Source organism: Cellulomonas telluris (assembly GCF_004886325.1).
Taxonomy (GTDB): domain Bacteria; phylum Actinomycetota; class Actinomycetes; order Actinomycetales; family Cellulomonadaceae; genus Cellulomonas; species Cellulomonas telluris.
The window spans coordinates 115344-173014 of the sequence record NZ_QXFN01000005.1; the positions used below are offsets into that span (position 1 = coordinate 115344).

48 protein-coding genes (2 of these 48 cut by a window edge) are annotated in these 57671 nt (G+C 75.7%); 13 read left to right on the forward strand and 35 right to left on the reverse strand.

Annotation, left to right across the window (positions count from 1 at the left end; genetic code table 11):
* The 5 genes from FB586_RS16125 to FB586_RS16145 all read right to left on the reverse strand — a co-directional run.
* Positions 1-164, reverse strand: partial view of a regulatory protein RecX gene (locus tag FB586_RS16125; RefSeq protein ID WP_136520369.1) — the beginning only. 478 nt of this gene lie to the left of the window's left edge; the window shows 164 of its 642 coding nt (coding positions 1-164); the start codon lies at positions 162-164; its stop codon lies off the left edge, out of view.
* Positions 161-1186 carry a recombinase RecA gene (gene recA / locus FB586_RS16130; RefSeq protein WP_136520370.1) on the reverse strand — a complete coding sequence of 342 codons (1026 nt, stop codon included), beginning with the start codon at positions 1184-1186 and terminating at the stop codon, positions 161-163. The genes FB586_RS16125 and recA overlap by 4 nt, the downstream gene beginning before the upstream one ends.
* 217 nt (positions 1187-1403) lie before the next feature.
* Positions 1404-2174 carry an MBL fold metallo-hydrolase gene (locus tag FB586_RS16135; RefSeq protein ID WP_136520371.1) on the reverse strand — a complete coding sequence of 257 codons (771 nt, stop codon included), beginning with the start codon at positions 2172-2174 and terminating at the stop codon, positions 1404-1406.
* Positions 2171-4333, reverse strand: coding sequence for an alkaline phosphatase family protein (locus tag FB586_RS16140; protein WP_246036849.1), 2163 nt, complete (start codon positions 4331-4333; stop codon positions 2171-2173). The genes FB586_RS16135 and FB586_RS16140 overlap by 4 nt, the downstream gene beginning before the upstream one ends.
* Before the next feature lie 5 nt (positions 4334-4338).
* Entirely contained in the window at positions 4339-4581 is a 243-nt protein-coding gene (locus FB586_RS16145) for a DUF3046 domain-containing protein (RefSeq protein ID WP_136520372.1), read from the reverse strand.
* 98 nt (positions 4582-4679) lie between these two features.
* Between FB586_RS16145 and FB586_RS16150 the strand changes: the two genes are divergently transcribed.
* Complete coding sequence (locus FB586_RS16150) at positions 4680-9755, forward strand: Lhr family helicase (protein WP_136520373.1); 5076 nt, start codon at positions 4680-4682, stop codon at positions 9753-9755.
* A gap of 27 nt (positions 9756-9782) precedes the next feature.
* Positions 9783-10631, forward strand: a complete 849-nt coding sequence (locus FB586_RS16155; RefSeq protein WP_136520374.1) for a DNA-formamidopyrimidine glycosylase family protein — start codon at positions 9783-9785, stop codon at positions 10629-10631.
* A gap of 7 nt (positions 10632-10638) precedes the next feature.
* Here the strand turns inward: FB586_RS16155 and FB586_RS16160 are convergent, their stop codons facing one another.
* The 6 genes from FB586_RS16160 to FB586_RS16185 form a co-directional block, all read right to left on the reverse strand.
* A complete protein-coding gene (locus FB586_RS16160) occupies positions 10639-10980 on the reverse strand; it encodes a helix-turn-helix domain-containing protein (protein WP_135972540.1) in 342 nt (113 codons plus the stop codon).
* 274 nt (positions 10981-11254) lie between these two features.
* On the reverse strand, positions 11255-11764 hold the full coding sequence (locus tag FB586_RS16165) for a CinA family protein (RefSeq protein ID WP_136520375.1): 510 nt from the start codon (positions 11762-11764) through the stop codon (positions 11255-11257).
* Positions 11761-12354, reverse strand: a complete 594-nt coding sequence (gene pgsA / locus FB586_RS16170; protein ID WP_281276687.1) for a CDP-diacylglycerol--glycerol-3-phosphate 3-phosphatidyltransferase — start codon at positions 12352-12354, stop codon at positions 11761-11763. The genes FB586_RS16165 and pgsA overlap by 4 nt, the downstream gene beginning before the upstream one ends.
* Positions 12355-12448: 94 nt before the next feature.
* Positions 12449-14617, reverse strand: coding sequence for a GGDEF and EAL domain-containing protein (locus FB586_RS16175; protein ID WP_136520376.1), 2169 nt, complete (start codon positions 14615-14617; stop codon positions 12449-12451).
* A 9-nt stretch (positions 14618-14626) separates the two neighbouring features.
* Positions 14627-17275, reverse strand: coding sequence for a DNA translocase FtsK (locus FB586_RS16180; protein ID WP_136520377.1), 2649 nt, complete (start codon positions 17273-17275; stop codon positions 14627-14629).
* Between the two features lie 84 nt (positions 17276-17359).
* Positions 17360-17770: a hypothetical protein gene (locus tag FB586_RS16185; protein WP_136520378.1), complete on the reverse strand. Its 411-nt coding sequence runs from the start codon at positions 17768-17770 to the stop codon at positions 17360-17362.
* A 71-nt stretch (positions 17771-17841) separates the two neighbouring features.
* Between FB586_RS16185 and FB586_RS16190 the strand changes: the two genes are divergently transcribed.
* A complete protein-coding gene (locus FB586_RS16190; protein WP_136520379.1) occupies positions 17842-18474 on the forward strand; it encodes a TetR/AcrR family transcriptional regulator in 633 nt (210 codons plus the stop codon).
* 154 nt (positions 18475-18628) lie between these two features.
* Here the strand turns inward: FB586_RS16190 and FB586_RS16195 are convergent, their stop codons facing one another.
* Together FB586_RS16195 and FB586_RS16200 are read right to left on the reverse strand one after the other, a co-directional pair.
* Positions 18629-19342 carry a response regulator transcription factor gene (locus tag FB586_RS16195; RefSeq protein ID WP_246036850.1) on the reverse strand — a complete coding sequence of 238 codons (714 nt, stop codon included), beginning with the start codon at positions 19340-19342 and terminating at the stop codon, positions 18629-18631.
* Positions 19339-20733 carry a sensor histidine kinase gene (locus FB586_RS16200; protein ID WP_136520380.1) on the reverse strand — a complete coding sequence of 465 codons (1395 nt, stop codon included), beginning with the start codon at positions 20731-20733 and terminating at the stop codon, positions 19339-19341. The genes FB586_RS16195 and FB586_RS16200 overlap by 4 nt, the downstream gene beginning before the upstream one ends.
* Before the next feature lie 112 nt (positions 20734-20845).
* Here FB586_RS16200 and FB586_RS16205 point away from each other — a divergent pair, with 112 nt between their 5' ends.
* Positions 20846-21463 carry a DedA family protein gene (locus tag FB586_RS16205; RefSeq protein ID WP_136520381.1) on the forward strand — a complete coding sequence of 206 codons (618 nt, stop codon included), beginning with the start codon at positions 20846-20848 and terminating at the stop codon, positions 21461-21463.
* A 291-nt stretch (positions 21464-21754) separates the two neighbouring features.
* Positions 21755-22885, forward strand: a complete 1131-nt coding sequence (locus FB586_RS16210; protein ID WP_136520382.1) for a DNA glycosylase AlkZ-like family protein — start codon at positions 21755-21757, stop codon at positions 22883-22885.
* 70 nt (positions 22886-22955) lie between these two features.
* On the opposite strand, the gene FB586_RS16215 is transcribed toward FB586_RS16210, so the two are convergent.
* Together FB586_RS16215 and dapA are read right to left on the reverse strand one after the other, a co-directional pair.
* A complete protein-coding gene (locus FB586_RS16215; RefSeq protein ID WP_136520383.1) occupies positions 22956-24641 on the reverse strand; it encodes a ribonuclease J in 1686 nt (561 codons plus the stop codon).
* A gap of 50 nt (positions 24642-24691) precedes the next feature.
* Positions 24692-25609, reverse strand: coding sequence for a 4-hydroxy-tetrahydrodipicolinate synthase (gene dapA, locus FB586_RS16220; protein ID WP_136520384.1), 918 nt, complete (start codon positions 25607-25609; stop codon positions 24692-24694).
* A gap of 125 nt (positions 25610-25734) precedes the next feature.
* Between dapA and FB586_RS16225 the strand changes: the two genes are divergently transcribed.
* The 5 genes from FB586_RS16225 to FB586_RS16245 all read left to right on the forward strand — a co-directional run bounded on the left by FB586_RS16225 (position 25735) and on the right by FB586_RS16245 (position 29706).
* Positions 25735-27204, forward strand: a complete 1470-nt coding sequence (locus FB586_RS16225) for an NAD-dependent succinate-semialdehyde dehydrogenase (RefSeq protein WP_136520385.1) — start codon at positions 25735-25737, stop codon at positions 27202-27204.
* Positions 27205-27264: 60 nt separating this feature from the next.
* Positions 27265-28029: an AzlC family ABC transporter permease gene (locus FB586_RS16230; RefSeq protein WP_136520386.1), complete on the forward strand. Its 765-nt coding sequence runs from the start codon at positions 27265-27267 to the stop codon at positions 28027-28029.
* The gene (locus FB586_RS16235; RefSeq protein WP_136520387.1) at positions 28026-28340 is read left to right on the forward strand and encodes an AzlD domain-containing protein; all 315 of its coding nucleotides are present in this window, start codon (positions 28026-28028) and stop codon (positions 28338-28340) included. Before FB586_RS16230 ends, FB586_RS16235 begins: the two co-directional genes overlap by 4 nt.
* Before the next feature lie 68 nt (positions 28341-28408).
* On the forward strand, positions 28409-29062 hold the full coding sequence (locus tag FB586_RS16240; protein WP_136520388.1) for a methyltransferase domain-containing protein: 654 nt from the start codon (positions 28409-28411) through the stop codon (positions 29060-29062).
* A gap of 83 nt (positions 29063-29145) precedes the next feature.
* Complete coding sequence (locus FB586_RS16245; RefSeq protein WP_168800586.1) at positions 29146-29706, forward strand: GNAT family N-acetyltransferase; 561 nt, start codon at positions 29146-29148, stop codon at positions 29704-29706.
* Positions 29707-29735: 29 nt separating this feature from the next.
* On the opposite strand, the gene FB586_RS16250 is transcribed toward FB586_RS16245, so the two are convergent.
* The 13 genes from FB586_RS16250 to rimP all read right to left on the reverse strand — a co-directional run bounded on the left by FB586_RS16250 (position 29736) and on the right by rimP (position 46615).
* Positions 29736-30224 carry a hypothetical protein gene (locus FB586_RS16250; RefSeq protein ID WP_136520389.1) on the reverse strand — a complete coding sequence of 163 codons (489 nt, stop codon included), beginning with the start codon at positions 30222-30224 and terminating at the stop codon, positions 29736-29738.
* A complete protein-coding gene (gene dapB / locus FB586_RS16255) occupies positions 30221-30979 on the reverse strand; it encodes a 4-hydroxy-tetrahydrodipicolinate reductase (protein WP_136520390.1) in 759 nt (252 codons plus the stop codon). The genes FB586_RS16250 and dapB overlap by 4 nt, the downstream gene beginning before the upstream one ends.
* Before the next feature lie 56 nt (positions 30980-31035).
* Complete coding sequence (locus FB586_RS16260) at positions 31036-32361, reverse strand: M16 family metallopeptidase (protein ID WP_136520391.1); 1326 nt, start codon at positions 32359-32361, stop codon at positions 31036-31038.
* Position 32362: 1 nt separating this feature from the next.
* Entirely contained in the window at positions 32363-34606 is a 2244-nt protein-coding gene (locus FB586_RS16265; protein ID WP_136520392.1) for a polyribonucleotide nucleotidyltransferase, read from the reverse strand.
* A 246-nt stretch (positions 34607-34852) separates the two neighbouring features.
* Positions 34853-35122, reverse strand: coding sequence for a 30S ribosomal protein S15 (gene rpsO, locus FB586_RS16270; RefSeq protein WP_136520393.1), 270 nt, complete (start codon positions 35120-35122; stop codon positions 34853-34855).
* 131 nt (positions 35123-35253) lie between these two features.
* The gene (locus FB586_RS16275) at positions 35254-36270 is read right to left on the reverse strand and encodes a bifunctional riboflavin kinase/FAD synthetase (RefSeq protein WP_136520394.1); all 1017 of its coding nucleotides are present in this window, start codon (positions 36268-36270) and stop codon (positions 35254-35256) included.
* Between the two features lie 169 nt (positions 36271-36439).
* On the reverse strand, positions 36440-39721 hold the full coding sequence (locus FB586_RS16280; RefSeq protein WP_246036851.1) for a glycoside hydrolase family 9 protein: 3282 nt from the start codon (positions 39719-39721) through the stop codon (positions 36440-36442).
* Between the two features lie 187 nt (positions 39722-39908).
* Positions 39909-40940, reverse strand: a complete 1032-nt coding sequence (truB, locus tag FB586_RS16285) for a tRNA pseudouridine(55) synthase TruB (RefSeq protein WP_136520396.1) — start codon at positions 40938-40940, stop codon at positions 39909-39911.
* A complete protein-coding gene (rbfA, locus tag FB586_RS16290; protein WP_136520397.1) occupies positions 40937-41377 on the reverse strand; it encodes a 30S ribosome-binding factor RbfA in 441 nt (146 codons plus the stop codon). Before rbfA ends, truB begins: the two co-directional genes overlap by 4 nt.
* A gap of 182 nt (positions 41378-41559) precedes the next feature.
* Positions 41560-44475 (reverse strand): translation initiation factor IF-2, encoded by a 2916-nt coding sequence (infB, locus tag FB586_RS16295; RefSeq protein WP_136520398.1) that lies wholly within the window; start codon positions 44473-44475, stop codon positions 41560-41562.
* Positions 44476-44545: 70 nt separating this feature from the next.
* A complete protein-coding gene (locus tag FB586_RS16300) occupies positions 44546-45019 on the reverse strand; it encodes a YlxR family protein (RefSeq protein WP_136520399.1) in 474 nt (157 codons plus the stop codon).
* Entirely contained in the window at positions 45016-46056 is a 1041-nt protein-coding gene (nusA, locus tag FB586_RS16305) for a transcription termination factor NusA (RefSeq protein ID WP_136520400.1), read from the reverse strand. The genes FB586_RS16300 and nusA overlap by 4 nt, the downstream gene beginning before the upstream one ends.
* Position 46057: 1 nt before the next feature.
* Positions 46058-46615, reverse strand: a complete 558-nt coding sequence (rimP, locus tag FB586_RS16310; protein ID WP_136520401.1) for a ribosome maturation factor RimP — start codon at positions 46613-46615, stop codon at positions 46058-46060.
* A gap of 141 nt (positions 46616-46756) precedes the next feature.
* On the opposite strand from rimP, the gene FB586_RS16315 reads away from it, so the two are divergent.
* Complete coding sequence (locus FB586_RS16315; RefSeq protein WP_136520402.1) at positions 46757-47791, forward strand: DUF4439 domain-containing protein; 1035 nt, start codon at positions 46757-46759, stop codon at positions 47789-47791.
* Positions 47792-47813: 22 nt separating this feature from the next.
* On the opposite strand, the gene FB586_RS16320 is transcribed toward FB586_RS16315, so the two are convergent.
* Positions 47814-49607 (reverse strand): proline--tRNA ligase, encoded by a 1794-nt coding sequence (locus FB586_RS16320; protein ID WP_136520403.1) that lies wholly within the window; start codon positions 49605-49607, stop codon positions 47814-47816.
* 97 nt (positions 49608-49704) lie between these two features.
* Here FB586_RS16320 and FB586_RS16325 point away from each other — a divergent pair, with 97 nt between their 5' ends.
* Positions 49705-50595, forward strand: coding sequence for an Fpg/Nei family DNA glycosylase (locus FB586_RS16325; RefSeq protein WP_136520404.1), 891 nt, complete (start codon positions 49705-49707; stop codon positions 50593-50595).
* 13 nt (positions 50596-50608) lie between these two features.
* On the opposite strand, the gene FB586_RS16330 is transcribed toward FB586_RS16325, so the two are convergent.
* The 3 genes from FB586_RS16330 to FB586_RS16340 all read right to left on the reverse strand — a co-directional run bounded on the left by FB586_RS16330 (position 50609) and on the right by FB586_RS16340 (position 54137).
* A complete protein-coding gene (locus FB586_RS16330; protein ID WP_136520405.1) occupies positions 50609-51514 on the reverse strand; it encodes a GNAT family N-acetyltransferase in 906 nt (301 codons plus the stop codon).
* A 51-nt stretch (positions 51515-51565) separates the two neighbouring features.
* Positions 51566-52696, reverse strand: a complete 1131-nt coding sequence (ispG, locus tag FB586_RS16335; protein WP_187697892.1) for a flavodoxin-dependent (E)-4-hydroxy-3-methylbut-2-enyl-diphosphate synthase — start codon at positions 52694-52696, stop codon at positions 51566-51568.
* 127 nt (positions 52697-52823) lie between these two features.
* Positions 52824-54137: a M50 family metallopeptidase gene (locus tag FB586_RS16340; RefSeq protein WP_136520407.1), complete on the reverse strand. Its 1314-nt coding sequence runs from the start codon at positions 54135-54137 to the stop codon at positions 52824-52826.
* 160 nt (positions 54138-54297) lie between these two features.
* Between FB586_RS16340 and FB586_RS16345 the strand changes: the two genes are divergently transcribed.
* Entirely contained in the window at positions 54298-55623 is a 1326-nt protein-coding gene (locus FB586_RS16345; protein WP_168800587.1) for an NAD(P)/FAD-dependent oxidoreductase, read from the forward strand.
* 11 nt (positions 55624-55634) lie between these two features.
* Here the strand turns inward: FB586_RS16345 and dxr are convergent, their stop codons facing one another.
* The 3 genes in view from dxr to rlmN are tightly spaced (at most 38 nt apart) and all read right to left on the reverse strand, a layout consistent with a single transcriptional unit that may run on beyond the window.
* On the reverse strand, positions 55635-56801 hold the full coding sequence (gene dxr / locus FB586_RS16350) for a 1-deoxy-D-xylulose-5-phosphate reductoisomerase (protein ID WP_136520409.1): 1167 nt from the start codon (positions 56799-56801) through the stop codon (positions 55635-55637).
* Positions 56802-56839: 38 nt separating this feature from the next.
* Positions 56840-57394 (reverse strand): DivIVA domain-containing protein, encoded by a 555-nt coding sequence (locus tag FB586_RS16355; RefSeq protein ID WP_136520410.1) that lies wholly within the window; start codon positions 57392-57394, stop codon positions 56840-56842.
* Positions 57391-57671 carry the end of a dual-specificity RNA methyltransferase RlmN gene (gene rlmN / locus FB586_RS16360; protein WP_136520411.1) on the reverse strand. 850 nt of this gene lie beyond the right edge of the window, so 281 of the gene's 1131 nt are visible here — the last part of the coding sequence; its start codon lies beyond the right edge, outside the window — the gene reads right to left on this strand; its stop codon occupies positions 57391-57393. The genes FB586_RS16355 and rlmN overlap by 4 nt, the downstream gene beginning before the upstream one ends.

Below are 57671 nucleotides of genomic sequence, written 5' to 3' on the forward strand. Positions count from 1 at the left end.
ATCGCACGCGCGACCTGCTCCGGATCGGGCTCGGGGTCGACGGCCGCCGTCCCGCCCTCGGGTGGCTCGGGGGCGGGCCGCCCGCGGCGTCGTGCCGCCGCGGGCCGCCCGCGGCGTCGTGCCGCCGCGGGCCGCCCGGTCCCCTCGCCCGTCCGCGGGCTCAGAAGTCGACCTCGGCGGGCGCGTCGACCTTCGCCCCGATGCCGAGCTTCTCCTTGATCTTCTTGTCGATCTCCTCCGCCAGGTCCGGGTTGTCGCGCAGGAACCGGCGCGCGTTCTCCTTGCCCTGGCCGAGCTGGTCGCCCTCGTACGTGAACCAGGCGCCCGACTTGCGGATGAACCCGTGCTCGACGCCGAGGTCGATGAGCGACCCCTCGCGGGAGATGCCGACGCCGTACAGGATGTCGAACTCGGCCTGCTTGAACGGCGGGGCCATCTTGTTCTTCACGACCTTGACGCGCGTGCGGTTGCCGACCGCGTCGGTGCCCTCCTTGAGGGTCTCGATGCGCCGGATGTCCATGCGGACCGAGGCGTAGAACTTGAGCGCCTTGCCACCGGTGGTCGTCTCGGGGCTGCCGAAGAAGACGCCGATCTTCTCGCGGAGCTGGTTGATGAAGATCGCGGTCGTGCCCGACGCGTTGAGCGCACCGGTGATCTTGCGCAGGGCCTGCGACATGAGCCGGGCCTGGAGGCCGACGTGCGAGTCGCCCATCTCGCCCTCGATCTCGGCCTTGGGCACGAGCGCCGCGACCGAGTCGATGACGATGATGTCGATGGCGCCCGAGCGGATCAGGGTGTCCATGATCTCGAGCGCCTGCTCGCCGTTGTCCGGCTGGGCGACGAGGAGGGCGTCGGTGTCGACGCCGAGCTTCTTGGCGTACTCCGGGTCGAGCGCGTGCTCCGCGTCGATGAACGCCGCGATGCCGCCGGCCTTCTGCGCGTTGGCCACGGCGTGCAGCGCGACCGTCGTCTTGCCGGAGGACTCCGGGCCGTACACCTCGATGATGCGGCCCTTGGGCAGGCCGCCGATGCCGAGCGCCACGTCGAGCGCGACGGAACCGGTGGGGATCACCTCGACCGGGGCGCGCCCCTCCTCGCCGAGGCGCATGACCGACCCCTTGCCGAACTGGCGGTCGATCTGGCTGAGTGCGGCCTCGAGGGCCTTCTCGCGGTCCTGAGCGGGCATGTCTACCTCGTCGTCTCGAGCAGCGTCGCGCTGCACCTGCGGGGACTGGTCCTTGAGTCGCAGGCGACGCTATGCCCGACCACCGACATCCCGGCCGGACGCCCCCGCGGCCCGTGGACGACAGGACATCGGCCTCGGGGTGGGGACGGCTCGGCCGTCGTCACCTGCCCCCAGGCTAGCCGAACACGTGTTCGATCACGAGGACCGACACGCCGCGTCAGGCGGGGTCGACGCGCAACAGCTCCCCCGGCTGCAGCACGTGCACCCGGCACCCCGGCGCGAGCCGTCGCGCGGCCGCCGCGAACGCCGGTCCCGCGCGCTCCATCCACCCCGGCGGCAGCCGCCGGGCCGCCGGCGCGTGCAGCGTCCCCCAGTGCACGGGGACCGCGACCCGGGCGCCGACCGCGGCGCAGGCCTGCGCCGCCCCGTCCGGGCCCAGGTGCCCCCCGGACAGCCGCGGCCCCCAGCCGCCGACGGGCACGAGCGCGACGTCGACCGGCGCCCCCGCGAGCTCCGGCACGGTCGCGAACGCCGGGGTCGGACCGGTGTCCCCCGCGAACCAGACGGTGACCCCGCCGCCGCGCACGACGAAGCCCGTCGCGGCGTTCGGCCGGTGCGGCATGGGACGGTGCCGGTGGTCCGCGGGCACCGTCCGCACCCGCACGTCCCCCGCCGGCGCGTGCCACCACGCACCGGGCGCCAGCGCCACCGCGTCGAGGCCCTGGTGCGCCAGCCAGCGGGCGCTCGACGGCGCCGCGAGGACGGGCGCGCCCGCCAGCATGCGCAGCGACACGGTCTCCGCGTGGTCGTGGTGCAGGTGCGAGACGAGGACGGCGTCGGCGCCCTGCCAGTGCGCGGGGTCCGGCGCGTCGCCGCTGCGGCGCAGGAGCCCGGCGTGCCGGCGCAGGAGGGGGTCGGTCACGAACCGGACGCCCGCGACGTCGAGCACCGTCGTCGCGTGACCCAGCCACCGCACGAGCGCGCTCACGGGCGCACCCCGGCCGCCCGCAGCCAGTCCACGAGCTGGTGGTGCACGGCGTCCGCACCCACGAGCATCCGCTCCCCGTCCACCGGGGCGCACCGCGCGTCGTCGACGGCCCACCCCGCCGGGTGCAGCAGGAAGGCGCGGTTCTGCGGCCCGCCGATCCCGCCGTGCGAGCCTACCTGCCCCTCGAACGCGTGCACGTGCCCCCGGCGGCCGACGGCCGAGACCAGCAGCAGGTCCCCGGTGTGCGGCAGGCGCGCCGCCCGGACGAGGTCCGCCCGGGCCCGCCCCGGGTACGGCGCGAGCGGGTCGTCCCCCTCGACGACGTCCCCGTCGACCTCGAGCGCCCGCACGCCCCGTGCACCGACCGCCAGCAGCCCGTGCGCCCGGGACCGCACGACGACCAGGCCGACCGCCGGGCGCGCCGCGAGGCCCGGCACGAGCGCCGGCCACCGCTCGCCGAGGTCCTCCAGCGTGGGCCGCTCCGGCCACGCCGGGAACCACACGAGCCCGAGGTTGCCCGACCCGACCACCACGACGTCCGGGACCTCGCCGCCGGTCCCGGCGGGCGCCGCCCGTCCGTGCTCGCGCACGCGCGGGGCGGACGCGTCCTCGCGGCGGCGGGCACGGGCCCGCCCGCGCGCACGGTCGTCACCCGCGTCGGGTCCCACGACCACCGCCTCCCCGGCACGCCCCAGCGTGCTCGTGAGCAGCGCGTTGAGCGGCCCCCACGGCTCCCCGCCGGCGCTCTGCACGCCCGCGACGTCCGGCTCCGCCATGAGGGCGCGCACCGTCTCGAGCAGCGAGCGCCCCTCCACCTGGGCGAACGTCGCGCCCAGCGCCTGCCCGTGGTCGGAGAGCACGACGACCTCGTACGCGCGCGGGGCGACGAGCGCCACCTGCTCGAGCAGGCGCAGCACCTGGTCCAGCCCCTCGAGCGCACGCAGGGACTCGGGGCGCGTCGGGCCCGCGTGGTGGGCGATCTCGTCGTAGTCGACGAGGTCGACGTAGACCACGGGGTCCCCGCGCACGAGCGCGTCCGCGACGAGCGACGTCGTCAGGTCCCGCAGCAGCACGTTCGTCACCGCGCGCAGGAGCACGTACCAGCCGCCTCGCGGCACGCGCGGGCGCACGTCGTGCACCCGCTGGCGGCGCGCCTGGTAGAGCTCCTTGACGACCTCGGCGACGGTCACCGTGACGGCGCGCGCCAGGACGAACGGGCGCGCGAAGAACGCGACGTAGCCCGGTCCCGGGCCGAGCCCGTGCCGCCGTCCCCTGCTCATGACGAGGTAGGAGGAGGCCGCGTCGCCGGAGAACATGGTCGCGACGGCGGTCCCGCCGCCCGACAGCAGCCCCGCGCCGTCCGTCAGCCGCTCCTCGACGAGCGCCGCGTCGTCCGGCCGGTTCGTCACCACCAGCCGTCCCAGGCCGCGGTCCCACCACCGGAACGCCGGGATCGCGTCGGCCGCTCCGTGCAGGAGGCCCGCCTGCGACGCGGGCGTCGTCGCGGGGACGCTCGCCCACCACGGGACGACCCGGTGCGTGCCCTCCTCGACCCAGCGCTGCATCGTCGGCACGAGCCCGGCGTCGACCGCCTGGTCCAGGACGTCCGCGCCGACGCCGTCCAGCTGGACCACCAGGAGGCCCGGCGGACGCGCGCCGGCGGGGTCCTCCCCGCCCGCCGTCCGGCCCTGCCCGTCGCCACGGCGCGCGTGCCGCCGCGCCCGGCGCACGAGGTCCGCCACGACGTACGCGTTGTCGCTGGCGCCCCAGGCCCAGCGGCCCGCGGCCATGACGACGGCCGTGACGACGAGCACCCACAGCACGGACCAGGGCGAGGAGACCGCGACGCCAGGTACGACCGCGAGCGCACCCCACACCACCGCGACCTGCGCGGCGAGCCCCGTCACGAGCGCCCCGCCGGCACCGGCCAGACGCGCGAGGGCGCGCAGCGGCTCCCGCAGGAGCAGGTCGCCGAGGCCGACCGCGAGCGTCGTGAGGAGCAGACCCCACGGCGTCACCGCGCTCACGCCGTCCACCACCGCGACGCCGACGCCGAGGCCCACCGCGGTCGTCACCACCGCGACGGCGACGTCGCGCAGGTCGACGAGGGGCGCCCACGCCCGCCGGCGCGCGCGGGCGTCGTCGGGGGCGCCCGGCACGGCCGTCAGCGGTCCGCGCGGCGCGGCGGGGCCTGCCGGTGTGCGTCGGTGCCCCAGCGCTGCGACTCGGGCACGTCGAGGGCGTCGCACAGCGCGTGCCACACCTCGCGCGGCTCGACGCCGGCCGCGAGCGCCTGCGAGCCCGTCCGGTTGCCGAGCGCGTCCAGGACGAGCTCGTCCATCATCAGGCGCCCCTGGACGGGACCCAGGACGTCGTCGACGAGGTCGGTCAGCTCGCGGTACCTCACGCGCCCAGCCTGCCACCCCCCGCCGCGCCGCGGCGCCGGGGACGGGGCGGCGGGGCACGCCCCGCGCGCGTGTCGGACCCTGCCACCACAATGGCCCGGTGGTGCTCGACCGCTTCTCCGCCCCGACGCGCGACTGGTTCACCGGCGCGTTCGCGGCTCCGACGGCCGCGCAGGCCGGTGCCTGGGAGGCGGTCGCGGGCGGGGACCACGCGCTCGTCGTCGCACCCACCGGCTCGGGCAAGACGCTCGCCGCGTTCCTGTGGGCGCTGGACGGCCTGCTGACCGGCGCGCCGCCGGAGGACCCGGTGCAGCGGTGCCGTGTGCTGTACGTCTCGCCGCTCAAGGCGCTCGCGACGGACGTCGAGCGGAACCTGCGCTCGCCGCTGGTGGGCATCCGGCAGGCGGCGACGCGGCAGGGGCGCACGCTGCCCGACGTGACCGTCGGCATCCGGACCGGCGACACGCCGCCGGCCGAGCGGCGGGCCTTCGCGACCTCGCCCCCGGACATCCTCATCACCACCCCGGAGTCGCTGTACCTGGTGCTGACCTCGGGCGCCCGCGCCGGGCTCGCGGGGGTGCGGACCGTCGTGGTCGACGAGATCCACGCCGTCGCGGGCACCAAGCGCGGCGCCCACCTGGCGCTGTCCCTCGAGCGGCTGGACGCCCTCCTCGAGCGCGAGGGCGGGCCGGGGCCGGCGCAGCGGGTGGGCCTGTCGGCCACCGTGCGCCCGGTCGACGCGGTGGCGTCGTTCCTCGGCGGCGCGCGGACCCCCGCCGAGGGCGGCCGCCCGGTCCGGGTGGTGCAGCCGCCGTCGCAGAAGGTCATCGACGTCGACGTCGTCGTGCCCGTGCCGGACCTGGGCGACCTGGCCTCCGCGGCGCGGGACAGCGGCCCGGCGGCGCCGGGCGGCGACGACGGCGGGTTCGGGGACGTCGACCTCAGCGGGAACGCCGACCGCAGCACGCCGCGGGCGTCGATCTGGCCGCACGTCGAGGAGCGCGTGGTCGACCTGGTGGCGGAGCACCGCTCGACGCTCGTGTTCACCAACTCCCGCCGCGGCGCCGAGCGCCTGACCGCGCGCATCAACGAGGTCTGGACCGAGCGGCAGGGCACGGTCCTGCCGGACCCGGGGGCCCTGCAGCCCGCGGCCGCCCCGGCGCAGAGCGGCACCGCGGTCGGGGTCGACACGCGGGACGCCGCCACGATCGTCGCGCGTGCGCACCACGGGTCGATGAGCCGGGCGGAGCGCACGCGCACGGAGTCCGAGCTGAAGGCGGGGCGGCTGCCGGCGGTGGTGGCGACGAGCTCGCTGGAGCTCGGCATCGACATGGGCGCGCTCGACCTGGTCGTGCAGGTGGGCGCGCCCCCGTCGGTCGCGAGCGGGCTGCAGCGCGTCGGCCGTGCCGGCCACCAGGTCGGCGCCGTCTCGCACGGCGTCGTCTTCCCGACCTACCGGGGCGAGCTCGTCCCGGCGGCCGTGACGGCGCTGCGCATGCGGTCGGGCGAGCTCGAGGCCCTGTCGGTGCCGGCGAACCCGCTCGACGTGCTCGCGCAGCAGGTCGTCGCGATGGTCGCGGTCGAGGACTGGTCGGTGGACGACCTGGCGCGGGTGGTCCGCCGCGCGGCGCCGTTCGCGACCCTCGGCGAGGCGACGCTGCGGGCGGTGCTCGACATGCTCGCCGGGCGCTACCCGTCCGAGGAGTTCGCGGAGCTGCGCCCGCGCGTGGTGTGGGACCGGGTGCGCGACGTCCTCAGCGGCCGGCCGGGTGCGCTGCGGCTCGCGGTGACCAGCGGCGGCACGATCCCCGACCGGGGCCTCTTCGGGGTGTTCCTCGCCGGCGACGGCGGCGGGTCGGACGTGCCGGTGGACGCCGAGCGGACGGGCGGGCGGCTGCGCGGCGGCAAGCGCGTGGGCGAGCTCGACGAGGAGATGGTCTACGAGTCGCGCGTCGGCGACACGTTCACCCTCGGCTCGAGCACGTGGCGCATCGAGGAGATCACGCCGGACCGCGTGCTGGTGACGCCCGCGCCCGGCCTGCCGGGGCGACTGCCGTTCTGGAAGGGCGACGCCGCCGGCCGACCTGCCGAGCTGGGACGCGCGATCGGAGCCTGGGTCCGGGAGGTGCTCGCCCTGCCCGCCGCCGGCGCGCGGGCGCGCGTCGAGGGCGCGGGGCTGGACCCGTGGGCGGCGGACAACCTCCTCGCCTACCTGCGCGAGCAGCAGGACGCGACCGGGCAGGTGCCGAGCGACACGGTCGTCGTCGTCGAGCGGTTCCGGGACGAGCTCGGCGACTGGCGCATCGTCCTGCACTCCCCGTACGGCGCCCGCGTGCACGCGCCGTGGGCGCTCGTGCTCGGTGCGCGCCTGCGGGAGCGGTACGGCGTGGACGCGGCGGTCATGCACGCGGACGACGGCATCGTCCTGCGCCTGCCCGACCTGCTCGACGGTGCGGGCGACCCGTGGGGGGACGCGCCGGCGGGGCGGGACGACGGGCCGGCCGTGCGCCTCGAGGACCTGCTGCTCGAGCCCGAGGACGTGGTGTCGTCGGTCCGCGACGAGCTCGGCGCCTCGGCGATGTTCGCCGCGCGCTTCCGGGAGGCCGCCGGCCGCGCGCTCCTGCTCCCCCGGCGCCGACCCGACCGGCGCCAGCCCCTGTGGCAGCAGCGCCAGCGGTCGGCCCAGCTGCTGGGCGTCGCCTCCCGGTACCCCGACTTCCCGATCCTCCTCGAGGCCGTGCGCGAGTGCCTGCAGGACGACTTCGACACCGAGGCGCTCACCACCCTCATGCGCGACATCGGGTCGGGACGCGTGCGCGTGGTCGAGGTGACCACGCCGCACCCGAGCCCGTTCGCGCAGTCCCTCCTGTTCGGCTACACCGCGCAGTTCCTGTACGAGGGCGACGCACCGCTGGCCGAGCGCCGGGCGGCCGCGCTGACGCTCGACCCGACGCTGCTCGCGGAGCTGCTGGGGCAGGGCGGGGAGTCGCAGCTCGCGGACCTGCTGGACCCGGAGGCGGTCGAGCGCACCGAGGCGGAGCTGTCGGGCACCGCGCCCGACCGGCAGGCCGGCACGCTCGAGCAGCTCGCGGACGCGCTGCGGCGCCACGGGCCGCTCCCGCTGGAGGGCCTCCTCGCGCGCACGCGCCCCGAGGTCCGCGAGCAGGTGCCCGCGTGGCTGGAGGAGCTCGCCGCGGCGCGTCGCGCGATCCGCGTGCGCCTCGGCGGGCTGCCGCCGGAGCTGGCCGACCAGTGGGCCGCCGTCGAGGACGCCGGCCGGCTGCGGGACGCCCTGGGCGTGGCGCTGCCCGTCGGCGTCCCCGAGGTGTTCACCGAGGTGCTGCCGGACCCCCTGGGCGACCTGCTGCGCCGGCACGCGCGCACGCACGGGCCGTTCCCGGCGGCCGCGGTCGCGTCCCGGCTCGGCCTCGGGGTCGCCGTCGTCACCGAGACGCTGCGCCGGCTGGAGGCGCAGGGCGTCCTGGTGCAGGGCCGCCTGCGCCCGGACGTGCTGGGCGGCACCGGGGACGAGTTCTGCGACGCCGACGTGCTGCGGACGCTGCGCCGCCGCTCCCTGGCGGCGCTCCGCGCCCAGGTGGAGCCCGTCGACCCGCAGGCGCTCGGCGTGTTCCTGCCCCGGTGGCAGGGCGTCCAGCCCAGCGGGCGGCGCGCGGGCGGCGGCAGCGGCATGCGGGGGGTCGACGCCGTGGCGCGGGCCGTCGAGCAGCTCGCCGGGTTCGCCGTGCCGGCGTCGGCACTGGAGACGCACGTGCTGCCGGCCCGGGTGCCGGACTACGCACCGGCCATGCTGGACGAGCTCACGGCCGCCGGGGAGGTCGTGTGGGCCGGCCACGCAGCGCTGGCGGGGCACGACGGCCTCGTCTCGCTGCACCCGGCCTCGGTGGCCGACCTGACGCTGGCGCCGGTCGTCGACCTCGACGACCCCGACGCCCCCGCGTCGGGCCCGGTGCACCGCGCGGTGCTCTCCGCGCTCGAGGGCGGTGGCGCGTGGTTCCTCGGCCCGCTCGTGGAACGCGTCGGCGCGCTGTGGCTGCCCGCCGACGACGAGGACGCGCCCCCGACCACGCCGGCCGTGCTCGAGGCGCTGTGGGACCTGGTCTGGGCGGGACGCGTGACGAACGACGGCCTCGGCCCGCTGCGCTCGTGGCTGGGTTCCGGCAGCACGGCGCACCGGACCCGGTCGGCGCCGGCGCGGGGGCGGCCGCTGCGTCCCCGCCTCGGGCTGCGCGCCGGCGCGCGGCTCGGCGTCCTGCCGCCGGGCGGCGGGCCGTCGGTCGCCGCGGCGCGGGGGTCCGCCGCCGCGGGAGCCTCCGGCGCGGGCGCCGGGCGCTGGTCGCTGCTGCCCACGCGCGAGCCCGACCCGACCGTCCGCGCGCACGCGCTCGCCGCGCAGCTGCTCGACCGCCACGGCGTGCTGACACGCGCCGTGGCCCCGGCCGAGCAGGTGTCCGGGCGGTTCTCCGACGTGTACCGCGTGCTGTCCGCGCTCGAGCAGTCGGGCCAGGTGCGTCGCGGCTACTTCGTCGAGCGCCTCGGGGGGTCGCAGTTCGCGCTCCCGGGCGCGGTCGACCGGCTGCGTGTCGACGCCGAGGTGGTGGACCGCGCGCGCGAGCGCGCCGTGCTCCGCCGCGAGAGCGCGCCGGGCGAGGCCGCCGCGCTGCTGCCGTGGCAGGAGGTGCCGGCGCCCGCCTGGGGCGCCCCGGCCGGACCGGGCACGTGGGACCCGGCCGCGGCTGCGGACGAGGACGCGCCGGGGCCCGGTCCCTGGGTGGTCGTGCTCGCCGCGACCGACCCGGCCAACCCGTACGGCGCCGCGCTCGCCTGGCCCGACCCGCCCGAGCAGGTGACGGTGCGCCACCGGCCGGGCAGGAAGGCGGGTGCGCTGGTCGTCCTCGTCGACGGCGCGCTCGTGCTCTACCTGGAGCGCGGGGGTCGCACCCTCCTGACGTTCTCCGACGACGCCGCGGTCCTCGCGTCCGCGGCGAACGGGCTCGTGGACGCCGCGCGGCGCAGGCACGCCGGCCGTCTGACCGTCGGGCGGATCGACGGGTCCGAGGTCCTCTCCTCGGAGGTGCTGTCCTCCCCCGCCGCCGCCGCGCTGACGGGCGCCGGCTTCGTCACCACGCCGCGCGGCCTGCGCCTGCAGGCGTCGTGAGCGCCGTGCACCCACCGGGGGTGGCACGTGCCCGAGGGTGACGTCCTGCGCCGCACCGCCGCCCGCCTGGACCAGGCGCTCGCCGGGCGACGGCTCGCACGGTCGGACCTGCGCTGGCCGACCGCCGCGACCGTCGACCTGCGGGGTCGCACCGTCCTCGGCACGCGCCCGTACGGCAAGCACCTGCTGACGCGGTTCGACGACGGCACGACGCTGCACACGCACCTGCGGATGGACGGCTACTGGCGCGTGGCCCCGACCGGCGACCCGCGCGCCGCAGGTCGCTCACCGCGCCTGCGTGCGCTGCTCGCGGACGAGCGGTGGACCGCGATGGGCTACCTCATCGGCATGCTCGACGTGGTGCGCACGCGCGACGAGCGGACGCTCGTGGGGCACCTCGGCCCGGACGTCCTGGACGAGGACTTCGACGCGCCGCCGGGCGTCCCGGTCGGCGGAGCGCCCGTCCACGACCTGCCCACCCCGGGCATCGAGGAGTCCCTGCGGCGGTGGGCCGCCCAGGGCGACCGCCCCGTGGGCGAGCTGCTGCTCGACCAGCGGGTGGTCGCGGGGATCGGCACGATCTTCATGGCGGAGTCGCTCTTCGTCGAGCGGTGGTGGCCGTTCACGCCGGCGGACGCCGTCGACGACCCCGCACGCATCCTGCGGACGGCGCGCGAGCTGATGCGCCGGTCCGTGGTGACGGGCCGGCCGGTCGAGGTCGTGCACGGGCGCGAGCGACGACCGTGCGTCCGCTGCGGCACACCGATCCGCAGGGACGAGGTCGGGACGCCGCCGATGCAGCGTCCCGTGTTCTGGTGCCCGCGGTGTCAGGCGCGCGGGCGCGCGGTGCAGACCCCGGTCCGTCCCGGGGCCTGAGAGCCCGTCAGCCGACGGGTGCCAGCTCCGACCGGGACAGCGCCCAGCCGGCGTCCGACGGTCCGTCGACCGCGGCGGCCAGGTCGGCCGGGACCGTGTCGGGGACCAGCAGGCCCTCGGCGACGGCGACCCGGTCGCTGACCTCACGCAGGACGAGGGACAACGGGACGTCGAGCGCGTCGCAGATGCTGCTCAGCAGCTCCGACGACGCCTCCTTCTGCCCACGCTCGACCTCGCTCAGGTACCCGAGCGAGACGCGGGCGGCCGAGGAGACCTCTCGCAGGGTGCGGCCCTGGCGCTGGCGCGCGTCCCGAAGGACGTCACCGATCTCCCGTCGCAGGACGACCATCTGGGCTCCCCCCTTCACGTCACGTCCTCGGTCATCGGACGGAGCCGCGGCGGGCGTCCCCGTCCCTCTCGTGCCGGTGGCCGGAGCCACCGTTCGTGCTGCCGCTCCCGGTCGGCGCGCGGCCGGAAGACGACCACCGTACCGCGCACCACCGACGAGCGCGTCGGCACCGCGCATGCGCGGTCGAGTGCTCATCACGTCCCTCCCAACGCGCGCGGACCCCACGGTTGTTCCCCGGGCGGCCGGAGCCCGCGCGACGTCCCTGGTGCGCCGGTCACACGCCCTCGGACCACCCCGCGGCCGCCTGCACGGCGAGCGCGAGGACGGCCGCCGTGGCACCGGCGCGCACCGCGGCTCGATCACCCGTCAGGAGCAGCGCGCGGGTCACCGCGCCGTCCGGGGCGGTGACGGCGACGTGCACGGTCCCGGCCGGGTGCCCGTCCTGGGCGCCGGGCCCGGCGACGCCCGTCGTCGCGAGCCCGACGTCGGCGCCGAGCCGTGCCCGCACCCCGTCCGCCATGGCACGCGCCACGTCCGGGTCGACCGGCCCCCGCTCGGCCAGCAGCGCGGGGTCGACGCCGAGCAGGGACGCCTTCAGGTCGGTCGCGTAGGCCACGACGCCGCCACGCAGCACGGCCGACGCACCCGGGACGTCGACGAGCGTCGCCGCGACCTGCCCGCCCGTCAGCGACTCCGCCACGGCCAGGGTCAGCCCCCGCCGGCCCAGCGCGGCGAGCAGCGCGCGTGCGTCGGCGAGCGGCCCCGGGACGGGCGCGTCGCTCACAGGCCCGCGGCGGGAGGGACGCCCGCGGCGCGGCGGATCCGCACCGCGGTGCGGACGTAGTCGAGCCCGGTCACGAGCGTGACGGCCACCGCGGCGGCCATGACGACCGCGGCGAGGACGCCGACCACCGCCGGCAGCGCGTCGAGCGGCAGCAGGTAGAACCCGATGGCCACGGACTGCAGCACGGTCTTGAGCTTGCCGCCCCGGGAGGCGGGCAGCACCACGTACCGGAGCAGGAAGAACCGCATCACCGTGATGCCGAGCTCGCGCAGCAGGACGAGCGCCGTCACCGCCCACCACAGCTCACCGAGCCACGAGAGCAGCACGAGGGCCGTCCCGACGAGCAGCTTGTCCGCGATGGGGTCGAGGAGCTTGCCCAGGTCCGTCACCTGACCCGAGCGGCGCGCGAGCCAGCCGTCGAGGCGGTCGGTCAGCGCCGCGGCGACGAAGAGCCCGGTGGCCAGGAGGCGCCCGCCGACGGTGTGCCCGCCGTCGAGCAGCAGCGCGACGGCGAACACCGGCACGACCGCGATCCGCAGCATCGTGACGACGTTCGCCGGGGTCCACACGGAAGCAGCGACGCCGACCACGACGCACAGCCTAGGGCCGCGGGCCGGGTGCTCCCGCGCCCAGGCGCGGAACCCGGTCCCCGCGGCCCGGAGCGACGCCGGCGTGCCCGACGCGTCAGTCCCGTGGCTGCGCAGCCCCGTACAGCCAGCCCTGGCCGTACCGCCACCCGCTGCGACGCAGGTGGAGCGCCTGCTCCTCGTGCTCGATGCCCTCGGCGATCGTGACCATCGCGAGCTCCCGCGCGAGCGCGCCGAGCGCACGCACCACCTTGCCCGCCGTCGGGTCGTGCGGGATGCCCGAGGTGAAGGACATGTCGAGCTTCACACCCGCGACCGGTAGGTCGCGCAGGTAGGACAGGGGCGACACGCCGGTGCCGAAGTCGTCGAGGAGGATCGGCACGCCCGCGGCCGACAGCTGCGTCAGCTCGTGCCGGATCCGCGTGCCCGACGCGACCAGGCTGGACTCCGTGAGCTCCAGGACGAGCCGTCCGGGGGCGACCCGGTGCCGGGAGAGCTCGGCGAGCAGCCGCGTGGCGAGCTCGCCGTCGCCCAGCTGCTCCGCCGACACGTTGACGGAGACCCAGCGCCCGTCGTCGCCGGTCCGGGCGAGGAACTCCACCACGCGGGTGGTCACGAGCTGTGCCAGCGCCACGGAGACGCCAGCCTCCTGCGCGTGGGGCAGGAAGGCGCCCGGCAGCAGCAGACCCCGGTGCGGGTGCTGCCAGCGCACGAGCGCCTCGTAGCCGACCACGTGCGCGTCCGAGAGGTCGACGATCGGCTGGTAGTGGACCACCAGCTGGTCCTCCTCGACGGCCCGGACCAGCTCCCGGTGCGGCGAGGTCCCGGTCGACAGCCCCATCGACGGGTCGTACACCTCGGTACGCCCGCGCCCCGCACCCTTCGCGCGGTAGAGCGCGGCGTCCGCCGCCGCGAGCAGCGACGGCGCCCCGCCCTCGACGAGCGAGGCGTCGGCCAGCGCGACGCCGACGCTCGCCGCGACCCGGGTGCGTCGGCGGCCCAGGCGCACGGGCTCGCGCAGCCCGGCCTGGATCTGGTTCGCGATGTCGAACACCGCCTTGGCGGCGTCCTCCTCCTGCACGACGACCACGAACTCGTCCCCGCCGAGACGCGCGACGGTCCCCGTGCTGCCGGTCGCCGCCCGCAGCACCCCGGCCACGTGCACGAGCAGCGCGTCGCCGGCCGCGTGCCCGTACCGGTCGTTCACCTCCTTGAACCCGTCGAGGTCGCAGGCGAGCACGGCGGTGCGGTGCAGCGCACCGGGCTGCTCGATCGCCGCCTGCAGGACCTCCTGCAGCAGGGTCCGGTTCGCGAGCCCCGTGAGGGGGTCGTGCATGGCGCGGTGCGTCAGCATCTCGGCCTGCAGCCGGGACTCGGTCGCGTCCCGGACCTGGACCACCACGCGGTCGGGGCGCCCGTCGGACGCCCGCACGAGGGCCGCGTCCAGGACGACCCAGACGAGGTGCCCGTCGGCGCGGCGGCACCGCATCTCGAGGGAGAACCGGTGCTGCTCCCCGCTGAGCAGCCGGTCGAGCTGCAGCCGCTGGGCCGCACGGTCCTCGGGCGCGGTGAGCTCGTCCACGCGGTAGCCGCGCAGCGCGGCCACGTGCGTGCCCAGCAGCTCGGCGAGCGCCACGTTCGCCTCGGCGATCCGCCAGTCGAGGTCGACGAGCGCCATGCCGATGGGCGCGTTCTCCATCGCGACGCGGAACTGCGTCTCGCTGCGCGACAGGGCGGCCTCGACCTCGCGCGGCACGGTCACGTCGACGAGGGTGGTCAGCACGGCCGGCGGCGCACCGTCGCCGGCGGGCAGGGGCCGCGTCGCGACCTGCACGAGCCGGGGACGCGCGTCCGGGCCGGGTGGGACGACGCCGACGACGCGGGGGTCGTCCTCGTCCGGACGCGGGCCGAGCGCCAGCGCGGGGCTCGTCGCGAGGCCGCGCTCGTCCACCAGGACGAGCGGCAGGTCGGACACGCGCCGTCCGACGGCCGCCGCCCGGTCGATCCCCAGGATCTGCGCGGCGCGGTCGGAGAGGTCCAGCACGTGGCCCGTGCCGGACTGGACCAGGACTCCCTCGCGGGTCACCGCCTGCAGCGCGTCGTACCGGCGCCGCAGCTCCTGCGCGGTCGAGAGCAGGTCCGCCGCCCGGCGCCGCTGGCCGCGCTCGCGCTGCAGCAGGACCAGCACCGCGACGAGCGCGCCGAGCGCGACGACCGCGATGACCGTGCTGACCACCCCGAGGGGCGCGAGGTTGCCGACGTCCACGCCGCTGGCTCAGTTCCCGCCCGCCGGACCGTACCCGGCGTCGTCCTCCCCCGGGTCCTGCGGCCCGTCGTCGGGGGGAGCCGCGTTCTCGCCGCGCAGCATCGCGAGCGTTCCCGGCAGGTCGTCGGGCTGCACGAGCACCTCGCGCGCCTTCGAGCCCTCGGACGGGCCGACGATCTCGCGGGACTCGAGCAGGTCCATGAGCCGCCCGGCCTTCGCGAAGCCGACGCGCAGCTTGCGCTGGAGCATCGACGTCGACCCGAACTGCGTCGTCACGACGAGCTCGGCCGCCTGCAGCAGCAGGTCGAGGTCGTCGCCGATGTCCTCGTCCACCTGCTTCTTCGCCGCCTGGACGGTGACGTCCTCGCGGTAGACCGGCTTGAGCTGCGTCTTCACGTGCTCGACGACCGCGTGGATCTCGGACTCCGACACCCAGGCGCCCTGCGTACGCATCGGCTTGGCGGCGCCCATCGGCAGGAACAGGGCGTCGCCCTGGCCGATCAGCTTCTCGGCACCCGGCTGGTCGAGCACGACGCGCGAGTCGGTCAGCGAGCTCGTCGCGAACGCGAGGCGCGACGGCACGTTGGCCTTGATCAGACCCGTCACGACGTCGACGGACGGGCGCTGCGTCGCGAGGACGAGGTGGATGCCGGCGGCGCGCGCGAGCTGCGTGATGCGCTGGATCGACGCCTCGACGTCGCGCGGCGCGACCATCATGAGGTCGGCGAGCTCGTCGACGATCACCAGCAGGTACGGGTACGTCGCGATCTTGCGCTCGGACCCCGGCAGCGGCTTGACCTTGCCGGCCCGCACCGCGGCGTTGAAGTCGTCGATGTGCTTGTAGCCGAACATCGCGAGGTCGTCGTAGCGCGCCTCCATCTCCTTCACGACCCACTCGAGGGCCTCGGCGGCCTTCTTCGGGTTCGTGATGATGGGCGTGATGAGGTGCGGGATGCCCTCGTACAGGGTGAGCTCGACGCGCTTGGGGTCGACGAGGATCATGCGCACCTCGTCGGGCGTCGCCCGCATGAGGATCGACACGATCATCGAGTTCACGAAGGACGACTTGCCCGCGCCGGTGGCGCCGGCGACCAGCAGGTGCGGCATCTTCGCGAGGTTCGCGACGACGTAGCCGCCCTCGACGTCCTTGCCGACGCCGATCACCATCGGGTGCTCCGTGCGCTTGGCCGCGCTCGAGCGCAGCACGTCGCCGAGCGCGACGGTCTCGCGGTCGGTGTTGGGGATCTCGATGCCGATCGCGGACTTGCCCGGGATGGGCGACAGGATGCGCACGTCGGCGCTCGCGACGGCGTACGCGATGTTCTTGCTCAGCGCGGTGACGCGCTCCACCTTCACGCCGTTGCCGAGCTCGACCTCGTAGCGCGTGACGGTGGGGCCGCGCGTGAACCCGGTGACCTGGGCGTCGATCTGGAACTGCTCGAGCACCGACGTGAGGGAGTCGACCACGCGGTCGTTGGCGGCCGAGCGCACCTTGTGCGGGGCACCCTTCGCGAGCGCGTCCTCGGTGGGCAGGACGTACACGACGTCGCCCTCGAGCATCGGCTGCTCGCCGCGCGGCACGCCGCTCGTGCGGGGCGCCTCGAGGTCGGTGCCGACCGCCGCCACCGCCGCCACCGCCGCGGTCGGGGCGGTCGGCGGTGCCGGGTCCATGCGGGCCGTCGGCGTCGCGTCGACGTCCTCGTCGAGGTCCGGCTCGTCGCCGCGGTCGACGACGGCGGCCCGCTGGTAGGCCTCGTCGCCCTCGTACTCGTCGAGGCGGTCGTCGTCGGGGCCGACCGGTTCCTCGGCGCGCGGGCGGCGGCCGAGCAGGCGGGGCTTGCGCCGGGGCTTGGTGACCGGTTCGGGGCGCGCGCTGTGCAGCGCCTCGATGACGAGGGGGGCGTCGTCGTCGGCGTCCTCCACCGGCTCCTGCTCGTGCTGCCCGGTGAGCCGGCGGTACAGCGCGGACAGGCGCGGGCCGATCTGGTGCACGGGGGTGGCGGTGACGACGAGCACGCCGAAGAACGCGAGGATGCCGAGCAGCAGTCCCGCGACCACGGGCGTGAGCAGCGTGGCCAGCGGGGTGCCGACGCCGAAGCCGACGACCCCGCCGGCGTCGCGCAGCGCGGCCATGTCGTCGGTGCCGGGACGACCGTGCGCGATGTGGACGATGGAGCAGACGGCGACGGTGATCGCGGACAGGCCGATGCCGATGCGGGAGTTGGCCTGCGCGCGGTCGGGGTGGCGCATGAGGCGCACCGCGATGCCGAGCAGCACGACGGGGACGACCACGCCCACGACGCCGAACGTGCCGGCGACGACGTTGTGCACGACGTCCCCCGCCGTGCCCGACAGGTCCCACCACTCGCGCGCGGCGACGACGACGGCGAGCGCGAGCAGGGTGAACGCGAGCCCGTCCCGCCGGTGCGCGGGGTCGAGGTCGCGCGCCCCTCGTCCGATCCGGCGGGCGGTGCCTCCGACGAGGTGCGCACCGCCCATCCAGATCCCCCGCACGATGCGCAGCGGGAGGGCGGGCTGCGGGGGCGGGGCCGGTGCACGACCGGCGGGTCGCGTCGAGCCGCCGCGCGTGGTGCCCCGCGACGACGAGCTCCCGGAGCGCGTCGCGCGCGCGGGGCTCGGGGTCGTACGGGTCGCCATGGTCCTCACGGTAGCCGCCCGGGTGCGCTCCGCCGGGCTCCGGGGTGCCCGTGTCGGCCGCGACGTCGCCCGGACGAGCCCGTGTCAGCCTCGCAGGAGGCCGACGCCGAGGGTCACGACGCCCGCGGCGAGGGCGACCGCGCCGAGGGGCAGCAGCACGACGAGCCGGTTCGGGCGGGTGCGCCCCTCCCCCAGGGCGGACAGGAAGAACCCGGCGGGCAGCAGCACGGCCGCGACGAGCACGCCCGTCTGGGCGAGCCACCGCCAGGCGCCCGTGAGCGTCGTGGCCTCGCCCAGCAGCAGGCAGACGAGACCGAGCGTGACCAGGACGCCCGCGTGCGCGTGGCCGGCGCGGTAGAAGGCGCGCTGGAAGTCGGTGGCGGGGACACGGCCGGTCACGACCCGCGTGAGGAACCAGCCGCCCGACTCGATCGCGACGACGGTGAGGGCGACGGCGCCGGCGGTCGTGCGGGCCGCCTCGGTGAGCTCGAGCATGACGTGCTCCTTTCGTAACGCCGTTATGAAACAGCGTCACAGAATCGCGCGTCAAGGCCTACGCTCGGGGCATGCCCCGTCCCCGCGTGCACGACGACGCGCTGCGCGACCGCCTGCTCGACGAGGCCACCGCCGTGGTCGCCGAGGGCGGCACCCGCGCCCTCACGGTCCGCGACGTCGCCGCCCGGGCGGGCACGTCGTCGAGCGCGGTGTACTCGCTCTTCGGCGGGCGCGAGGCCCTGCTCGCAGCGGTCGGCGCCCGCGCGGCGGAACGCTTCGCGGGGCACCTGGGCAGCACGCGCGGGACCGGTGACCCGGCGGCCGACCTGCTCGCGCTCGGCGTCGCCTACCGCCGCTTCGCGCTGGCCGAGCCGCAGGGCTACCGCGTCATGTTCGCCAGCCCCGGCGCGGGCGCCGCGCACCCCGCCGGGGGTCCCGTCACCGAGGAGCCGACGTTCCGCGTCCTGCAGGACGCGGTCCGCGCGGCGCTCGCCGAGGGGCCGGCCGCCGACGCGTACGGGACGCGGGGTGCCGACGCCGAGGACGCCACCCGGGCCGCGACGCACGTCTGGGCGCTGGCGCACGGCTGGGTCATGCTCGAGCTCGACGGGCTCCTGCCGTGGCCGCCGGACGAGCGGGACGCCCGGTACGTCGCGGCGCTGCGAGCGGCGGGTCCCGGGCTCCTCGCCCCGCCGCCGGTCTAGGGCGTGTCTCCCGACCCCGCCGTCGAGCCGTGGCGCCGCGCCGCGGTCGCCGCGACCGTCGGCGCGGACCGCGAGCTCGCGAGCGATCCGCGCTGGGTGCGTCGCGGAGACGGAGTCGGTCCGCGCGGATGCCGGCCCGGCGTCTGCGGCGGGTTCAGCTGCCGCGGGCCTCCTGGTCCAGGCCCGCCTCGTGGGCGAGGATCGCCGCCTGCACGCGGTTGGTGACCTCGATGCGGTCGAAGATCTCGCGCAGGTACTGCTTGACCGTGCCGTCGCTCAGCCGCATCCGGCGTGCGATCTCGGCGTTGGAGGCACCGGTCCCCAGCACGGCAAGAAGTTCGCGCTGCCTCGTGCTGAGCCGGTCGACGATGTCGCGCGCCGTGCGGTCGCGGCGGATCCGCACCGTCGCCTCGGTGCGGACGAGCCACCGTGCGACGCGTGGGGAGAAGGCCGCTCCCCCTCCGGCGATCCCCTTGACGGCGGCGATCAGGTCGCGCGGTGCGTCGGACTTGAGCAGGAACCCGAGCGCCCCGAGCTCGACGGCCTCGGCGATGTACGCCTCGTCCGCGAAGGTCGTCAGCATGGCGACCGGGACGGCAGGCTGCTCCGCCCGGAGCCGCTCGAGGGCCCGGAGCCCGTCCATCCGGGGCATCCGGATGTCGAGCAGCACGACGTCGAGCCGGTGCCGACGGACCAGGTCCAGCGCAGCGTGGCCGTCGTCACCCTCCGCGACGACGTCGAGGTCCGCGTCCATCCTCAGCAGCGCCACGACGCCGCTGCGCACGATCGCGTCGTCGTCGACGACCGCGACCCGGACCGACTGGCCGATTCGGCACCCGCCGGCGGCATCCCCGACCGGACCTGTCACGGGCTCGGGATGGTGTCGAGACGGCTCAGCACGCCCTCAGTGAAGCAGACCCGGTAGACGTCCTCGCGGTCGAAGAGGCTCGCCACCGACTCGTAGAACTCGCAGGTCGCACCAGCCGGCACGGGCAGCACCTCGTCGGGCTCGTCGAGCATCTCCACGACCGGCAGCAGCGCGTCCGCCTCACGCTGTGTCATGCCGACCTCCAGCGCGGCGTACCGCTCCGGAGGCAGCACGGACGCCACCGCGGCGAAGAGGTAGTAGCCGACGGCAAAGACGGCCGCGGGGACCGCGAGGGCGAGCGGCACCAGCCATGCGAGCCGGGACAGGCGGCGCGTCCGGCGGGTCTGGTCGAGCTCGGCGGCCCCGACCGGCGTCGGAATCGGTACCGCCGCGGGCGTCGCGTCGAGCGGCACCTGCGCGCGCAGCACGAAGCCGCCGCGCCCGGCGACGTCAGACGCGGTCACCTCGAGCGTGCCGCCGAGCATCGCGAGCCGGAGACGGAGCGACTCGAGGCCGTGCCCCGACCCGGGCGTCACCGTGGGGCCGGCCGTCGGGTTACGCACGGTGAGCTGGGCGAGCGCGCCCACGACGCGGCCGGTCACCTCGACGGGCTGCCCCGGCGCGTGCTTGGCCGCGTTGGTCAGCGCCTCGCCGAGCACCCGTGCGAGAGCGGCGTGGGCGTGCGGACCGAGCCGGGACTCCAGACCGTCGTCGATCGCGAGCTCGACGTCGAGCGAGACACGGGCGCCGTCGACCACCTGCTCGAGCGAGCGCTCGGCCGGGTCCAGGTCCGGGCTGCGCCCCGCCTTGAGGAGGGTCACGGTCTCGCCCAGCTCGTCGGCCGCCACGGCCGCCTCCTCGCGGACGCGCTCGAGGGCAGCACGCGTCGCCCCGGGCACGTCGTCGTCGAGGGTGAGCCGGCCGAGCTGCACCGCGATGTGCGTGAGCCGGTGCCCGAGGCGGTCGTGGATCTCCCCGGCCATGACGGCGCGTTCGCTCGTCACCGCCTCATCGACGCGCGCCCGCTCCCGTTCCTCGACGACGCGCGCCAGCTCCCACCCCAGACGCCGGTGCACCGCTCGCTGCCGCAGCGCCGCGACCGCACCTGCGCACACCGCGACGATCGCCGCCAGGAGCAGCGCGCTCACGACCGCGTAGACCGCGCTCGAGAGACGCCCGGGCGTGTCGACCGCTCCGGCGACCGCGGTCGACAGCACGAGTACGGCGATCGCGATCACCGTGGTGCGGCTGGACGGCGGCCGCACGCACCACACCCCCATGGCGACCAGCCAGACGGCGACCCAGCCCCACGTCCCCTGGGCGCCGATCATCACCCCGCCGACCAACGCTCCGGCGACCGCGAACGTCCGTTCTCTGGTCTGCCTGCTCATCACGCGGCCACGCTAGCCAGCCGGTGCGACGCCACGGCACTCACTTTGGTGAGTCCTCGACCTGCCTTCCGGGAGTGACCCGCGCCGCAGCGCGGAACCTAGCGTCGCCCTCATGCCGATCGATGCGCCCGCCCTCCTCGACGCCGTCGCGCCTCACGGTGCGCTCGTCGTGCTCGTCATGACGGCCATGGCCACGGTCGAGGCGTTGCTCGGCATCGGCGTCGTGGTCCCCGGCGAGGCCGTCGTCGCTTCGGGCGCAGCCCTCCTTGCCAGCGGTCCTCTGGTGGCGGTCGCCTGGTGTGCCGTGACGGCCGGAGCGTTCCTCGGCGACCAGCTCGGCTACGGCCTGGGCCGCCGCTACGGCGCGGCCGTCACGGAGAGCTGGGTCGTGCGGCGGCTCGGGCGCCACCGCTGGGAACGCGCGTCCGACCTCGTGCGGCGACGCAGCCTCGTCGTCGTCGTCGTTGCTCGCCTGCTCCCCGGTGTGCGCACGCTCGTCTCCGCCGCGGCGGGCGCCGCCGGCGTGCGCTGGACGCGGTACGCCGTCGCGGACGCCGTCGCCTGCGCGCTGTGGGCCGGGATCTGGGTGCTGGGCGGCGCGGCTCTCGGCCGCCTGGTGCTCGGCCCGGTGGGCTGGGCCGCGATCGCCGTCGCGGTCGCGGTGCTGATCGCCCTTCAAGTGCTGAGAAGCAGCGTCCGACGCAGGGCTCGGACAGACTGCGTCCGGTGAGTCGGCCGCTCCCGCCACCGTCGAGCCGGGCGGCCCGCCCGTGCGGCGCTCCCTGAGTTCCGGACCCTCATCCTGCGAGCCTTCCTGCACGCGGCCGCCCTGGGTGGGTGCGCCGCCCGACCCACGCCAGCACCCCACCGTCACGAGCACACACATGAGCCGGCCGGCGGGACGCGGCACGAGTCAGGTTCGGTTCGGGTCGTCGTCAGGGCTCCTGGGCCTGCGCGCGCGACCCGGCACCGACGCACGCACGGGCGGCCGGTGTCGGCGGGCCCTGGCACGATCGGCGACATGGCCGCGCCCCGCGTCCCGCGCCCCGCCGTCCTGCGGCACCGCCTCCACGTCCAGGAGCTCGACCGCGCGCCCGGGTCCGTGCACGACCTCGCCGACGTCGCCGTCCTCGACGCGGGCGTGCAGGACACCGGGCCGGACGGCGCCCTGTGGGCGCTGGCCCTGCGCGGGCTCGACGTGCGGGCGGGCGCCTGGCCGGACGGGCTCGCGCTCGCCTGGACCGTCCGGGGAGCGCCGCACGCCTACCGGCGCGAGGACCTGCCCGACGTCGAGCGCGCCCTGCGGCCCTGGTCGTCCCAGGACGCCGCGCAGCGGGTCTTCGACGCCTCGCGGCCGCTGCGCGCCGCCGGCATCGACCCGCGCGACGCCCTCGCGACGGCAGCCCGCACCATGCACGCGGTGGTCCGGGTGCCCACCGTGAAGGGGGACGTCTCGACCGCCATGACGGCGCGGCTGCCCGAGCCCTACCTGCGCTGGTGCCGCCCCTGCGCCACCACCCACATGTACGAGCAGACGTTCCGGCTCGCGGCCCTGCACGCCGGGCTCGAGCTGACGCCGGGCACCTCACCGCCCGTCCTGCGGCCCGTCCCCGGCTGGCCCGACGACGCGGTCGGCCGCACGGACGCACCCGCACCCGGCGGCCGTCACGACCTGGTGCGCACCGCCGTGCGCCTGCTCGGCCCGACCACGCCCCGGCTGGTCGCGGCCTTCCTCGACGCACCCGTCCGCGACGTCACCGCCCGCTGGCCGGACGACGTCGCCGACGTGGACGTCGACGGGGAGCCCCGGCAGGTCCTGGCCGCGGACGTCGACGCCCTGGGCGAGGCGACCACGCCGGCACGGCCCGCCGTGGTGCGGCTCCTCGGCCCCTTCGACCTGTACCTGCAGGCGCGCGACCGCGACCTGCTCGTCCCCGACGCAGCCCGCCGCAGCGCGCTGTGGCCGACGCTCGGCCGCCCGGGCGCCGTCCTGCGCGACGGGGAGGTCGTCGGCACCTGGCGCCCGCGGGCACGCGGTCGACGGCTCGCGCTCGAGCTCGACCCGTGGGAGCCGTGGGACGCCGCCACGCGTGCGGCGGTGGACGCCGAGCACGAGCGCCTCGCGGCGTTCCGCGGTGTCGCCCCGGCGTGAGGCGAGCGGGCACTCCCGGCTCAGGCCCTTCGAACGACCGGTCGGCCCGAGCCCGCCCTGCGCTCCCTGCTCACGCCTCCACGACGACGGGGATGATCATCGGCCGGCGCCGCAGCTTGCCCGACACCCAGCGACCGACGACGCGGCGCATCACCTGCTGCAGCTGGTGGGTGTCGGTCGCCCCGCTGCGCACCGCGTCCTCGAGCGCCGCCGTCACCTGCGGGAGGATCTCCTCGAAGACGTCGTCCTGCTCGGCGACGCCGCGCGCGTGGATCTGCGGGCCCGCGAGGACCTTGCCGTCCTGCGAGGACACGACCGCGAAGATCGACACGAAGCCCTCGTCGCCGAGGATGCGCCGGTCCTTGAGCTCGGCGTCCGTGAGCTCGCCGACGCTCGACCCGTCGACGTAGACGTAGCCGCACGGCACCGCGCCGACGACGCTCGCCCGGCCGTCGACCAGGTCCACGACCACGCCGTCCTCCGCCAGCACCACGCGGTCGGCCGGGACACCGGTCTTCACGGCCAGCGCCGCGTTGGCGATGAGGTGACGCACCTCGCCGTGGACCGGCATGACGTTGCGCGGACGCAGGATGTTGTAGCAGTACAGGAGCTCGCCGGCGCTCGCGTGGCCGGAGACGTGGACCTTCGCGTTGCCCGAGTGCACGACGCGCGCCCCGAGGCGCATGAGGCCGTTGATGACGCGGAAGACCGCGTTCTCGTTGCCCGGGATGAGGCTCGACGCGAGGACCACGGTGTCGCCGGGGCCGACCGAGACCTTGTGGTCGTTGTTGGCGATGCGGGACAGCGCCGCCATGGGCTCGCCCTGCGAGCCGGTGCACATGAGCACGACCCGGTCGTCGGGGAGCTGCTCGATCTGCTTGAGGTCGACGAGCACGCCGTCGGGCACCTTGAGGTACCCGAGCTCCGCGGCGATGCCCATGTTGCGGACCATCGAGCGTCCGACGAGCGCGACGAGGCGCTCGTTCGCGACAGCCGCGTCGATGACCTGCTGGACGCGGTGGACGTGGGACGCGAACGACGCCACCACCACGCGACCGGTCGACTCCGCGAACACCTGGTCGAGCACGGGACCGATCTCGCGCTCCGGCGTGACGAACCCCGGGACCTCCGCGTTGGTGGAGTCGACCATGAACAGGTCGACCCCCTCCTCGCCGAGCCGCGAGAACGCGCGCAGGTCCGTGATCCGCCCGTCGAGGGGCAGCTGGTCCATCTTGAAGTCGCCGGTGTGCAGGACCGTGCCGGCCTTCGTGCGCACCGCGACCGCGAGCGCGTCGGGGATCGAGTGGTTCACCGCGACGAACTCGCACCCGAAGACGCCGAGCTGCTCGACCTGGCCCTCCCGGACCGGGAGCGTCACGGGCGTGATGCGGTGCTCCTTGAGCTTCGCCTCGACGAACGCGAGCGTCAGCTGCGAGCCGACGAGCGGGATGTCGCGGCGCAGGCGGAGCAGGTACGGCACGGCGCCGATGTGGTCCTCGTGGCCGTGCGTGAGGACGATCGCCTCGATGTCGTCGAGCCGGTCCCGGATGTAGTCGAAGTCCGGGAGGATCAGGTCGACGCCCGGCTGGTGGTCCTCGGGGAAGAGGACGCCGCAGTCGATGACGAGCAGACGGCCGGCGTGCTCGAGCACGGCCATGTTGCGCCCGACCTCGCCCAGCCCGCCGAGCGGGACGATCCGCAGACCGCCCTCGGGCAGCGGCGGGGGCAGGGTGAGTTCGGGGTGCGGGTGACTCATGGAGCTCCTGTGGGTCGTGGCCCGCGCACCGCTGCTGTCGAGCGGAGCGGTCAGGCCGTGACGACGTCCAGCAGACCTGCGGCCTGCAGACCGGCGCGCACGTGCGCTGCCTCGTCGTCGGTGTAGGGGACGATCGGGAGCCGGGTCGCGCGGCTGCGCAGCACGCCGGTCTCCACGAGGGCGGCCTTCGCGGCAGCCGCCTGGAAGCCGTCACCGTTGAGGGCGGTGATCGCGGGCAGTGCCGCGAGGAAGATGTCGAGGGCCTCGGCGGTGTCGCCGCGGCGCCAGGCGTCGAACAGGGCTGCGAACCGGTCGCCGAGCACCTGCGTCGTGACGCCGACGAGCCCGACGGCGCCGTGCGCGAGGAACCCGAGCACGAGGCCGTCGTCGCCGCTGTACCAGGCCAGGCCCGTGCGCCGGATCGCCGCTGCCGCGGCCACGACGTCGCCCGTGGCGTCCTTCATGGCGACGACCCGCTCGTGCGCCGCGAGCCGGTCGATCGTCGCGGGCGCGAGGCGCAGACCCGTCCGGCCCGGGACGTCGTAGAGCATGACCGGCAGGGGCGTCGCGTCGGCCACGGCCGTGACGTGCCGGACCACACCGTCCTGCGAGGGACGCGAGTAGTACGGGGTGACGACGAGCAGGCCGTGCGCGCCGGCCTCGGCCGCCTGCTCGGCCATGCGCACCGCGTGCGCGGTGTCGTTCGAGCCCGCTCCCGCCACGACGTACGCGCGGTCGCCGACGGCCTCGACGACGGCGGCGACGACCTCGGCCTTCTCGGGGGCGTGCGTCGTCGGGGCCTCGCCGGTCGTGCCGTTGAGCACGAGCCCGTCGTGGCCGTGGTCCACCAGGTGCTTCGCCAGCGCGACCGTCGCCTCGAGGTCGACCGCGCCGTCGGCGGTCATCGGGGTGACCATGGCCGACAGCACGGACCCGAACGGGTGCGTCGCGGACGTGACGGTGGGCATGCGCACACGCTACCGCCCCGGGCGGCACGGCCGCGGACGGCGCCCGGGATTCGTCCACCGTCGCGCGCTGCCCGGCCGCCCGGCTCGACGCGCCCCGTCGGCGCCGCGCGGCCACACTGGGCGCCATGACCGCACCGCTCCCCCCGTCCGTCGCCGCGCACGTGCCCACCGGGATGCTGATCGGGGGCGAGTGGCGCCAGGCCCGTGGCGGCGCGACGTTCCCGGTCGTCGACCCGGCGACGGGCGAGACGCTGTTCGACGTCGCGGACGGCGACGAGCAGGACGCGCTCGACGCGCTCTCGGCGGCGCACGACGCGTTCCCGACGTGGCGTGCCACGGCGCCCCGGGAGCGCTCGGAGCTCCTGCGCGCCGTCTTCGACGTGCTGCGGGCGCACGCGGAGGACATCGCGTCGCTGGTGACCGCCGAGGGCGGCAAGCCCCTGGCGGAGTCGCGGGCCGAGGTGGCGTACGCCGCGGACTACGTGCGCTGGTACGCCGAGGAGGCGGTCCGCGCCGACGGCCTCGCCCGCCGCGCCCCGGCCGGCACGCACCACCAGCTCGTCCTGCGCCGCCCGGTGGGGCCGGCGTTGCTCATCGCGCCGTGGAACTTCCCGATCGCGATGATCGCGCGCAAGGTCGCCCCCGCCCTCGCCGCGGGCTGCACGTGCGTCGTGAAGCCGGCGCAGCTGACGCCGCTCACCACGGCGTACGTCGTCGAGCTCATCCGCTCCGAGCTGGACGGGCGCGACCTGCCCACGGGCGTGGTGAACGTCGTCCCGACGTCGTCGGCGCGCAAGGTCTCGGAGCCGCTGCTCGCCGACCCGCGCCTGCGCAAGCTCTCGTTCACCGGGTCGACGGAGGTGGGGCGCACGCTGCTCGCCGCCGCCGCGCCGCACGTCCTGCGCACGTCGATGGAGCTCGGCGGCAACGCGCCCTTCCTCGTGTTCGAGGACGCCGACCTCGACGCCGCGGTCGAGGGCGCGGTGCAGGCGAAGATGCGGAACTCGGGCCAGACCTGCGTCGCGGCCAACCGTTTCCTCGTCCACGGGGCCGTCGCCGGCGAGTTCGCGGACCGGCTGACCGAGGCGTTCGAGCGGCTCGTCGTGGGGCACGGCGCCGACCCCGACACGACGGTCGGCCCGCTCATCGAGCAGTCGGCGGTCGACCGCGTCGAGGAGGTCGTCACGGAGGCCGTCGACGGCGGCGCGCTGCTGCGCACGGGCGGCGAGCCGGTGCGCCGTCCCGGCTACTTCTACGCGCCGACCGTGCTGACCTCGGTCGACCCCGGACTGCGCGTCGTGACCGAGGAGACGTTCGGCCCGGTCGCGCCGATCGTCACGTTCGACGACGAGGACGAGGCCGTCCGGCTCGCGAACGACACGCCGTTCGGGCTCGTGGCCTACGCGTACACGCGCGACGTGGGCCGTGCCATGCGCATGGCCGAGCACCTCGACGCCGGCATGGTCGGGATCAACCGCGGCATGGTGTCGGACGCGAGCGCGCCGTTCGGCGGCGTGAAGCAGTCGGGCCTGGGGCGTGAGGGCGGCGCCGCCGGCATGGAGGAGTACCTCGAGCCGGTGTACGTCGCGCTGTAGCGCCGTCCCTCTCCGCGCGGAGGGCGGAGGCACCCGGGGCCGGTGCCTAGAGTGGTCCGCGTGAACCTGGCCGACCCCCTGCGCGCCGCACGGCGCCAGGCGGTGTCGGTCTCGGTGGCGACCGGCCTCTACGGGGTGTCGTTCGGGGCGCTGTCGGTCGCCTCGGGGCTCGACGTCGCGCAGACGATGGCCCTCAGCCTGCTGCTGTTCTCGGGCGGGTCGCAGTTCGCGCTCATCGGGGTCGTCGGGGCGGGCGGCGCCGTGGGCGCCGCGGTCGCGTCGGCCGCGCTGCTCGGTGCGCGGAACGCGCTCTACGGGGCGCAGCTGGCCCCGCTGCTCGCGCTGCCGACGTCGCGGCTCCTGCCGGCGGCGCAGCTGACGATCGACGAGTCCACGGCCGTGGCGACCGCGCAGCCGACCCGTGCTGCCGCGCGCGTGGGGTTCTGGTGGACCGGTGCGGGCATCTGGGTGCTGTGGAACCTCTTCACGCTCGTGGGCGCGCTGGCCGGCGACCGGCTCGGTGACCCGCGCCGCTACGGCCTCGACGCGGCGGCCGCCGCCGCGTTCCTCGCGCTCGTGTGGCCGCGCCTCGGCGGGCCGCAGGGACGGACCGCCCGGCTGGTCGCGGCGGGGGCGGTGCTGGTGGCGCTGGCCACGACGCCCGTCCTGCCCGCGGGCGTGCCCGTGCTGCTCGCGGCGGGGGTCGCCGTCCTGGTCGGCGTGCTGGCGCCCGCGCTCCCGCCCACCGGGCCCGTGAACGACGACGAGGCACGTCCCGCGCCCGCCGACACGGCCCGCGGCACGGGCGAGGGAGGGACGACGTGACCGCGCTCTGGATCGCCGTGCTGCTGTCGAGCGTCGCGTGCTTCGCCCTCAAGCTCGCCGGGCACCTGCTGCCCCGGCACTGGCTGGCCGAGCCGCGCGTGGCGCGCACGGCGGCGCTCGTCACGGTCGCGCTGCTCGCCGCGCTCGTGGCCGTGCAGACCGCCACCGACGGCGGACGGCTGGTGCTCGACGCCCGCGTCCCGGCGCTCGCCGTCGCGGCCGTGGCGCTCGCGCTGCGGGCACCGTTCATCCTCGTCGTGGTGCTGGCCGCCGTGACCGCCGCGGGGCTGCGCCTGCTCGGCATGCCCTGACGGCGCCTCGGGCCCCCGACCCGCGCGACGACCTGCGCGGGGCTCCGGTCGCCCGGTAGCGTGCCGGCGTGCTCGTGTCCTCGCGGAGCGCGGAGGAGTACCGCGCGTTCTTCGCCCTCACCGACGACGACCTCGCCGGCCGCGTGCTCGACTGCTCGGCCGGCGCGTCCGGCTTCACCGCTGCCCTCGGTGCGGCCGGCGCCGACGTCACGGCCGTCGACCCGACCTACGTCGACCGGGACGCTCTGCGCGACGAGGTGGCGCGGTCGGCAGCCGCGGGCGTCGCGCTGGTGGACGCGCACGACGACCGGTTCACGTGGTCCTGGTACGGCAGCCCGGCGCGGCGCCGCGAGCTGCGGGAGGCGGCGCTCGCCGCCTTCCTCGACGACCTCGACGCCCGCCCCGACCGCTACGTGGTCGGCGCCCTGCCCGACCTCCCGTTCGAGGACGACGCGTTCGACCTCGCGCTCTGCTCGCACCTGCTGTTCACCTGGGCGGGCTCATTCGACGCCGAGTGGCACCACGCCGCGCTGACCGAGCTGCTGCGCGTCGCGGACGAGGTCCGCGTCTACCCGCTGGTCCACCTGGGAGCGGGCGAACCCGTCGCGTTCCTGCCCGCGCTCCTCGACCGCCTGCGCTCCGAGGGCCGCACCGTCCGCCTCGTCCCCGTGGCCTACGAGTTCCAGGTGGGTGCGACCCAGATGCTCGTCGTCCGTCGGTGAGCACGACCGGGCGTCGGCTCGCGGCGCCGCCCCAGCGCGGCACCGCCCGACCCACCCCCGCACCGGGCGACTAGTCTGGCCGGGTGTCGCTGCTGACCCCCGCCGCCGACGTCTCCGTCCGTCCCGCCGTCCCCGGGGACGAGCACGCGGTGGCGCGCATCCAGCTCCGCGCGTGGCGCGCCGCGCACGCCGACGTCCTGGGCGACGTGGTGCTCGACGCGCTCGACGAGGGCGCCTTCGTGGCGCAGTGGGAGCGGGCCATCACCGCACCTCCCGGGCCGGGCTTCCGGGTGCTCGTGGCCTGCGCGGGGCCGACCGTGGTGGGTTTCGCGTCCGTCGCGCCGGTCCCCGCACCCGACCCCGCGGAGGCACCCGCGGGCGTCGTGCTCGCGCTCGAGGTCGAGCCGGCGGCGCAGCGCGCCGGGCACGGCTCCCGGCTCCTGGCGGCGGTCGTGGACCTGCTGCGCGCCGACGGCGCCGACCAGGTGCAGACGTGGGTGATGGACGGCGACGACGCGCGCGTGCGCTTCCTCGCCGGGGCCGGCCTCGGTCCGGACGGCCTCACGCGGCGGCTCGCCACCGGGCCGGGACCGGACGAGGAGGCCCACGTCGTCGCCGAGCACCGCTGGTACGCCGAGATCTGACGCAGCCGCGGGCGGTCCGGCCCGGCGGGTCAGGGCAGGTCGGTCGGCGCGGGGCGTCCCGCGTGCAGGCGTGACGCCGTGCGCAGCGCGGCACGGGCGCGCCGGCGGTCGCCGGCCGCGTCGTACGCGAACCCGAGGTGGAACCACGCCTCCCACTCCCCCGGGTCCGCCTCGACACGGGCACGGTGGTCGTCGAAGGCGGCGCGGGCCGCGGCGCGGTCCACGCGTCCGCCGGGCGAGCGCGGCAGGTCGTCGACGGGCAGGCGCCCGGCCGCCGCGAGCTCGTCGGCCATGCGCTGCACGTGCACCGCCAGCATCCACTCGCGCGCCACGAGCGCGACCACGATGAGCGGGGCGACGAGGAGCGCGACGCCGAGCACGACGGCCACGGGCTCGCCGGTGGCGACGAGCTGCACCGCACGGATCCCGACGACCGCGACGTAGACGCCGAGCAGCGCGGTGAGGGCGAGGGCCGCCCACAGTCCCGTCCGGGACCGCCGCGTGGTGCCGTCGCTCATGCGCCGAGGTCGAGGAAGGGCTCGAGGCCCACCGTGAGACCCGGTCGGTCGACGACGCGCCGCACGGCGAGCACGACGCCGGGCATGAAGCTCTCCCGGTCGAAGGAGTCGTGCCGGATCGTCAGCTGCTCACCGGTGTTGCCGAACAGGATCTCCTCGTGCGCGACCAGGCCGCGCAGCCGGACCGCGTGCACCCGGACGCCGTCGACGTCCGCACCGCGCGCCCCCTCGAGCGCCTGCGTCGTCGCGTCCGGGGCGGGCCCGAGCCCGGCGGCGGCGCGCGCCCGGGCGATGCCCGCGGCGGTGTGGCGAGCCGTGCCGGAGGGCGCGTCGACCTTGTCGGGGTGGTGCAGCTCGACGACCTCGGCGGACTCGAACCAGCGCGCGGCCTGCCGTGCGAACGCCATCGCGAGCACGGCGCCGAGCGCGAAGTTCGGGACGACCGCGACCCCGACCGCGGGGGCGTGGACGAGGTGGTCGCGGACCCGGGCCAGGGAGTCCTCGGTCCAGCCGGTCGTCCCGACGACGCAGTGGATGCCGGCGTCGACGAGCGCGTGCACGTTCTGCTCGGTCACGGCCGGCACCGTGAAGTCGACGGCGACCTGCGCGCCGGAGCCGGTCACGGTCCGCAGGTCTCCCCCGGACTCCAGCTGAGCCACGAGCTCGAGGCCCTCGGTCTGCTGCACGGTCCGCACGACGGTGGACCCCATGCGGCCGGCCGCGCCCAGCACGGCCACGCGGATCGGTTCGCTCACGGTCAGCCACCCTAGCCGCCCGGACGCGACGCCCCGCGCCGCGTCCGGGCCGGGTGTCAGTCCCCGAACGGGCCGACGCGAACGACCGAGCGCGGCGTGGCGGCGAGCTCGGCCGCGAGCTCCTGCACCTCCGCGGCCGTGACGGCGCGGACCCGCTCGAGCGACTCGTCGAGGCTGAGGAGCTCGCCGTGCACGAGCTCGGCCTTGCCGAGGCGGCTCATGCGCGAGCCCGTGTCCTCCATGCCGAGCACGAGGCCGCCCGACAGCTGCCCGATCGAGCGCGCGAGCTCGGCCGCGCCCATCGGGGCGTCCGCCATGCGCTCGAGCTCGGCGACCATGAGCTCGGTGACCTGGTCGACCTTCGCGGGCGTGCAGCCGGCGTACAGGCCGAACAGCCCGGTGTCGGCATGCCCGCTCGCGAACGAGTAGGTCGAGTAGGCGAGGCCGCGCTTCTCCCGCACCTCCTGGAAGAGGCGCGAGGACATGCCGCCGCCGAGCGCGGCGTTGAGCACCGAGAGCGCGAACCGGCGCGGGTCGGTGGCCGTCAGGCACAGGCCGCCGACGATCACGTTCGCCTGCTCGGTCTGCCGCCGCACCGTCAGCTCCACCGGGCCGGCGGACGCCGGCGCGTCGGAGACGGTGCGACGCGACGCCGGGGAAGCGTCCGCGTCGAGCGCCCAGCCGCCCGCCGTCAGCGCGTCGACGACCTGGGCGCACAGCGCGTCGTGGTCGACCCCGCCCGCCGCGGTGACGACGAGCGTCTCCGGGCGGTAGTGCTGGCGGTAGTGCTCCCAGACCGCGTCGCGCGGCACCGACCGGATGGTCTGCGGCGTCCCTCCGATGGGGCGCCCCAGGGGCGTGTCCCCGAACACGGCCGTGGCGAACTGCTCGTGCGCCACGTCGCTCGGGTCGTCGTCGTTCATCGCGAGCTCTTCGAGGATGACGCCGCGCTCGGTCTCGAGCTCGTCGACGTCCAGCCGGGCGGACGTCACCATGTCGGCGATGACGTCGACGGCCATCGGCACGTCGGCGTCGAGGACGCGGGCGTAGTAGCAGGTGTGCTCCTTGCCCGTCGCCGCGTTCGCCTCGCCGCCGACGGCGTCGAACGCCTCGGCGATGTCCATCGCCGTGCGGCGCGCGGTCCCCTTGAACAGCAGGTGCTCGAGGAAGTGCGTGGACCCGTAGTGGCCCGACGTCTCGTCGCGCGACCCGACGCCGACCCAGGCACCCACCGTGGCCGAGCGCAGACCGGGCATGTGCTCGGTCAGCACCCGGACCCCGCCGGGCAGGACGGTGCGCCGCACACGGGCGTCACCGTCCTGCCCGACGACCAGCTCGGCGCCCGGCGAGTGCGGGGCGACGAGCGGGAGGTCCTGCGGCACGTCAGGCGTCGGCGGCGGCGGGCTCGGCCGCGGGCTGGTCACCCTCGGCGCCGGCCTCGGCCTCGTCCACGACGGCGTGCAGCGACAGCTTGCCGCGCGGGTCGATCTCGCCGATCTCGACCTGGACCTTCTGCCCGATCTTGACGACGTCCTCGACGTTCTCCACGCGCTTGCCGCCGACGAGCTTGCGGATCTGCGAGATGTGCAGCAGACCGTCCTTGCCCGGGGACAGCGAGATGAACGCGCCGAAGGTCGTCGTCTTGACCACGGTGCCGACGAAGCGCTCGCCGACCTCGGGCATGTGCGGGTTCGCGATCGCGTTGATCGCGGCCCGCGCGGCCTCGGCGGACGGGCCGTCCGTCGCACCGATGTAGACCGTGCCGTCGTCCTCGATGGAGATGTCGGCGCCGGTCTCCTCCTGGATCTGGTTGATCATCTTGCCCTTGGGGCCGATGACCTCGCCGATCTTGTCGACCGGCACCTTCACCGTGATGACGCGCGGCGCGAACGGGCTCATCTCGTCCGGGACGTCGATCGCCTCGGCGATGACGTCGAGGATCGCCAGACGCGCCTCCTTGGCCTGCGTCAGGGCGCCGGCCAGGACGGACGCGGGGATGCCGTCGAGCTTCGTGTCGAGCTGGATCGCCGTGACGAACTCGCGCGTGCCGGCGACCTTGAAGTCCATGTCGCCGAACGCGTCCTCGGCGCCGAGGATGTCGGTCAGCGCCGCGTAGCGCGTCTCGCCCTCGACGGTGTCGGACACGAGGCCCATCGCGATGCCCGCGACCGGCGCGCGCAGCGGCACACCGGCGTTCAGCAGCGACAGCGTCGCGGCGCAGACCGAGCCCATGGACGTCGAGCCGTTGGAGCCCAGCGCCTCGGAGACCTGGCGGATCGCGTAGGGGAACTCCTCGCGCGACGGCAGGACCGGGACGATCGCGCGCTCGGCGAGCGCGCCGTGGCCGATCTCGCGGCGCTTCGGCGAGCCGACGCGGCCCGTCTCGCCCGTGGAGAACGGCGGGAAGTTGTAGTGGTGCATGTACCGCTTGCGCGTCTCCGGCGACAGCGTGTCGAGCTGCTGCTCCATGCGGAGCATGTTCAGCGTGGTGACGCCGAGGATCTGCGTCTCGCCGCGCTCGAACAGCGCCGAGCCGTGCGTGCGGGGCAGGACCTCGACCTCGGCCGAGAGCGTGCGGATGTCGCGCAGGCCGCGGCCGTCGATGCGGAAGCCGTCGGTGAGGATCCGCTGCCGGATGAGCTTCTTCTGCAGCGAGCGGTAGGCCGCGCCGACCTCCTTCTCGCGCCCCTCGAACTGGGCCGCGAGCTCGGCCTGGATCTCCGCCTTGATCTCGTCGAGGCGGTTCTCGCGCTCCTGCTTGCCGGCGATCTGCAGCGCGGCGGACAGACGCTCGGTGGCGCCCTGCTCGACGGCGGCGTACACGTCGTCCTGGTAGTCCGGGAACGTCGGGAACGTCTGCGTCTCCTTGGCGGACTGCGCCGCCAGCTCCGTCTGCGCCGTGACCAGCGCCTTGATGAACGGCTTGGACGCCTCGAGGCCCTCGGCCACGACGGCCTCGGTCGGGGCGACGCCGCCCTCGTTCTTGATGAGGTTCCAGGACTTCTCGGGCGCCTCGGCCTCGATCATCGCGATGGCGACGTCGCCGCCCTCGACGACGCGACCGGCGACGACGATCTCGAACGTGGCCCGCTCGCGCTCGGTGTAGCGCGGGAACGCGACCCACTGGCCGTCGATCAGCGCGATGCGCACGGCACCGACGGGACCGGAGAACGGCAGGCCGGAGATCTGGGTGCTGATCGACGCGGCGTTGATCGCCAGCACGTCGTACGCGTCGTCGGGGTTGATCGACAGGACCGTCACGACGACCTGGACCTCGTTGCGCAGGCCCTTGACGAACAGGGGGCGCAGCGGGCGGTCGATCAGACGGCACGCGAGGATCGCCTCGGTCGAGGGACGGCCCTCGCGGCGGAAGAACGAGCCGGGGATCTTGCCGGCGGCGTACTGCCGCTCCTCGACGTCGACCGTCAGGGGGAAGAAGTCGAAGCCCTCGCGCGGGTGCTTGCCCGCCGTCGTGGCCGACAGGAGCATCGTGTCGTCGTCGAGGTAGGCGACGGCGGAGCCGGCGGCCTGCTTGGCGAGGCGGCCGGTCTCGAAGCGGACGGTGCGGGTGCCGAAGCGACCGTTGTCGATCGTGGCCTCGGCGAACTGGATCTCGGGACCCTCCACGGGTGCCCTCCTTTTGTCATCGAAGGCGCCGGCCAGTCCGCGGCGGTCTTCGATCGAGGCCCCCGCACGCGAGGTGCGTCCCGGGGGCCACTACCGAGGACCGGACGAGCGGGTCGGCGCGGTGGTTCCGTGCTGGTGGTGCAGCGGCACCTCGCGGTGCCGGGTCCTGCGCGTCGGGGGCCGCGGCGCGCGGCCCCCGATGCAGGACCAGCCCGGACCGAGCGGTCCGGGCTGGTGCGGGGTCGTTCAGCGACGCAGGCCGAGCCGCTCGATCAGGCTGCGGTAGCGGTTGATGTCGATCTTCTGCAGGTAGCCCAGCAGACGACGACGGCGACCGACGAGCAGCAGCAGACCGCGGCGGCTGTGGTGGTCGTGCTTGTGCGTCTTCAGGTGCTCCGTGAGGTCCTTGATGCGCTGCGTGAGGACGGCGATCTGGACCTCGGGCGAGCCGGTGTCGCCCTCGTGGGTGGCGTACTCGGCCATGATGGACTGCTTCGTGGCAGTGTCGAGCGACACGGTGCTCCTCAGGATTCTCGTTGCGCGGTGCGCCGGGGCATGTCCACCCGGGCTCTCTCGGTCCGCGGCCGGTCGTACGGCGATCCCCACTCTACCAGCCCGGTCGAGCGGCACCGCTGGTCAGCGCGGGGTCAGCCGTGCAGGACCCGCCGGACGTCCTCGACGTCCCGCGCCATCTGCTCGAGCAGCGCGTCGACCGAGTCGAAGCGCACCGTGGGCCGCAGCCGCTCGACGAGGTCGAGCACGACCTCCTCGTCGTACAGGTCGAGGTCGGTCCGGTCCAGGACGTACGCCTCCACCCGGCGCTGCACGCCGTCGAACGTCGGGTTCGTGCCGATGGACACGGCGGCCGGCAGCACCCGGTCCGCGTCGTCCGTCCCCACGACGGTGCCGTCGGCCCGGCGCACGCGCCGCAGCCACCCCGCGTACACCCCGTCGGCGGGCACCATCCCCGTCGCGTCCGGCGACAGGTTCGCCGTCGGGTACCCGAGGTCGCGCCCGCGCGCGTCGCCGTGCACGACGACGCCGCGCAGCCGGTGCGGGCGCCCCAGCACGCGCGCCGCCTGCACGACGTCGCCGGCCGCGAGCAGCTCGCGCACCCACGTCGACGACCACCGGCGGCGCAGCGCATCCGCGGCACGGTCCTCGGCGCTGCCCGGGTCCGCGGCGACGGTCGGCGTCACGTCGTCGATCACCTCGACCGTGAACCCGTACCGCTCGCCCAGCGCCCGCATCGTGGCGAGGTCACCGCTGTTCTGCCAGCCGAAGCGCACGTCCCGCCCGACGACGACCGTCGCGGCGTGCAGCGCGTCCACGAGGTAGCGCCGCACGAACTCCTCGGGCGACTGGCGCGCGAAGTCCAGGGTGTACGTGACCAGCAGCACCGCGTCGAGCCCCGTGCCCTCGAGCAGCTCGAGCCGGTCGGCGTCGCCCAGCAGGCGCGGCGGGGCGTCGTCCGGGCGGTGGACGACCAGCGGGTGCGGCGTGAAGGTCACCGCGACGGCGTGGGCGCGCGCCGTGCGGGCGTCGGCAACCATGCGCGTGAGCACCGCGACGTGGCCGCGGTGCACCCCGTCGAAGTTGCCGATCGTCACGACCGACCGGCCCCAGTCCTCGGGCACCTGCGACAGCTCGGTCCAGACCTGCACCCACGCTCCCGGGTCGACGTACGGGCCCGCCGGTCGGCGGGCCCGACGGACAAGACTGCCACCTGCGCGCGGGCACCGGCGCACGTGCTCGCCCCGAGCTCCCCCCGGACACGCGACCGCCCGCCCCGCCGGCGCCCGGAGGCGCCGTGCGGAGCGGGCGGTCGGTGCGTCAGCGACCCAGGCGGACCGTGAGCGGTGCGGCCTTCGTCACGGCCGTCCCCTGGTCGTTGACGAACACCGCGCGGTACTGCGTGCCGTAGCCCAGGGGCGTGACGGGAACCCGCAGCGTCGTCCCCTGCGCGAGGGGCACCGGCAGCCACGGGCCCGAGAACCAGCGGAACTGCCACCGGACCGACGGCGTCGGGTACCCCGTCGCGGCGGCGTCGAACGTCGCCCACGAGCCGAGGCGCGCCGTGACGGCCTGCGGGTGCCGGGTGACGACCGGCGCCGACCGCGTCACCGCGACGGTCGCCTCCTGCGACGTCGCCGTCCCGGCCGTGTTCGTGAACACCGCCCGGTACCGGGCGCCGTCCTCCGCGGCCGTGACGACCACCTCGAGCGTGCCGGAGGTCGCGCCCGGCACGTCGGCCCAGTCGCCGTCCCCGCGGCGCACCTGCCACTGCACCGTCGGCTCGGGCGTGCCCGAGGCGGCGGCCGTGAGCGTCGCGGTGGCACCGAGCGCGACCGTGGCGTCGGCCGGCTGGGTCGTCACCTCGGGGGCCACGGCCACCGGGGCCGGCCTGCCGTGGTCGGCGACGAACGACGCCACCCACGACAGGGCCGAGTTCCAGTTGATCGTGATCTCGTTCGACGCCCACGACGTGATGTCGTCCAGGTAGCACCGCGCCGGTGCGCAGCCCTCGGTGAACGCGGCCTGCATGGTCGGGTCCCACGTCGAGGTCGTCGAGTTGGGACCGCCCGCGAGCGAGCCCGCCGGCGGGTGCGGCAGCGCGGGGTCGAGCTGTGCGGCGAACCAGCGCGAGTGCTGGTTCTGGGAGAAGACCGTCCCCCAGCCCGTCACGTACGACTGGTTCAGCGCGTTGCGGCCGAACAGGTAGTCGAGGCCCTCCAGGACGCCGTCGAGGTAGCGCCGGTCACCCGTGAGGTCGTACGCCGTGCCGATCACGATCTGCACGTTCGCGACGAAGGAGTTCGACCCCCACTCGTACTGCCCGCCCGGGGGCGAGTACACCGAGCCCCACGCGTGCGCCTGCTGCGCCTCCAGGTACCGGTCCGCCGCGGCCACCACGGACGCCCGGACGTCCTCGACGTCCGGCAGCCCGTTGGGCACCGTGGCGAGCGTGAGGCGCCCGAGCGGGGCCGTGCTCCCCCAGCTGGCGGCGCCGTGCCCGAAGACGTCGCCCGTGTGGTGCGGGCTGGCCGTCACGTCCGCGGCGTACCGCTCCTCACCCGTGGTCGTGTACAGCTCGGCCGCCGCCCAGTAGAACTCGTCGGTCACGTCGCGGTCGTCGTACGGGCCACCGCCGTCCGAGCCGGCCGCGGCCGGCGCGTACAGGTCGGGGTGCTCCTGCGCCGCGTCGTACGCGTCCCGCGCCGCCGCGAGCAGCGTGTCGGCGAAGGCGGCGTCGTGCTCGCGGAACAGGCGCGCGCCCTGGGCCGCCACCGCCGCGAGGTTGAGCGTCGCCGCGGTGGACGGCCGGTGCAGCGAGCGCACCTGCGGGTCGTCCGCGGGCATGAGCGGCAGGCCCGTCCAGCCCTCGTCGTGGATCTTGTGGTGCACGAGGCCCGCGTACTCCCCGGACGGCGCGACCATCTTGAGCATCCACTCGAGCTCCCAGCGCGCCTCGTCGAGCACGTCGGGGACGCCGTTGCCCGTCTCGGGCAGCCGCAGCGTGCTGTCGCCGAGGGCGCCCTCGCGGGCGGTGCCCGCCGTCAGCGTCCGCTCGTAGGTCGACAGGAGCTGGGCGACGGCGATGCCGCCGTTGACGACGTACTTGCCGTGGTCGCCGGCGTCGTACCAGCCGCCCGTCACGTCGAGGGTGTAGTCGCACGTCCAGCCCTGGTAGTACTCGCGCGGGCCGATGCAGGGCACGTCCGTGTCGCCCTTGTTCGGCGGCACACCCACGTGCCCGGCCTCGCGGGCGTACTCCTCGCCCACGATCTCGGCGAGGATCGGCGTGCCGGAGCGGGCCAGGTAGAAGTAGTTCAGCGCGTCGTACCGCAGCTGCTCGTACAGGTCGGCCGCGATCGCGAACGGGCGGCTCGTCTCGCCGTCGGCGACGAGCGTGAGCCCCTCGCCCGTGACGTCCACGTCGGTGAAGTCGATGACGTGGACGTCGGCGTCCGCCGACTCCTCGTGCCCGGCGGGCGTCGTGGTGCCCTCGGCGACGGTCTCGCCCGCCGCGTCCAGCAGCTGCCACGGCAGCGCCTCGGTCGCCTCGGTCGCCTCGGTCACGAGCGTCGCGCGCTTGGGACCGTGCGGCAGGTACCCGACCTGGTTGACGCGCACCCGCGGGCCGGTGTCCGGCTCGTACGGGGGCGGCGGCGTGGCGGACGTGGTCAACGACACCTCCGAGATGCAGAACTCGTACGCCCCCTGCTTGCCCAGGTGGAACGCCACCTGGCCGGGCGCCTCACCCTCCGCCGGGAACGTCAGGCCGGCGGTGAAGGGGTACTCCAGCGTCGTCGCCTCGGTGCCCAGCGGCGCGGACGCCTGCTCGAGCACCGTGCGGTACGCGCCGCCGCCCTCGCCGACGATCACCCGGACCGGCGTCGCCGGCGTCGTGCGCGCGGTGAAGGCCAGGACGTAGTTCTCGTCCGCGTCGATCGGCACACCCGTGTACGTCAGACCGGCGTCCCACGGGTTCGACTGCCCTCCGGGCAGGTCGACGCAGACCTCGCCGTCCGCGAACCGCGGCTCCCCCGTGCCGTGGAAGCCCCAGGGGCCGAGCCCCTCGGCGAACGACGTGTGCGGCAGCAGCTCGGAGTCGCCGGTCAGCTCGATGTCGTCGAGGCAGAACGTCCAGGCCTCCTCGGTGAACCCGCCGAGCTGGAAGGCGATCTGCCCCTCGGGCGACTCCTCGGTCGGCGCTGCGGGGTACGACGCCGTGGCCGTGAACACCTCCTCCACCGCGGTGGGGGTGCTCGTGAGCGCCGGGCTCGTGTCGAGCACCGTGCCGTAGGGCGCTCCGTTCTGGCCGATCAGCGCGCGGATCGTCACGTCCGTCGTCGCCGACGCCGTGTACGACAGCGTGTACGTCGAGCCCTGCTCCACGGCCACGCCGTTGAGCACGACGCCCACCCCGTACTGGGCGGACCCCGCGGGCACGTCGACGCACAGGGCGCCGGTGCTGGTGTCGACCTCCCCCTCGTGCCCGTACGCCACCCAGGCACCCGGGCCGTCGTCGAACGACCCGTCACCGATGAGCGAGCCGGCGGCAGGCACCGCGCCCACGACCGCCAGCACCGCGGCCGCGGTCCCGGCCGTCACCGCGCTCCACGCGCGTCCTCTCGTGCGAGAAACCACGTCGTTCCTCCTGTGTAGGAGCGCTCCCACCTCGGTGTGGGTGCGCAGTCCGTCGTCGGGAGGGTAGACCGGAACAGGAGGAACCGGAAGACCCGGACGGCGTGGCGCGCGGAAGGACGAAACGATTCGAACGCGGCGGCCGGGGGCCGCGTCACCCCGCCGGCGCGAGCACGATCTCGGGGCGCAGCGCGTCCCCGCGGCGCGACACCACCCCGACGAGCGTCCCGTCGGGCGCGATCGCGGCGACCGGCCCGTCGGGCGCGTCGCCGACGGGCACGCCCTGCCCGTAGGACAGGGCCCGCGCCTCCCGGGCGGTGAGCGCGCGCACCGGGAACGCGGCACGGGCCGCCTCGGCCATCGGCAGGACGTCGACCGCGACGTCCTGCGGGGTGACCTCGAGCTCGTCCAGCGTGCGCGCCACGTCGAGGCCGTAGCCGCCGACGCGCGTGCGGCGCAGGGCCGTCAGGTGCGCCCCGACCCCCAGGGCGTCCCCGAGGTCACGGGCGAGCGCGCGCACGTAGGTGCCGGACGAGCACGTGACGGCGACGTCCACGTCGAGCACGTCCACCTCGCCGCCGTCCGGGCCGGTCACGACGGCGGGCGCCACGCCCAGCACGTCGAACCGGGACACGGTCACCGGCCGCGCGGCGAGCTCCACGTGCTCGCCCGCCCGCACGCGCGCGTACGCACGCTGCCCGTCGACCTTGATCGCCGAGACGGCGCTGGGCACCTGCAGGAGGTCCCCGGTGAGCGCGGCCGCCGCGGCGGCGAGGGCGTCGGACGTCACGGCGGACGCGTCCGTCACCGTGAGCGTCTCCCCCTCGGCGTCCTCGGTGGTGGTGCGCACACCGAGCCGCACGGTCGCGGTGTAGTCCTTGTCCGCACCCGTGACGTACGTCAGCAGGCGCGTCGCGCGGCCGATGCCGAGCACGAGCACGCCGGTCGCCATGGGGTCGAGCGTGCCCGCGTGCCCCACCTTGCGGGTCGAGGCGAGCCGACGGACGCGCGCCACGACGTCGTGGCTCGTCCAGCCCGCGGGCTTGTCGACGACGAGCACGCCGTCGTCGGCGGTCGGGCGGCGGGGACGGTCGTCACGGGGACGACGTCCCCGCCCCGCGCCCGTCCCGACGGCCGGCGGGGTGCCGCCGTCGGCGTCCGGACCGAGCGGTGTCGCCTCGGTCATGCGTCGGCGTCGTCGTCCTCGTCGGGACGGCGGTACGGGTCGGCGTCACCCGCCGGGCGGGCCTTCGCGGCCAGCGCGGCGACCTCGGCGTCCCGGCGCGCGGCCTCGGACAGCGCCGCCTCGAGGTGCGCCGCCGTCTCCGGGACCGCGTCGAGGTGGAAGGCCAGCGTGGGCGTCAGCCGGATGCCCGTCTGCTTGCCCACCTCGGACCGGATGAGCCCCTTGGCGCTCTCCAGCGCGGCGGCGCTGCCCGTCCGGGCCTCCTCGTCGCCGAGCACCGTGTAGTACACGTCGGCGTGCTGGAGGTCGCCGGTGACGCGCACGTCGGTGATGGTGACGAAGCCGAGACGCGGGTCCTTGACCCGCGTGTCGATCATGCGCGCGACGACCTGCTGGATGCGCTCCGCGATCTTCCGCGCCCGAGCCGTGTCAGCCATGGCACTTCCTTTCCCTCAGGCCCCATCAGACGAGATGTCGAGCCGTTGTGCACGAGGACGGACGCAGGGAGGGGTCGGCGGGCCGTGGTGGGCCTGGCACGGGCCGCCAGGCCCGCGGTAGGCCCGCCGACCCCTCCCGGAGTCCGGCCGGACGCGACGGATCGCGCCCGGCCGGTCCCGCATCAGCTGCGCGGCTTCTCGCGCATCTCCCACGTCTCGATGACGTCCTCGACCTGCAGGTCGTTGAACGACCCGAGGCCGATACCGCACTCGAAGCCCTCCCGGACCTCGGTCGCGTCGTCCTTGAACCGCTTGAGCGACTCGATCGTGAGGTTGTCGCCCACGACCTTGCCGCGGCGCAGGACGCGCGCCTTGGTGTTCCGGCGGATCTCGCCCGAGCGGACGATCGACCCGGCGATGTTGCCGAACTTCGAGGAGCGGAAGACCTCGCGCACCTCGGCGGTACCGAGCTGCACCTCCTCGTACTCCGGCTTGAGCATCCCCTTGAGGGCCGCCTCGACGTCGTCGATCGCCTGGTAGATGACCGAGTAGAAGCGCACGTCGACGCCCTCGCGGTCGGCCAGGTCCTCGACGCGCTCCGCGAACTTCACGTTGAAGCCGATGATGATCGCGTTGTCGACCGTCGCGAGGTTGACGTCGTTCTGCGTGATGGCACCCACACCGCGGTGGATGACGCGCAGGTCGACCTCGTCGCCGACGTCGATCTTGAGCAGCGCGTCCTCGAGCGCCTCCACGGCACCCGACACGTCGCCCTTGAGGACCAGGTTGAGGGTCTCGACCTTGCCCTGCTGCAGCGCCTGCGTGAAGTCCTCGAGGCTGATGCGCTTGCGGCGCTTCGCCAGGAGGGCGGCACGCTCGGCCGCCTCGCGCTTCTCGGCGATCTGACGGGCGGTGCGCTCGTCGGGCGCCACGAGGAACGTGTCGCCGGCGCTCGGCACCGACGCCAGGCCGAGGACCTGGACCGGACGTGCCGGGCCCGCCTCGGTGACGTTCTCGCCGTGCTCGTCGAACATCGCCCGGACGCGGCCGTGCGCCGTGCCGGCGACGATCGCGTCACCGACGTGGAGCGTGCCGGACTGGACCAGGACGGTCGCGACCGCGCCGCGGCCCTTGTCGAGGTTCGCCTCGATGGCCACGCCGCGCGCGTCCTTGTCGGGGTTCGCCCGCAGGTCCAGCGCCGCGTCGGCGGTCAGCAGGACGGCCTCGAGGAGGTCCTCGATGCCCATGCGCTGCTTGGCCGACACGTTGACGAACATCGTGTCGCCGCCGTACTCCTCGGCCACGAGGTTGTACTCGGTCAGCTGCTGGCGGATCTTGTCGGGGTTGGCCCCCTCCTTGTCCACCTTGTTGACCGCCACGACGATCGGCACGTTCGCCGCCTGCGCGTGGTTGAGCGCCTCGATCGTCTGGGGCATCACGCCGTCGTCGGCCGCGACCACGAGGATCGCGATGTCCGTGACCTGGGCACCACGGGCACGCATGGCGGTGAACGCCTCGTGACCCGGGGTGTCGATGAACGTGATGGCCCGCTCCTGGCCCTCGTGCTCGGTGCGCACCTGGTACGCACCGATGTGCTGCGTGATGCCGCCGGCCTCGCCCGCGACGACGTCCGTCGAGCGGATCGCGTCGAGGAGCTTCGTCTTTCCGTGGTCGACGTGACCCATGACGGTGACGACCGGCGGGCGCGGCGCGAGGTCCTCGTCGGACTCCGCCTCGAGCTCGGCGTCGAGGTCGATGTCGAAGGACCCGAGCAGCTCGCGGTCCTCCTCCTCGGCCGACACCATCTCGATGACGTAGCCCAGCTCCTGGGCCAGCGTGCCGAAGGTGTCCTCGTCGAGCGACTGCGTCGCGGTCGCCATCTCACCGAGGTGGAACAGCACCGTGACGAGCGCCGCCGGGTTGGCGTCGATCTTGTCGGCGAAGTCGTTCAGGGACGAGCCGTGACGCAGACGGATGACCGTCGAGCCGTTGCCGCGCGGGACGCTGACGCCGCCGAGCGACGGGGCCTGCATGGCCTCGAACTCCTGGCGCTTCGCCCGCTTCGACTTCCGCCCGCGGACCGGACGGCCACCGGCACGACCGAACGCGCCCTGGGTGCTGCCGCGACCGGCACCGCCGGGACGACCGCCGCCACCGGGACGACCGGCGAAGCCGCCGCCACCACCGGGCGCGCCGCCGGGACGACCGCCGTAGCCGCCGCCACCGCCGCCGCGGCCGCCACCCGGGCCGCCGCGGCCGGCACCGGCTGCCGGACGCTCGCCGGGACGGCCGACGCCGCTGGAGGTGCGGCCGGGCATCATGCCCGGGTTCGGGCGCGGACCGCCCGGACGCGGGGCGGGACGCGGACCGCCGGGACGGTCCCCGGCGGACGCCGCAGGCGCGCCGTCGGCGGCCTGCTGCCGGCGCTCGCCGGGACGGGGCATGCCCTGCGAGGACGCGAACGGGTTGTTGCCCGGACGCGGACCACCGGGACGGGGGCCGCCGGGACGCGGACCACCCGGACGGTCGCCGCCGCCACCCTGACGCTGCATGCCCTGCGAGGGCGCGAACGGGTTGTTGCCCGGACGCGGCGCGCCGGGACGACCGCCGCCGCCACCGGCCGGACGGGGCGCACCCGGGCGGGCGGCCTGCGCGGGTCGGGGGCTGGGCGCCTGGGGCGTCGGCCCCTGGGGGTTGCGCGGCGCCGGCGCCTGGGGGGCGCGTGCGGCGGGCGCGGGAGCGGCCGGAGCCGCGGGTGCCGGGCGCGGGCCCGGTGCGGGCGCTGCGGGTGCGGGCGCCGTGGGTGCAGCCGGGGCCTGGGCCGCCGGGGCGGGGGCCGCGGGAGCGGCCGGTGCCGCCGGGGCGGCGGGCTGCGCCGCGGGCGCGGCCGGGGCCGCGGGGCGCGGGGCTGCCGGACGGGCAGCGGCCGAGCCGTTGCCGCCCGACGGGTACGTGTCGCGCAGCTTGCGCACGACGGGGGGCTCGATCGTCGAGGACGCCGAGCGGACGAACTCACCGAGCTCGCCGAGCTTGCTCATGAGGGTCTTGCTGTCAACTCCGAGCTCCTTGGCGAGCTCGTAGACGCGGACCTTTGCCACATCTCTCCTGTCTCGGTCCGCCCGAGACAGGTCGGACCGTCGTTAGTGCTGGGTACTCATCGCTGGGCACTCATCGCTGCGTGCTCATCGGGTCGCCATCGGCTTCCAACCCGCTTTCCCTGTCGACGGTCGACACCGGGATGTCCCCGGCGCCGTCGTGCTGCGGCTGTGGCTGCTGGTCGCCGGCGTGCCGTGCGACCGCTCGGGCGACCACCTCGGTGTCCACCGGGCCTGCGTGGCGCAGGGCCCGGCCGAACGCGCGCCGTCGGACGGCGAGCTCGAGGCAGTGCTCCTCGGGGTGCAGCCACGCACCCCGTCCCGGCATCCGGCGGCGCTCGTCCACGACGAGCACGGGTTCACCCGTGGCGTCGCGTCCCAGCACCACCCTCAGCAGGGCCGATCTCGGACCGGTCGAGCGGCACCCCACGCACGTGCGGACGGGACCCGGTTCGGGCACGGGATGCACGGGATCGGGGGTCCGCCTGCTCGGCGAGGAGAGCCGGGCGTCCGACCCAGCCTCCGTCAGTCTACCGCGCCGCCTCACCGGACGTGACCGGACGTCCCGTCCGTCGCGTCCTCGGACCGTCCCTGGCCCTCGGCGTCGGCCTCCTGCGCGTCGGAGCGGATGTCGATGCGCCAGCCCGTCAGCTTGGCCGCGAGGCGGGCGTTCTGGCCCTCCTTGCCGATCGCGAGCGACAGCTGGTAGTCCGGCACGACCACGCGGGCGGCTCGTGCGTCGGGGTCCACGACCGTGACCGACAGCACACGCGCGGGCGACAGGGCGTGCGCCACCATCTCCGCCGGGTCGTCGGCATGGTCGACGATGTCGATCTTCTCGCCGTGCAGCTCGGCCATGACCGCGCGCACCCGCCCGCCCATGGGGCCGATGCAGGCACCCTTCGCGTTCACGCCGGGCACCATCGCGCGCACCGCCATCTTGGTGCGGTGGCCCGCCTCGCGCGCCAGCGCGGTGATCTCGACGGTCCCGTCCGCGATCTCCGGCACCTCGAGCGCGAAGAGCTTGCGGACGAGGTTGGGGTGGGTCCGCGAGAGCGTGATCTGCGGGCCGCGGGGGCCGCGCGCGACGTCGAGCACGTACCCGCGCAGGCGCTCGCCGTGGACGTAGCGCTCGCCCGGCACCTGCTCGTGCTGCGGCAGGACGGCCTCGACACCGCCGAGGTCGACCAGCACCGTGCGCGGGTCACGCCCCTGCTGGATGACGCCGCCCAGCACCTCCCCCGCCTTGCCGCGGAACTGGCCGAGCACCTGGTCGTCCTCGGCGTCGCGCAGGCGCTGGACGATGACCTGGCGTGCGGTCGACGTCGCGATACGGCCGAAGCCCGCGGGCGTGTCCTCGTACTCGGGCGTCTCCGCGTCGGGGCTCTCGGGGTCGACGGGGTCCTTCGCCCACACCGTCACGTGCCCGGTGCGCCGGTCCACCTCCACCCGGGCGCGCTGCTGGGCACCCGGCGTGCGGTGGTACGCCGAGAGGAGCGCCTGCTCGATCGCCTCCACGAGCACGTCGAGGCTGATCTCCCGCTCGCGCTCGATCAGGCGCAGCGCCTGCATGTCGATGTCCACGTCAGCCCTCCGTCTCCACGTCGTCGTCCGCCACGTCGTCGTCCGTGCCGACACCGCTCAGGTCGACCTCGACCCGTCCGGAGCGCACGTCCGACCACGGGACCGTGACGGGCGGCAGCTCCTTGGGCCGGCGCCCCTTGCCCGGGTCGGTCACCGGCACCACCACGACGTCCGGCTCGTCCTGCGCACCGACCTCGGCGAGCCGGCCGGCGACGACCCCGCCGTCGCCGCGCACCAGGGTCACCTTCCGCCCGATCGCGCGCCGCCAGTGCCGCGGCTGCGTCAGGGGGCGGTCCACGCCGGGGCTGCTGACCTCGAGCGTGTACGCACCGGGCAGGACGTCCGTCGCGTCGAGCGCGTCCGACACGGCCTGCGTCACCTCGCCGATGCGGTCGAGGTCGAGCTCGCCGTCGTCCTCCGCGGTGAGGTCCACCACGACGCGTACCACGGCGCGCGCCCCGGTGCCGGCCACCTCCAGCCCCTCCAGCAGGAGCCCGGCCGCCGTGACGGCGGGCTCCACGACCTCACGCACCCGGGGTGCGGCTGCTGGCGCGACCATTTCGCGGCCTCCTGTCGGCTCTCGGCGCGGGCGGCACGAGCGGCGACCCTTGTGACGTTGTGGGACCCCAGCCTAACGACTCACGGCGGGCGCCCCGTCCCTGCACGGCCGCGCCCGTCCCGCGTGGGAGGATCGCGCCCGATGGACCGCCCCGCCTCCCCCGCCCCCTCCCGCCGGACGGCGCGCCGCCGCGCCCTGGTCGTGGTCGCCCTGGTGCTCCCGCTCGCGGCGTGCGGCCTCCGCCTGGAGACGCCGCCCCCCACGGAGCCGAGCCCCGACGCCGTCGAGCAGGTGCGCGGACGCACGGTCGCCGACGCCCTCGACCTGGCGGCGGACGCCGACGGCCTCGCCGCGGCCGCGCCCGAGGGCCCGGTGCGCGACGTGCTCGAGGACGTCGCCGCGCACTCCGCGCGCCACGCCGAGGAGGCGGGCGGCGTGTACGACTCGGGGCTGCCGCAGCCGTCGCCGTCCACGACCCCGGTGCCGAGCCCCCTGCCCGACGCCGCCGGCCTGCTGTCCGAGCTCGTGGAGGACGCGGCCACGGCCACGACCGACGCGGACGCGGTGCCCGACGGCCCTCTCGCGCGCCTCGTCGCGTCGGTGGCGACGTCCCGGGCGGAGCTCGCGGAGCGCCTGGCCACCGCCGCGGGGCTGCCCCTGCCGGCCCCCGGCGAGGACACGGCCGAGGCGGAGCCGACGGCCACCGCCACCGCCACCGCCACGCCGACGTCGACCCCGGCGGCGCGGGCCGACGCCGACGCCCTCGCCGGCCTCGCGCTGGCGCACGACGAGGCCGCCTACGCGTTCGAGGTGCTCGCCGCGCGGCGTACCGGGGACGCGCGGACGGACGCCTCCAGCACCGCCGCACGGCACCGCGCCGCAGCGGACGGCTGGGCGGTGGCGGCCGGCGTCGCCGGCCGTCCGGCCGACCCCCGGCGCGCCGCCTACGCGCTGCCCGCCGCCCTCGACGACGCCGCGGTGCTCGACGACCTGGCCCGCCGGGTGGAGTCCGCCGTCGCCGACGCCTACGCGACCGCGGTGGCGGTCGCGCCTCCCGGTGGCCGCGCGGCGCTCGTCGCCGGGCTGCGCGACGCGCACGCCGCCGCGGCCGCACGGGGAGCCGCACCGGTCCCCTTCCCCGGGATGCCCGAGCTCGCGGCCGAGCCGGTCGGCTGAGCGCCCGGCGGGCGGACCGCCGTCAGCCCGCGAGCAGCCCGTCGACGAGCTCGGCCACGTGGTCCGCGGCCGTCTCGACCGCGACCTGCTCGGCGGCGCCGCCGGCACGCGGACGCACCTCGACGACGCCGTCGGCGAGGCCGCGGCCCACGACGACGACCAGCGGCACGCCGAGCAGCTCCGCGTCGGCGAACTTCACGCCCGGCGAGACCTTCGGCCGGTCGTCGTAGAGCACCTCGACGCCACGCGCCGCGAGCGTCGTGGCGAGCGCCTCCGCCGCCTCGAAGACCGCGGCGTCCTTGCCGGTCGCGACCACGTGCACGTGCGCCGGCGCGACGTGCGCCGGCCACGCCAGCCCGCGCTCGTCGTGGTTCGCCTCGGCGAGCGCGGCGAGGACGCGCGTCACCCCGATGCCGTAGGAGCCCATCGTGACCACGACGGACTTGCCGTTCTGGTCGAGGACGGTCAGCCCCAGCGCCTGCGCGTACTTGCGGCCGAGCTGGAAGATGTGGCCGATCTCGATGCCGCGCGCGAGCTCGAGCGGGCCCGAGCCGTCGGGCGCGGGGTCGCCGGCACGCACCTCGGCGGCCTCGACGGTGCCGTCCGCGGTGAAGTCACGGCCCGCGACGAGGTCGAACACGTGCCGCCCGGGCTCGTTCGCCCCGGTGATCCAACGCGTGCCGGGCACGACGCGGGGGTCCAGCAGGTAGCGCACGGACGTCCGCTCGCCGTCGTCGCCGACCGGCGCGTTCGGGCCGAGCACGCCGGGGCCGATGTACCCGCGCACGAGCTCGGGGTGCGCCGCGAAGTCCGCGTCCCCGGCCGGCTCGACCTCGGCCGGAGCCACGCCGGCCTCGAGCCGCTTGAGGTCGACCTCGCGGTCGCCGGGCAGCCCGACCACGACGAGCTCGCGCTCGCCCGTGGGGTGCACGAGCGCCAGCACCACGTTCTTCAGGGTGTCGGCGGCGGTCCAGGACCGGTCGGGGCGCGGCACGTGCGCGTTCGCGTGCGCGACCAGGGTCTCGATGGTGGGGGTGCCGGGGGTGTCCTCGACGTGCGCGGCCGGTGCGTCCGCCCAGTCGAGGGGCTCGGGCGGGAGGGTGGTGACGGCCTCGACGTTGGCCGCGTACCCGCCCGCGGAGCGCACGAACGTGTCCTCGCCGATCGGCGTCGGCGTCAGGAACTCCTCGGACCGCGACCCGCCCATCGCGCCCGACGTGGCGGCCACGATGACGTACTCGAGCCCCAGGCGGTCGAAGATCCGCTGGTACGCGCCGCGCTGCGCCTCGTAGGACGCGGCCAGGCCCTCGTCGTCCACGTCGAAGGAGTACGCGTCCTTCATGACGAACTCGCGGCCGCGGATGAGGCCGGCGCGCGGCCGCGCCTCGTCCCGGTACTTCGTCTGGATCTGGAACAGCGCGAGCGGCAGGTCCTTGTACGACGAGTACAGGTCCTTGACCAGCAGCGTGAACATCTCCTCGTGCGTGGGCGCGAGGAGGTAGTCGCCGTCCTTGCGGTCCTTGAGCCGGAAGATGTTCGGCCCGTACTCGGTCCAGCGCCCCGTCGCCTCGTACGGCTCCTTCGGCAGCAGCGCCGGGAAGTGCACCTCCTGCGCGCCGATCGAGGCCATCTCCTCGCGGACGACCTGCTCGACCTTCGCGAGCACGCGCAGCCCGAGCGGCAGCCAGGTGTAGATGCCGGGTGCGGCGCGGCGGATGTACCCGGCGCGCACGAGCAGCCTGTGGCTGGCCACCTCGGCGTCGGCAGGGTCCTCGCGCAGGGTGCGGACGAAGAGCGTGGACATGCGCAGGAGCATGGGAGGGAGCCTAGTGGCCGGGGCAGGGCGCTCCGTGCCGGGTGCGGGCGCTGCCGACGGCGTGCGCGCTGTCGGTGCCGTGCGCCACGATGGCCCCGTGCCCGAGCTGCCGGAGGTCGAGGCGCTCGCGCGGTACCTGCGCGGGCGCACGGTCGGCCGCACCCTCACGCGCGTCGAGGTCGCGGCGATCAGCGCGCTGAAGACGTTCCGTCCCGCGCCCACGGCGCTGCGCGGCGGCACCGTGCTCGACGTCGGCCGGCACGGCAAGTGGCTCGACGCGGCCGTCGAGACGCCCGCGGACGGCGTGCTCCACCTGGTGTGGCACCTGTCCCGCGCCGGCTGGGTGCGCTGGTACGACGCCCTCCCCGAGCGCCCGGCCCGCCCGGGGAAGTCACCGATCGCGCTGCGGGTGGGCTTCGACGACGGCTCCGGGTTCGACCTGACGGAGGCGGGGACGCGCAAGCGCCTGGCCGTGCACGTCGTGGCCGACCCCGCGGAGGTGCCGCAGATCGCGACCCTCGGCGTCGAGCCGCTGTCGGACGCGTTCACGCCGGAGCTGCTGGGCGAGCTGCTCGCGGCACGCAACCAGCAGGTCAAGGGCCTGCTGCGCGACCAGGGCACCATCGCAGGCATCGGGAACGCGTACTCGGACGAGATCCTGCTCGTCACCCGCACGAGCCCGTTCGCGCCGACGCGCTCGTACGACGAGGCGCGCACGCAGCGCCTGCACGCCGCGATCCGGTCGGTGCTGACCGAGGCGGTGGAGGCGGCGTCGGGCAAGCCGGCGGCGGAGCTGAAGGACGGCAAACGCCAGGGGATGCGGGTGCACGGCCGCACCGGTGAGCCGTGCCCCGGGTGGGACGGCGTGCCGTGCGGGGACACGGTGCACGAGGTCTCGTTCGCCGACTCGTCCCTGCAGTACTGCCCGACCTGCCAGACCGGGGGCAAGCCGCTCGCGGACCGCCGGCTCTCGCGCCTGCTGCGCTGACCCGCCCGCGCCCTCAGAAGAGGACGGTGGCGTACTCCCCCACCTGGCGGAAGCCCACCGCCTGGTACGCGCGGACGGCCCGCGTGTTGTACCCGTTCACGTACAGGGAGACCGTGGGCGCGAGGTCCGCCCGCGCGGCCTCGACGACGGCGGCCATGCCGCGCTCCGAGAGCCGTTCACCGCGGCGCTCCGGGTCCACCCACACGCCCTGCACCTGCGCGACTCCCCCGGCCACGGCGGGCACCTCGGCCTTGAAGACCACCCGCGGGCGGCGCCACGGGCCGCCCCCGGGGTCGATGCGCACGAACGACCGACCCTGCTCGATGAGCAGCCGCACGCGCTGCTCGTAGGGCCCTCCGGGACCGCTCGCCGGGGAGTACCCGACCTCCTCGGTGAACATGCGGATGCAGGCCGGGAGCACGGCGTCGTACTCGGTCGGGACCGAGCGGCGCACGGCGGGGTCCGGCGCGACGGCCGGCTCGTGGTCGATGACCATCGACGGCTGGCTCGCGCGCACCTCGCGCTCGGCGGGCCAGGACCCGCGCAGCCGGGACCACAGGCCGAGCACGCCCTCGGCCTGGCCGACGATCGAGGAGCAACGCCGGCCGCGGGTCCGCCCGAGATCCGCGAACGCCGCGAGGGCGCGCGCCGTGGCGGCGTCGTCGTGCGTGGCGAGGACGGGCACGAGGTTCGCCCCGACCCAGCAGACGGCCAGCAGCGCGTCGTCCTCGGCGTAGCCCCACAGCTCGCCCCCGGCGCGGCGCAGTCCCGTCAGGGCGGCCTGCTCGAGCCGGCTCGACGCCAGCACGGAGCCGACCGGGTCGGCGGCGCAGACGGCCAGGGCCGCGGGCACGTCCTCGTCCGCGAGGACCGCTGCCCCGGTGCGCCCCCCGAGCGCGGTCACGTGCGCCGCCGTCATGAGCCGATCATGCCGCAGAGCGCCGGACCGCGCCCGGCCGGTGCCGCGACGTCAACCGACGGAGACGACGGGCGAGCCGCCCTCGCTCGGCTCCATCGTGTCGGCGATGCGCATGGCCTCCTCGATGAGCGTCTCGACGATCATCGACTCCGGCACCGTCTTGACGACCTCGCCCTTGACGAAGATCTGGCCCTTGCCGTTGCCCGACGCGACGCCGAGGTCCGCCTCGCGCGCCTCGCCCGGCCCGTTGACGACGCAGCCCATGACGGCGACGCGCAGCGGGACCTCCATGCCCTCGAGGCCGGCGGTCACCTTCTCGGCGAGCGTGTAGACGTCGACCTGCGCACGGCCGCACGACGGGCACGAGACGATCTCGAGCTTGCGGGGACGCAGGTTGAGCGCCTGCAGGATCTGGATGCCGACCTTGACCTCCTCGACGGGAGGCGCGGACAGCGAGACCCGGATGGTGTCGCCGATGCCCTTGCTGAGCAGGGCGCCGAAGGCCGTGGCCGACTTGATCGTGCCCTGGAAGGCCGGACCGGCCTCGGTGACACCGAGGTGCAGCGGCCAGTCCCCGCGCTCGGCGAGCAGCTCGTAGGCGCGCACCATGACCACCGGGTCGTTGTGCTTCACGGAGATCTTGAAGTCGTGGAAGCCGTGCTCCTCGAAGAGGGACGCCTCCCACACCGCCGACTCGACGAGCGCCTCGGGCGTCGCCTTGCCGTACTTCGCGAGCAGGCGCGGGTCGAGCGAGCCGGCGTTGACGCCGATGCGGATCGACGTGCCGGCGTCGGCGGCCGCCTTCGCGATCTCCTTGACCTGGTCGTCGAACTTGCGGATGTTGCCGGGGTTGACCCGGACGGCCGCGCAGCCGGCGTCGATCGCGGCGAACACGTACTTCGGCTGGAAGTGGATGTCGGCGATGACCGGGATCTGCGACTTGCGCGCGATGGCAGGCAGCGCCTCCGCGTCGTCCTGGCTGGGGACCGCGACGCGCACGATGTCGCACCCGGCGGCCGTCAGCTCGGCGATCTGCTGGAGGGTCGCGTTGATGTCGGTCGTCGGGGTCGTGGTCATCGACTGCACCGAGACCGGGGCGTCGCCGCCGACCTCGACCTTGCCGACGCGGATCTTGCGGGACTTCCGGCGCGGGGCGAGGACCGGCGCCGGTGCCTGCGGCATGCCGAGGCTGATCGGGGTGCTCACGCGTCCATCATCCCACCGAGCGGACGCGAACCGGCCCGTCCCGCCGGACGTTCACCGAGCCCTCACGTGGCTCACCTGCGGCGACGCGGCACGGTGGCCGACGTCACAGGATCGTGACGGGGTTGACGATGTCCGCGTACACGAGCAGCAGCCCGACCGCGCCGAGCACGACGAAGACCGAGTACGCCAGCGGGACGAGACGCGCGGTGTCGAAGGGACGGGGACGCTCGCCGCCCCGCACGCGCGCCACCTGGCGCCGCGCGCCCTCCCAGAGGGCCGCCGCCACGTGCCCGCCGTCGAGGGGCGGCAGCGGGATGAGGTTGAAGACGAAGAGCGCGAGGTTGAGCATCGCCAGCGTCGACAGCAGGCCCGCCGCGCGGACCGCGAGGGTCTGGGTCTCCAGCGAGGCGATCTCGCCGGCGAACCGCCCGACCCCCACGATGCCGACGATCGAGGTGTCGTCCCGCTCGCCCCCGGTGACGGTGGTCCGCACCAGGTCGACGACGCGGCCCGGCAGCGTCCCCACCACGGAGACCGTGTCCCACGTCCGCGCCGCGGTGAAGGCGAGCGCCGACCTCACCGACTGGCGCTGCACCTCCTCGGACGGCGTCACGCCCAGGAAGCCGACGGGGCGGGTCACGACGGCGCCGTCGTCGTCGGTCACGACGGAGCCGTCGTCGGCGGTGACGGGACGCTCGGCGACGACCGGGGTCACGGACAGCTCCACGCGGTCGCCGTCACGCTCGACCACGACGGGCACCGCCTCGCCGCCGGAGCCACGGATCAGGCCCGTGAGCTGCTCCCAGGACTCGACCGGCCTGCCGTCGTACGACACGACGGTGTCGCCGGGGCGCAGGCCCGCGGCCGCGCCGGGGGCCTGCGGGTCGTCCGCGGTGCAGCCGCGATCGGCCGGTGCGTCGGCCGGGACGACGCACTCGGACACCGACGACAGCGTCGGCACGAGCGTCGGCACTCCGATCCCGACGTACGCGACCACGACGAGGACCGCCGCGATGAACAGGTTCATCACCGGGCCGCCGAGCATGACCACGAGCTTCTTCGGCGTGGACAGCCGGTAGAAGGCCCGGTGGTCCTCCCCCGGCCGGATCTCCTCGGCGCTCGCGGCGCGTGCGTCCGCGGCGAGCCGCTGCGCCCACGTGCGGGGGGCACGCGCCCCGACCGCCTCGTCCGGGGGGTACATGCCGATGAGGCGGACGTAGCCGCCGAGCGGGATCGCCTTGAGCCCGTACTCCGTCTCCCCGCGGGTCCGGGACCACAGCGTGGGCCCGAAGCCGACCATGTACTGGCTCACGCGCACGCCGAACCGCTTCGCCGGCACCATGTGCCCGACCTCGTGCAGCGCGATCGACGCCAGCAGCACGACGACGAACACGAGAACGCCGACCAGCGCCTCCACGTGCCCACCCCCTCGACTCCCGCGCCGACGGCGCGTCCCGGTCCACGGCGTCCGACGCGCCGCGCGCGGACAGGCTAGCCCGCGCCGGCGCCAGGGTGCGCCCGCCTCCTGGGAGCCACCTGGGAGCGTCACCCGGGTGCCGCGCCGGTACGTTGGCCGGGTGCACCAGCTCGAGGGGCGCGGGACGGCCGCGGACGCACCGCACGCCGTGCTGTGGTGGGACCGGCTCGTCGCCGGCGACCCGGCGGCGGGCCGCCCGCGCCCTCCGCTCGACGGCGACACGACCGCGGACGTCGTCGTCGTCGGGGCGGGGTCGACCGGCGTCTGGACCGCCTACTACCTGCTCGAGGCCGACCCGTCGCTCGACGTCCTCGTCCTCGACGCGGACCGGGCGGGGGCGGGCGCCGGCGGTCGGTTGGCCGGCGCGGTGCCGACGCGGCCCCTCGGCGACCCCGACGCCGGCCGGGAGGACGTCGAGGAGGACCGGCAGCGGGACCTGCGCGCGGCCCTGCGGGACTCGGTCGTGGAGGTGGGCGGCGTGCTGGCCGCCGAGCAGGTCGACGCCGGGTTCCGCTACGGCGGGCTGGTGACCCTGGCCCGGACGTTCCCGGCCGTCGACCGCGTCGCCGCACGCGCGGCCGCCGCTCCCCGCCTGGGGGACGAGGAACGCCTGCTGGACGGCGTGGGCGCGGCCCGGCACGTGCGGGCCGAGGGGGTCCTGGCGGCGACCTGGAGCCCGGACGGCGCGCACGTCGACCCCGTCCGGCTGCAGCGGGGGCTGCTGGACGTGCTCGAGGCCCGAGGAGCGCGCGTCGCGGAGCGCACGGCCGCGCTGCGCGTCTCGCCGGGCGCCGTCGCGACCGTGCACGGGGTCGTGCGGGCGCCGCGCGTCGTGGTCACGACCGGGGCCACGACGGTCCCGGGCGCGCCGGGTGCCGCGTCGGTCGTCCGCTCGGGCGCGCTGGCCACCGAGCCGCTGCCCGAGGAGGTGTGGCAGGAGGTGGGGCTCGCGCCCGGCGTGACGGTCGTCGAGGACCGGCACCGCCCGCTCCAGCTCGTGCGCAGCACGGACGACCGGCTGGTCGCCGGCGGCGCGCCCGACGACCTCCTGCGCGTGGCCGACCTGCTCCCGGCGGTGCGGCACCACGCGGTGACGCACGTGTGGACCGCCCGGCACGGCGTGACGGGCGACGGCCGCCCGGCGGTCGGCCTGGACGCGGGCAGCGGGATCGCCTGGGGCGTCGGTGCCGGCGTCGGGGGTCCCGCCCTCGCGAACCTCGCCGGACGCGTCCTCGCCGACCTGGTCACTGGCGCCGGATCCGCCCTGACCGAGCTCCCGTGGGTGCGCCGGCCGGCGGAACCGTCCCGGCTCGCGGTGCCGCCCGCGGTCCGCGACGCCGCCGCCGCGTGGGCGGACCGCGCCGAGGAGCGCCGCGGGCGCGTGCCCGCCCTCGCCGGGCTGCTCGCGCGCCGGCTCCCCCGCTGAGTCGCGCGGCGTCAGGCGCGCGCCAGCACCTCGCCCGCCCGCGCCCGGGCCCACTCCTCCGCGCCGAGCACGGCGTCGAGGGTCAGCGCGGCGGCCGGCGTGCCGCTGTGCTCCTCCAGGACGCGCGCGACGGTGCCGACGACGTCGCCGAACCCGATCCGCCCCCCGAGGAACGCGTCGACGCACTCCTCGTTCGCCGCGTTGAACACCGCCGGGTGGGTCGCGGACGCCGCGACCGCCTCCCGCGCGAGCCGCACCGCCGGGAAGACCTGCTCGTCGAGCGGCTCGAACGTCCACGACGTCGCCGTGGACCAGTCGCAGCCCGCCGCGGCACCGGGCACCCGGTCCGGCCAGGCCAGGCCGAGCGCGATCGGCAGGCGCATGTCCGGCGGCGACGCCTGCGCGATCGTGGAGCCGTCCACGAACTCCACCATCGAGTGGACCACCGACTGCGGGTGCACCACGACCGCGATGTCGTCCACGGGCACGTCGAACAGCAGGTGCGCCTCGATCAGCTCCAGGCCCTTGTTCATCAGGCTCGCCGAGTTGACCGTGACGACCGGGCCCATCGCCCAGGTCGGGTGCGCGAGCGCCTGCGCCGGGCTGGCCGCCTTCACCGCGTCCGCGTCCCACCCTCTGAATGGCCCGCCCGACGCCGTGAGGACCAGGCGTCGCACCTCGGCACGACGCCCGCCTCGCAGCGCCTGCGCCAGCGCGGAGTGCTCGGAGTCGACCGGCACGATCTGGTCGGGGCGGACGGCCGCGGCGTGGACGAGGGCGCCGCCGACGACCAGCGACTCCTTGTTGGCGAGGGCGAGCGTGCTGCCTCCGCGCAGGGCCGCGAGGGTCGGGAGCAGCCCCACCGAGCCGGTGATGCCGTTGAGGACCACGTCCGCGCCGGAGCCGGCCACCTCCTCGGCGGCCCGCGGCCCGGCGAGCACCCTCGTGCCCGGCAGTGCGTCCCGCACGCGGTCGGCCGCGCGCTCGTCCGCGACGGCGACGACGGGGACCCGGTGCGCACGCGCCTGCTCGACGAGCAGGTCGGTGTGGGCGCCGCCCGCCGACAGCGCGGTCACGACGAACCGCTCCGGGTTGCGGGCCACGATGTCGAGGGCCTGCGTCCCGATCGATCCGGTGGACCCGAGGACGACGACGCTGCGCTGGCTCACGACCGCCATCCTCGCAGAGGGCGGCCGGCGACCGTGCCGCGCGGCGGTCACTCGACGCCGAGCAGGACCTCCACCGCCCGGGCGACGAACGCGTCGACGGGGCCCTCCGCGTAGCCGTTGCGGCCGTTGCGCCGCCGGAACGTCGCCGACCGCAGCTCGGCGGCCGTCAGCGGGGCACCCGTGTCGAAGTAGGCGATGAGCCGGTGGCACAGGGCGTCGACGTCCGCCGGCTCGTAGCCCGGCTGACGGCCCTCCGGCGGGGCGAACCGGTCGCCGTCCGGGCGCCCGAGCCGCCCGTAGAGCGTGCGCGCCTGCGTCCCGAGGTGCGCCATCCAGGCGTCCTGGCCCTGCTCGGCGATGAACTGCGCCCGGTGACGCGCGACGAACGCCGCCTCCAGCCGGTCGAGGGCCGCGTCGACCGCGGCCGTGACGTAGCCGCCGCGGACCATGTCGAACGCGACGTCGCGCACCTGGGCGCTGGACAGCCCGTTCGCCGGGCCCTGCTCGTAGAGGGAGCGTGCGTGGGAGAAGAACTCGTCGACCTCGTCCGGGTCGTAGCCGCGCCGGAGCCCGGTGACGGTCCTGAACATCCCGTCGCTCACTCGTCCTCCTCCGCCGCGAGCTGGCCGCACGCGCCGTCGATGTCGCTGCCCCGCGTGTCCCGGATGGTCGTGGGGATGCCGTGCGCGCGCAAGCGTGCCACGAACTCCCGCTCGACCTCGGGATCGCTCGCCGTCCAGCGCGAACCCGGTGTCGGGTTGAGCGGGATCGGGTTGCAGTGCACCCAGCCCGTGCCGCCGCGGGCGACGAGCTTCTCGCCGAGCAGGTCGGCCCGCCACGCGTGGTCGTTGACGTCGCGGATGAGCGCGTACTCGATCG

Bases quoted from the DNA above. Each gene is read 5' to 3' on its own strand.
- recA (WP_136520370.1), bottom strand. From the start codon at position 1,186: ATGCCCGCTCAGGACCGCGAGAAGGCCCTCGAGGCCGCACTCAGCCAG.
- FB586_RS16160 (WP_135972540.1), bottom strand. From the start codon at position 10,980: ATGGTCGTCCTGCGACGGGAGATCGGTGACGTCCTTCGGGACGCGCGC.
- FB586_RS16180 (WP_136520377.1), bottom strand. From the start codon at position 17,275: ATGGCGACCCGTACGACCCCGAGCCCCGCGCGCGCGACGCGCTCCGGG.
- FB586_RS16185 (WP_136520378.1), bottom strand. From the start codon at position 17,770: ATGCTCGAGCTCACCGAGGCGGCCCGCACGACCGCCGGCGCCGTCGCC.
- FB586_RS16190 (WP_136520379.1), top strand. From the start codon at position 17,842: ATGCCCCGTCCCCGCGTGCACGACGACGCGCTGCGCGACCGCCTGCTC.
- FB586_RS16200 (WP_136520380.1), bottom strand. From the start codon at position 20,733: ATGAGCAGGCAGACCAGAGAACGGACGTTCGCGGTCGCCGGAGCGTTG.
- FB586_RS16205 (WP_136520381.1), top strand. From the start codon at position 20,846: ATGCCGATCGATGCGCCCGCCCTCCTCGACGCCGTCGCGCCTCACGGT.
- FB586_RS16210 (WP_136520382.1), top strand. From the start codon at position 21,755: ATGGCCGCGCCCCGCGTCCCGCGCCCCGCCGTCCTGCGGCACCGCCTC.
- FB586_RS16215 (WP_136520383.1), bottom strand. From the start codon at position 24,641: ATGAGTCACCCGCACCCCGAACTCACCCTGCCCCCGCCGCTGCCCGAG.
- dapA (WP_136520384.1), bottom strand. From the start codon at position 25,609: ATGCCCACCGTCACGTCCGCGACGCACCCGTTCGGGTCCGTGCTGTCG.
- FB586_RS16225 (WP_136520385.1), top strand. From the start codon at position 25,735: ATGACCGCACCGCTCCCCCCGTCCGTCGCCGCGCACGTGCCCACCGGG.
- FB586_RS16250 (WP_136520389.1), bottom strand. From the start codon at position 30,224: ATGAGCGACGGCACCACGCGGCGGTCCCGGACGGGACTGTGGGCGGCC.
- truB (WP_136520396.1), bottom strand. From the start codon at position 40,940: ATGACCGAGGCGACACCGCTCGGTCCGGACGCCGACGGCGGCACCCCG.
- rbfA (WP_136520397.1), bottom strand. From the start codon at position 41,377: ATGGCTGACACGGCTCGGGCGCGGAAGATCGCGGAGCGCATCCAGCAG.
- rimP (WP_136520401.1), bottom strand. From the start codon at position 46,615: ATGGTCGCGCCAGCAGCCGCACCCCGGGTGCGTGAGGTCGTGGAGCCC.
- FB586_RS16315 (WP_136520402.1), top strand. From the start codon at position 46,757: ATGGACCGCCCCGCCTCCCCCGCCCCCTCCCGCCGGACGGCGCGCCGC.
- FB586_RS16320 (WP_136520403.1), bottom strand. From the start codon at position 49,607: ATGCTCCTGCGCATGTCCACGCTCTTCGTCCGCACCCTGCGCGAGGAC.
- FB586_RS16330 (WP_136520405.1), bottom strand. From the start codon at position 51,514: ATGACGGCGGCGCACGTGACCGCGCTCGGGGGGCGCACCGGGGCAGCG.
- ispG (WP_187697892.1), bottom strand. From the start codon at position 52,696: ATGCCGCAGGCACCGGCGCCGGTCCTCGCCCCGCGCCGGAAGTCCCGC.
- dxr (WP_136520409.1), bottom strand. From the start codon at position 56,801: ATGGCGGTCGTGAGCCAGCGCAGCGTCGTCGTCCTCGGGTCCACCGGA.